We start from the raw sequence: 57,671 nt of genomic DNA, 5'->3' as shown, positions 1-57,671 counted from the left end.
TCCAACTCGCTCACCACGACGATCAACATGATTTCTGCAGGGGTCGGGATTTCGGTAATTCCACCGGTGGTAATCCAGAAAGAGCTTAGGACGGGCGAGCTACAGGTACTGAACACCAATGCCACTTTCCCGGCGACGAGCTATAGCGCTATCTATCTGGAGAGCGCGGCAACGCGCCTGATCACGCTTGTGGCCAATATCGCCCGTGAAGCCGGGCGCAATTTCAGCGGCAATTTCAGCGATAGTCTGGCTTATCAGGATTAAGGCGGTTTCCCTTATGCCGGTTCCAGGTTCTGGACGGGCATATCATCGCAATAAATGCTGATGATCTCTTCGGCGACCAGGCGCTGCAATTCCCACAGATTGCGGTCGCGAATGCCTTTTTCTTCCAGATGCTTGACGGTGAGATAGAGATATTCGGCGCAGGAACCCATATGTCCGCAGGCGCGCGCAAGCAGTCGGGCCACCGACGTCAGAGGCAATTTATCCGAAAGCCTGTCTCCGCGCGGCCCAGCCCAGAAAACGAGCGCACGCACAGGTCCATCCTCGGTGTCGACTGACATCCAGCGAATGGAATAGGCATCGTCAATCGAACTGATTTCGCGCCGGATCATTCGGCGTAATTGTCCAAGCCGGTCTTCATCGGACAGCCGGAAAACAATTCCTTTGCAGCTACCGCCCGGTCGCAGCGCCAGCATGAGGCCGGGCTGTGCCATCGTTGCGCGCCAGCGCGTTAGCCGAAGGCAGAATGACCGGTGCCAGCCGCTCGCAGTTCCGGCGCGTGAGTCCACCGCATCGAAATCCGGTTTCCAGATCAGGGAACCATAGGCAAAAACCCAAAGCGGATCGCCTCCTGCTTCGTGAAAGAGTTGATCGGCCAGTTCCTCGACCTCATTATCGGTAATCGATGCACGGCTCGGATCGGGACCGCGATCAACTTCAAGCCGAAGGCTCAGCGAAACGAGCTCCTCGGTCAAAGCCATCCGGGATATATCGGCAGAAGGCACGGCGTATTCTGGCTGATTGTAATTCTTGGTCATTCTTTCACGGCAACGCATGTTCATGGGCACGTCGCCTCAGATACTCGCATTTTTGCGCACATCATCAAGCTGTCGCAATGATGAAAATAACGATTCCCGGTCGCGCAGATGCTCTTCGTAGAGAGACACGAAAATGGAATTCGTCGTTACATGCGGCTCAGGCGCGGATTGCGCCCGTCGCAAGCTGTTGTTAGCCTTGCGCTTGGCATCTTCGACTTTGGCCTGCAATTCTTGAAGCCTGCCGGAATTGCCAAACGCACGAACTCCGCCTTCCGGTGCGCCCGAGGCGACTGTATTCGATGTCGAGTGGATCATGGTCTGCATCTCCAATGGCAAGATATAGAGCTGATCGTGGCGTCTGTTTATGATATAATGATGTTATAAAATGTACTAAATTACATTCTTGTGATGTTGTGTTTCGAGCATTGTTTTTAAGAATAATTCTATTTCTTGCTGATCAAATTTCTAGCACTGTCGTGGCGTTGGAAACGAGGCATTCAATGCCAAAACATCCAGTGAATGCGGAAAATAAGCATGGCTGCGCTACATCCGAATAGATTCCGGACGCGCAGGGTTGGGCCTTGAGGGCGGGATATCAATCAGCGTCGTGGTTCATGAACGGCAACATATCGACCGTGTCGATGGCCGTTGGCTCGACAGGCTTGCCGTCTGGCTTGGCGAAAATCATCACCGCAAAGCAGTAGATCAAAAACACCGCCACACCGATAGCTAGCAGGCTGGCAAATATGAGTGGCCAATCAAACATGCCCAACACCTTGGCGCAGTTTGCGCGTCAACTCAACAGTCTGTTTCGATAGGAAAGCCTCAACGCTAGCCTGCCGGAAAAGAACGACAAATTTTTATTGGGGGACGCAATGTCCGAAATTAAAACACTGGGGTCCAGGCAGGTTTACGAAAATCGTTGGATGAAGGTTCGCGAGGACCGCATCGTTTATCCGGACGGCAGTGAAAGCATTTATGGCGTCGTTGAGAAGAACGATGCGGCAATGATTTTCGCGATGGACGACGAGGACGGCGTCTATCTGGTGGAGCAGTTCCGCTATCCGGTCGGGAACCGCTTCTGGGAACTTCCGCAAGGAGCGTGGCAGGAGCAGGCGGACGTCGATCCATTGGTTCTGGCTCGCGGAGAGCTGCGAGAGGAAACCGGGCTGACTGCTGCGGATATGGTCTATCTCGGCGAGACTTACGAAGCCTATGGTTTTGCAGTCAACAAGTGCCACATCTTTCTCGCCACAGGACTGCAGATGGGAAAGCCCAGTCTTGATGCCGAAGAGCAGGGGCTGATCTGCCGCCGCTTTCCTATCGGGGAAGCAATAGAGATGATCCTTCGCGGCGATATCAAAGATGCCTGTACAATCGCTGCCTTCGGGCTTTTGAGCCTGAAAGGGATTATCTGAAACAGCCACATGGATGCAGCCGCCCCCACTGATCTCAGTGGGGCAGTCTCCAGAGCAGATATAAGCCCACGACTGTCGGCACGATAACGCCGAACCAGAGCCATGTCTGGTCCATCAGCAGCAATCGCGTCATTTCTTGTGGGTCTCGATCCAGGTAATGCCGAAGACGACAGCGCTGACGGCCAGGATCGCTGTTATCTCAATCCAAAAAATCAACTGCATGGCGATGTCCTCCAGCATGGTTAACAAACAACTAATGAAAAGGTTCACTCATAGGGGCGTTCGTTGACATAGTGACATCATGATGTCACTATGTCTGAATGAAAATCACACAAGATCATGCTCCTCTCTATGCCAGGGTAGAAACATCGCTGGCAGACGATATTGCAGCCGGTATTTTGCCGACTGGAAGTCAGCTTCCTCCGGAAGATCGTCTGATTGAACGCTTTGGTGTCAGCCGGACGACTGTTCGCAAGGCTGTCGAGAATCTGGTGGCGCGCGGCCTCGTCGAAATCCGCCGCGGCAAGGGCACGTTCGTCGCCCAACCCAAGGTCACTCAGGAGTTGACGGAGTTGACCGGGTTCGTCGAAGACATGCAGGCGCTTGGTCGGGCCGCGACGGCGCAACTGCTCGACAAGGAGATTGTGCCTGCCGATGCAGATGTTGCGCGGCAGCTTGCTCTGTCTTCAGGAACTCTGGTCATGCGGATCCGACGCGTCCGGTTCGCTGACGGAGTCGCGATGTCTTTCGATGAAACATATCTGCCGCGTGAAATCGGTGAGAAGATTGTCACGCACGACCTGGACGTCGAGCCGATCTTCACACTGCTTGAAGGCAGATATGATTTGCCCCTTATCGAAGCGGAGTATCGGCTGGAGGCTGTCAGCGCCGCGCTGGACGTTGCGGCGGCCCTTGGGGTGAAGCCCGGCAGCGCTGTGTTTCTGATCGAACGTACATCCTTCACTGAAGGGCATCGGGCGATAGACTATGAAAAACTCCATTATCGCGGAGACCTCATCAGCTTCGTCACTCGCCTGGCCCGGCGACCGCGCGATCGCAAGTAGGTGGGGTGGAAATGCTGGCTTTATGGTTGTTTTCGGCCGCTTTTGGCGCAAGCGCACTTGGCGGTGTGCTGGGCATGGCAAGCGGCATCTTCATCGTACCGGCGCTCACGCTCTTTTTTGGCGTGGACATTCATGTCGCTATCGGTGCGAGCATCGTTTCGGTCATCGCATGTTCCTGCGGCAGCGCAGCTCCGCTGCTGAAGAGGCGACTGACCAACATCCGGCTTGCGATTGTTCTGGAGACGGCGACCACCTTCGGTGCGCTGACCGGCGTGTTTCTGATCGGGATCGTTTCGACTTCAGTTCTGTACGGTCTGTTCGCAGCCATTCTGGTGCTTTCCGCCAAGCAGATGCTGGTGCGACGGCGCGAGGAAATGAGTTCAATCGCGCCCGTTGCGACGAGCCTCGCCACAAGCCTTCGGCTGCATTCCAGCTTTCCCGATCCGGCATCGGGGCAGGAGGTGCATTACAGGGTCGATCACGTTCCGCTTGGCATGGCGCTGATGTATGGGGCGGGACTGGTCTCGGCACTTCTGGGCATTGGCTCGGGCGTTCTCAAAATTCCGGCGATGGACACTGCCTTGAAGCTACCCATCAAAGTCTCGTCCGCCACCTCCAATTTCATGATCGGGGTCACAGCCGCCGCGAGCGCCAGCGCTTATTTTGTTCGGGGCGATATCGATATTGGCATCACGGGTCCGATTGCGCTTGGTTCGGTCATCGGTGCGCTGGTCGGTGCTCGACTGCTCATGAGCCTCCCTGCTGAAAAGCTGCGCATTTTCTTTGTCGTAGTCCTCATCGTGCTGGCGATCCAGATGTTTCTGAGCGCTTTCGGTATTGAAATTGTTGGAGGTTCGAAATGAAAGCTGCTAGAAATGTCGAGCGCCGGGACGAAATCATAGCATCGCTTCTTTGGTATGGCACATGGTTTGCCACTGCCGTCATCGCAGTCGGTGTCATTATGACCGCCATCGAGCCGACGCAGTCTTTCTTCAGCGGCTACGACATCGTGAAAGCGGGCATTGCGGTGTTTATCCTCTTGCCGATTGTTCGTGTGGTGTTGACGATGTACCTTTTTGTGCGTGAGCGTGATTACGTTTATGCCGTCATCGCGGCAACGGTTCTGCTGATCATCGCAACCGGCGTAGTCGTGGATTTTAGCTCATTTTAAGCCCGGGCCATATTCAGTTTTAGAAACTGAGATGTGAACTCAAAGGGATCGTGACGCTGCGGCAATTGAGCTGTCACGGATATGTGCCGCGTTCCGATAGGCGCGCGGAGTGAGACCCGTTTCCAGCAGAAAATAGCGGTTGAAATTGGAGAGATTATTGAACCCGGCTTCGAAGCAAATATCGGTTATTGCGATATCCGTTTCGACCAGCAAGGTTCGTGCTCGCCACACTCGAACGGAACGGCTGTAGGTCGAGAAGGTCATGCCCGTCAGTCGTTTGAAAGCGCGGGAGAAAGACGCCGTGTCCAGACCGACAGCTTCGGCAACATCCTGCATCTGGCGATCAGGATTTGATTGCAGAATCTGGATAGCCTGATCAATACGCCGATGCCGTTTATAGGAGGCTTCGCTATAGAGCGATACGAAATGCTCGCTCGCCAGAGGCCGCTTTTGCTCAGCGCTGTCAATTGCATTTAATATTTCAAGGAAAAGGCCAAGGCCGGCTGCATCCGACTGCCGGTGCAATGCCAATATCATTTCCCCTATGTCGAGCGCCTCCTGACCTGCGATTTCGATCCCCCGGCGGGATAATTGTTTCAGGCGATGCAGCACTTCGAATTCGGGGCAGACAGATCGAACCTGAATAAGTGCGTCGGCATTGAACTGAAGCACGAGGTCACGGCCCGGAATGGATGTCGCGCCCGGCGTGATCCAGTTGTGGGGCAGATTCGTTCCGGTAAGAACGAGATGGCCAGGCTGGAATGGTCCCACGTAATCGCCAACATAAGCCAACCCTTGTGCGTGAGGAATATAATGGATTTCCCACTCCGGATGATAGTTCCAGATACATATCGGATTGGGATAGTCGTCGCGGCGAATGAGATAGGATTTTCCACCCGGCAGGGTGATGCGCTCTCGTGTGGCTGCATAGGCGTTCGGGAGAGCGGAAGAAAATTCCGATGATAAAACCATGATACTGCACCATGTAGGGCATCATAATGTCAAAATAGTATCAATTATTGACGGAAAACAAACTAGTCCCTTCTCGCTGTTTTTACAAAATTCAAACGACAGGATGCGGGGAAGAGGAGCATCCGGTGGGAACATAATTGGGAGGATGACATGCTACGTATAATCTTGCGTGCCGGTTGCGCTATCATCGCGCTCACTGCCGCTTCCAGCGCTTTGGCGGCTGCGGTCTGCAGCAAGGATGTAAGAGTCCTGGCGCAGCCGCGTGACGGTCTTACTTTGCTGGAAGACTATGTGGACGAGTTTGAAGAACTCTCCGGTGCCGGTTTCGAAATCAGCTATCTGAACGAGAATGACCGCCGTGCCAAGTCGCAGGCGGACGCATCGACCGTCGGCAGCTACAATGTCTACTATGTTGATGAGGCTAATCTCGCCCTGTTTGCTTCGTCGGGCTGGATCATTCCGCTCGAGGGGTTTTACCCCAAGGAATATGATTACGACGATTTCGATGCAGGCATGCGCGCAGCTGCCACATATGACGGCAAACAGTGGTTCGCACCTGTTCAGGGTGGTGGTGACCTGATGGTCTATCGTACCGATCTGCTCGAAAAGGCAGGCATCCAGCCGCCCAAGACCTGGGACGAATACAAAGCCGCTGTCGCCAAGTTGCATGACCCGGAGAACGGCGTCTATGGAACCGCACTGCGTGGACAGCGCGGCTCTGGTGCCAATGTTTGGCGGTGGATGCCGTTGTTCAAGGCAAATGGCGGCGAATGGTTCAAGGATGGCAAGCCCGCTTTCAACTCGGACGCAGCAGTAAAGGCGACCCAGGAATATCTCGATCTTTTCAAGTATTCTGCTCCCGGCACACAGACAGGCTCCTGGGATGAATCGACTGGTGCCTTCCGGGCAGGCAAGGTGGCAATCATCATCGAATCTGCCCCTCTCGGCGGCATGTCGGTTGATAAGGCGCAGAGCCAGGTCGCCGACAAGGTTGCCTTTGCTGTTCCACCAACGCCACTTCCCGGCGCCGGTTACGCGCATGGTTTTGCAATTGCGTCGAAAGCCAATGCGACTGACGAAGACAAGGCTTGCGCTGGACTTTTCGTTGCCTGGGCAACGTCGAAAGAGCAGGAAGCCCGCCGTCTGGCTGCAGGCCAGCCGGGTGAACTGACTCGTACCAGCACCTATCAAAGCCCGAAATATGCGGAGACTTTCGGCCAGAACCTTGCTGATGCAATGGCCGCCACCGGTGCCCGCACGACAGTGACCTTCTGGCAGGACGCGCGCTGGCAGGAACTGGGAAATCAGTGGGGCATCATGCTGGAAGAGCTTATCACCGGCAGCCGCAAGGATATCAAGTCGACGCTGGACGAGCTTCAGGCATTCGCGGAAAAGCTCTAGGCGTCGTGCGTTCGGGGCGGTTTCATAGCCTGTATTGGCTGAGCCGCCCCGCCTCCCAGGATAGGTTTCGATCTTTGGAGGCAGATGCGCCTCACGCCGCAACCTGTCTCAATCATCGCCTTCAGACAAGGAATGTCCATGCAACGCGGACGCTCGCTCCCATATCTATTCTTGGGGCCAACCCTGCTCATTCTCGTCGTGCTGGCGCTGGTGCCAACTGTTTTTGCAATCAACATTTCTCTGCAGAACAGGACTTTGTCGCAACCGGCGGCGGAATATGTCTGGTTTGCGAACTATGCGGCCCTGATTTCCGATCCGCGTTTTCTTAATGCATTGTGGGTTTCGCTGAAATGGGAAGTCCTGACGGTCGTACTCACCATGTTGACCGGCGTGGGACTCGGCATTGCGATGTTCGAAGCTGCCAGCCCGCGTATGCGAAATCTTCTCTGCGTCCTGTTCATCATTCCTGTGCTGCTGCCGCGCGTCTGCGCAGCATTCGTATGGAAGTTCGCTTTTCATCCGCTTTATGGCGCTCTGACCTGGCCTGTGCGCGAACTGACTGGCGCCACCCCGGACATTCTTTCGACACCCGTCGGGGCGCTGCTCGCCGTCGCCTTTGTGGACGTTTGGCAATGGGGCTTGTTTTTCGCGGTCATCGTGTTGAAACTGCTCGAAGCGTTACCGCCTCAGCCCATGGAAGCGGCTCGTATCGATCGTGCCAGAAGATGGGAAATTCATCGCTTCATCACTTTACCGATGCTCAAGACACCGCTCATAAGTCTTCTGCTCGTCAAAGCCATCGAAAGCCTGCGTTCTTTCGATCTGGTTTACGTGATGACGCGCGGCGGGCCCGGAATCTCGACCGAGACCCTCGACATGTATGCCTATTCGCAAGGCTTCATTGAATCCGGAAAAATCTCCTATGCCTCGTCGATGGCCGTCATCATGATGCTGCTTACCGTCGTCATTTTCACTGTTGCCTGGAAGAGATTGAACCGATGAAAATTTCGACCATCTTTCTGCGCGCGCTTCTCGTCTTTGCGGCAGCGCTCGTCGTTTTGCCGTTGCTGTGGACATTGCTCAATGCGTTCAAGACCAATGCCGATCTTCTGGTAAGCACACCAAAAATCATCTTTCAGCCTGTCTGGGACAATATGAGCTATGTGCTCAACCGTCGCTCGGTGGCGCGTGCGCTTACGAATTCGCTGATCATCTGCTCGTCCGCTGTCGTCATTGGCGCATTGATTGGTGTGCCAGCCGCTTATGTCATCGCGCGATACAAAAACCGGATTACGACAGAGGCTCAGTTTTTCGTTTTATCGCTGCGTTTTCTGCCTCCCGTTGCGGTCGCCATTCCCATGCTGGTGATCTGGCTCACGCTCGATTTGTATGACAGTCGCCTTTCTCTCATCATCACTTATCTGATCATTACCGCATCGATTACGATCTGGCTGTCGGTTCCGGCGTTTGAGCGCGTGAGCCTCCATGTGGAAGAAGCCGCCAGGGTCGACGGGTTGGGGCGCTATGCAACATTTTTCCGTATTGCCCTGCCGATCGCTCGGTTTCAGGTATTTGGCGCCATCGCCTTCTCCTTCGTTCTCGTGTGGAACGAATTCCTTCTGGCGATGATGCTGACGACGTCTCGAGCCAAAACGCTGCCTATCATCGCTTCTGAAATGTCTCAGCTCGGCATGAATGTGCCATGGGGCATCCTCAACGCCGCCGTCGTTCTTCTCTCCCTTCCGCCGTTGATCCTGCTTGGGCTTCTTGCGGGTGGATTGAATGCTGTCTTCACCAAAAAACAAAATCAGGAATGATCCGATGAAAGCACTTGTTCTGGAACGCATCGGCGAATTGAATCTGCGCGATATTGCACTGCCTGCCGACATGGGGCCGGATGACGTTCGCATTAAACTGCATACGGTGGGGGTGTGCGGGAGCGATGTGCACTATTATACGCATGGGCGCATCGGAGACTTCGTGGTCGAACAACCAATGGTGCTTGGTCATGAAGCAGCAGGCACGGTGATCGAGGTCGGCGGGAATGTAACACATCTTAAGCCGGGAGACCGTGTCTGTATGGAGCCGGGTATTCCTGATCCGCTGTCTCGCGCTTCGAAGCTTGGTCTCTACAACGTCGATCCGGCTGTGCGTTTCTGGGCAACCCCACCTGTCCACGGAATTCTGTGTCCCGAAACGATCCATGCCGCAAACTTCACATATAAGCTGCCGGACAACGTATCTTTTGCAGAAGGCGCGATGGTCGAGCCCTTTGCTGTTGGCATGCAGGCTGCAACGCGCGCGCGCATCAATCCGGGCGATACGGCCGTCGTGACCGGTTGCGGCACAATCGGCATCATGGTCGCTCTGGCGGCCTTGGCCGGAGGTTGTTCCCGCGTCCTGATCTCGGATCTTTCGGATGCCAAGCTGCAACTCGCAGAAACCTATGACGGCATTACCGGCATCAATCTTCGCGAAACGGACATCGTGGATGCAGTCAATGATGCAACCGGTAATTGGGGAGCGGATATCGTCTTCGAATGTTCTGGAGCGGCGGCAGCCGTTCGCGACCTGTTCAAGATCGTGCGCCCTGGCGGCACGGTCGTGCTGGTTGGCTTGCCACCGGAGCCAGTGCCGTTCGATATTTCGGCGGCAACGGCACGGGAATGCCGGATCGAAACGGTCTTCCGCTATGCCAATGTGTTCGATCGTGCGCTTGCCTTGATCGGTGCAGGCAAAGTGAACCTGAAGCCACTGATTTCGGAGACTTTTCCGTTCGAACAATCCATTGCCGCTTTCGATCGGGCGGCTGAGGGCCGTGCGACCGATATCAAGCTGCAGATCATCCTGGACGAGGAGACAATCTGATGGCCACCGTGGAATGCCGGTCCATGCTGAAGCGATATGGTGCACAGGAAGTTATCCGTGATTTCAACCTCGCAATCAACGATCATGAGTTCGTGGTTTTCCTTGGTCCTTCCGGTTGCGGAAAATCCACGATCCTGAGAATGATTGCCGGGCTTGAAGAAATCACTGGCGGCGACCTTATGATCGGCGGCCAGCGAGTGAACGATCGCGACCCCGGTGACCGCGGTATAGCCATGGTGTTCCAGAACTATGCTCTCTATCCGCATATGACCGTTCAGGAGAATATCGTTTTCGGGCTGGAGCGCGCGGGCATCCCCAAACAGACCATCGCTACCCGATTGGCGCCGGTGGTGACGGCGCTGGGGCTTGAAGCCTATCTCGCACGCAAACCTGCGGAACTCTCTGGAGGGCAGCAGCAGCGCGTTGCGATCGCACGCGCAATGATAAAAACACCGGACGTGTTCCTGTTCGATGAGCCATTGTCCAACCTCGACGCAAAATTGCGTGGGAGCCTTCGGGTCGAAATCGCCGATCTTCATCATGAACTGAAGACGACCAGCATTTACGTAACCCACGATCAGCTTGAAGCGATGACTTTGGCAGACCGGATCGTGCTGATGAAGGATGGTCGCATAGAGCAGATGGGAACGCCTGAGGAAATCTATCAGGCTCCCGCAACGCTATTCGCTGCTGGCTTTATTGGCACGCCCAATATGAATTTCTTCGAACTTAATGCCAGTGATGGACAGCTTGCAGACGAAACCATCCGCTTGCCCTGTCCTTCCGGGCTACAGCAGGGTCCGGTAACGGTCGGCATACGCCCAGGTTCATTCAGACTGAATGAGGAAGGAGGCCAAATTCGCGGTGAGATTGAACGCAACGAATTTCACGGCGAGAATCGCCTGGTTACAATTCGCACTGGCAAACACTTTTTCAATATCGCTGTTCCAGCTTTGATGTGTCTGCGGGAAGGCCAGAATATAGGGCTCGACGTGATGGCAGATAGCTTGCATCTATTCGACACAAATACCGCGTTGCGTATTCCGGTACCCGGTAGACAACAGGGGGGATGAACCGCTGCGGTTCGGCTTCAAGGACAGCTAGGCGTATCGCAGGCAGTTCATCTTTGCTGTGCCTGCGGTTCCGCCTGCATCCGGCCGGTCACTTCCACGGCGGCATTGGCCTCGCTTCCTCCTCATTCAGTCCGATCAGCAATATAAACTTTTATTTCTCTTCCTTTGAAGAAAGGGATACTTCAATTTTATAAGTATATTTGTATTATTTCAATATATTTGACAGAGTTGATGGTATTGAAAATTATACTCTCTCTATTCAGTGAGGGAGAGGACAGTGGCTCGAATTCCAGGGACGGCCGAAGACGATCATATCGTCGGAACGGACAGTGCGGACTATATCGCGACCTATGCTGGTGATGACGTTGTGGACGGAGGTAAAGGCAACGATTTCATCACGACAGGCCTGGGCGACGACCGTATCCGAACAGCGGATGGATTTGACAGGATTGACGGCGACGGCGGAGACGACCAGTTTTCCATTTTTAATACAGGCGGTGCGATCGCAGGAGGATCAGGTGTAGATCGCATGATCATCGATCTCTATCTGCGCGATCAGGATATCAGTCTCGGCGCCGGTCATCTCATGATGGGGAACAGTGCCGCCGACCATATCTATTTCAGCAGTATTGAACAGCTTGAGATTCAGTCAGGCAAGGGTAACGACTATCTCGACGCAACCACTTTTGCATTTGTCAAAGCCAGCGGCGGTGCAGGCAATGATGTGATCATATCCGGTGTTGGCGATGATGTGTTGAATGGTGACGCCGGTAACGATCAGCTCTTTGCGGGTGCGGGGCGCGATTCCGTCTGGGGTGGCGATGGCGACGATCTGATCAACGGAGCGGATGGAGACGATTATGTTCTGTCCGGCGGCGCTGGTGACGACAGGGTTCTGGGTGGTGCGGGACGAGATTCGCTCTCAGGCGGTACCGGAAACGACACATTGTTTGGTGAAGCCGGTGATGACGACATCTACGGCGATGAAGGTGACGATATTCTTGATGGCGGATCGGGAAACGATATCCTGTCTGGAGGCGATGGTTTCAACGTCATGCGGGGCGGAAGCGGCGACGACTGGTTTTTAACCACAAGCACTGGCGTGGCGGACGGCGGCGAAGGTTTCGACCATCTCGATGTCAGCCTTGATGGCAGGAGCGCGGCGGTAGATCTCGATCTTTCGACCGGACAAACCCCGACAGGTCTCAGCTTCATGAACATCGAGGAAATAGCTGTCACTGTATCCGGTGCTAACGATAACAGCCTCTATGGTTTTGAGGGTCGCGATATTTTCCAGACGGGTTCTGGCGCTGATTTCCTGGTGGGCCGGGCTGGTGACGATTTCCTTAATGCCAATGCCGGAGATGACAGGCTGGATGGCGGCGAGGGTAATGACCGTCTGGATGGCGGCGAGGGCGCGGATGAATTGATCGGAGGCGCCGGTGCAGATAGTTTCGTATGGGATATTCTGGCACCTGACGGAACAGGCATTGATACCGTACGGGATTTTAGCGGGGCGGAAGGCGACGTTCTGGAATTCTCCTACATCGCCCAGAACAGTACCGGTATCGACGACTTCGACAGCTTTGTGACGGCATCTCGGGACACGGATGCCGGCTTGTTCGTCTCCTTCAACGGGGCGACGGATCACGGCATTCTGCTCGAAGGTGTGACCTTGTCGGATATTAGCCCGGATAGCGTCGTGTTCGGCGATATCTGACAGAAAATGACCGTCATCGCCGGGCCGTTGGTTTGCCGCCAGAGATCCATTTCTGGTGGTGAACGGCGCTTAATCAGATTCTCGGAGGCAATATTGCTCGATATACAATCTCATTCGGTTGTCGGGCTGATGTGATGCGATGTTTTCGCCCTGCCAGTATAGCTAGCCTGACTATTGGAGGGGCCTTTCGCGACTTAGAGTGCATTCCGAAAAATGTGAAACGGTTTTCGGTTAAGATGCGCGTCAAAACAAATATTTAGAGCGCCGATCTGATTCAATCAGATCGAAACGCGCTCTAAAGACGCGATTTTATCAGATGCTATTCGCTGTGGGCTGCCGTATCCTGCCGGTATTCATTGAAATGGAGGCAGCCATGGCTGACAGTAATTCTTCGCGCGCCAAACGTAGCATACTTGTTGACGGTTTCACGAACAGCGTTCTCGACCCGGACCAGCCAATGCTCGGGCCTCTTCAAAATGGTGGAACGATTATCGCCAATACAGCTCCAGGCTGCTGGGGACCGATGATTACGCCTCGGTTGCGCGGTGGTCACGAAGTAACCAAGCCTGTATTCATCGACGGAGCCGAGGTTGGTGATGGCGTTGTCATCCGTATTCGCGATATTTCGGTGACCTCGCTGGCAACGGCTTCCGGACATGACACGGTTTCCAACCAGTTTTGTCTAGGGGATCCGTTTGTCGCCGCGCGTTGCCCAACCTGTGACGAGGTTTGGCCGGAGACCCACATCGAAGGCGTTGGCCAGGATTCTGTTCGATGCAATAAATGTGGCAACGCGGTCAAACCGTTCTCAATGGAACATGGTTATACGGTTGTTTTCGATGATACGCAGTCGGTTGGCCTTACATTGCCTCAAGATGCTGCGCGGAAGATTGCTGAAAGAGCTGATCATTACGCATCGTTGCCTGACAACTCGGTGCAGCATTCTATCTTGAATTATGCGCCTTCCGACCTTGTCGGCGCAATCGTGCGCATGCGTCCATTTCTGGGGCAGCTAGGCACAACACCGTCAATAGCGATGCCGGATTCTCATAATGCCGGTGATTTCGGCTCGTTCCTGGTTGGGGCGCCGCATAATTATGCACTCACAGCCGAGCAATTGCAGGAACACAAGACGGATGGCCACATGGATGTCGACGCTGTTCGCGCCGGAGCCGTTCTTGTCTGCCCGGTGAAGGTGAAGGGTGCCGGTGTTTACATGGGAGACATGCATGCCTCTCAGGGGGATGGAGAAATAGCCGGGCACACGATGGACGTCGCGGGAAGTGTCACGCTTCAGGTTGAAGTACTCAAGCACTACAATAATGACGGGCCCGTTCTTTTCCCCTTGCTCGAAGATCTTCCTCCTTTGGCACGTCCCTTCAGCACGGAAGAAAAATTGAAGGCGGCAAAGCTGGCTCAACAGTGGGGCGTGAAGAATACGGAAGAGGTCGCGCCGATTTCTGTTATAGGCACGGCGCCAAACATGAATGCGGCTATTGTGAACGGATTGGAAAGAGCTGCGAAACTGCTTGGTATGAGCGTGGCGGAAGTCCGAAATCGTGCGACTGTAAATGGCGCAATCGAAATAGGTCGTGATCCCGGTGTGATCCAGGTTACCTTCCTGGCTCCGTTGAAAAGCCTGGATGCTGCCGGACTTGGAGAGATCGCGCGCAAGCAGTACGACCTCTAAGATGCACCAATATTTTTCGTGAAATAGATGCGGCCGTCGGGCCGCATTTTCGTTGATTATCCGGGAAATTCCATCGTCAGCCGTTAGAGCGCGTTTCGATCTGAATGGATCAGATCGGCGCTCTAACTTCTTCTATTTCAAGCATAATCTTATTGATCCTCGTTTCACTCCGGTCGGATTATGCTCTAATTCGGCGGGTGGAACTCGTTACCTGCCGTAATGCAGGCAGGTGGGGAGGGCACCGCTGTCTTCTGATGACTATTGGGCCGGTGTTTCATTTTGCTGGGGCTGTGAAGCCTCGGTCGTTGCAGGATCAGGCTGTTGAGCTGTCGTTGAGGGATCGTCGGCAAGAACCTCATTCGTTTTGGCTTTGATTTCCTCTGCTGTCTGCTGACTAATCAGCCCCTGCGATGCGGCGAAGCCTACAACGATTGCAATGATTGCTCCAACGAGAGCGGCTTTGAGCTTCGGTGACATAGGTGGCTCTCCTGCCGATATATTTTATGTCCCGCCCAATTATTAGCTGTCACTCATACTATATTTGTATGGTGCCGTTCAATGCCAGTCTGTTTTCCTTTGAGCGTGCTCCATGTTGCTAACGGCGAGCATCGGAAATACTTGTTCATGACAAGGAGGATGGTGATAAGCCGCGACCTCTGCTATGGCGCGGCTATTGCCCATCTTGGCACCACGGTCAGCGCACTTCGAGTACTTCGCCGGTGCGACGATCAATGACCACGCGCATCTCGTTGTCACGACGGTCTATTCCCCGGACAATATAGACGCTTCTACGTCTTGAAACGCTGTCGACTTCCTCCATCCCTTCACTGCGCGCAATTCTCGCTGCCCGACGTTCGCTGATTTCATCGCGGTTGGGGCGTCGATCCCCGTCCGGAATGACCTGGATACCGTTAGGGCCTATTTCGATGCTCTGTGCGTGCGCGGGAACGGTTGAAACGAAAGCCGACATAATTACAGCTACAATTGCCGAAAATTTGTACATGGCACCTGTCCATTGTTGGTCTGCGCCCGCCATCACCATTAACCAGCCAGACCGTCGCCGGTTCCAGCTATGGCAGTCAAATCTCCTAACACTTTGAACATCCTGTGATAGCAACCAGCATGCAGTCAAAGCGTGATCCGGTTCATGCCGCATGGTTTCCTTTATGCAGGGCAGGAACCGTAAACGTCTCCCTTTAACTTGCCGTCTTGACAGTATTCTATCGCCCGCACTACGCTGTAGTAACACGGCAGATTATTACTGAAGTGAGGGGAGGAATTCATGACTAAAGGTTCCATTTTTACAGGGCTGGGTCGGGTTTCAATTTCACGACGCCAGTTTATAACCTCGAGCGCACTGGGCGCAGGTGCTCTGCTTCTACCGTCCATGCCATCTTTTGCGGCGGATACACCCAAAGTCGGTCTGGTCATGAAGTCGCTCGCCAACGAGTTCTTCAAGCAGATGCAGGCAGGCGCTGAGGATTACGCCGCCAAAAACACCGATAAGTTCTCATTCGCGGCCGTTGGCATGAAGGATGAGCGGGATTTTGCCGCTCAGGTTGATGCGGTCGAGAATTTTATCACACAGCAGTTCAACGTGATTGTGCTGGCTCCAGCCGATTCCAAAGCCATGGTGACGCCGGTGAAGAAGGCTCTGGAAGCCGGAATCAAGGTCATTAACATTGACGTGGCGCTCGATGAAGAGGCGAAAAAGCAGGCCGGTGTCGATCTTGCCTTTTTCGGTCCTGACAATCGCGAGGGTGCAAAGCTTGCCGGCATGGCGCTTGCCAAGGATCTGGGCAAAGGTGCCAAGGTGGTGATCCTTGAAGGAAATCCGGAAGCCGACAATGCCAAGGAGCGCAAGAAGGGTTTTGACGATGCCGTGGCCGAAGGCGGATTGACGCTGCTCGATTCCAAGACAGCACATTGGGAGACGGAAGAGGCCAACACGCTGATGACAAACTTCCTGACCCAATATCAGGACATTCAGGGCGTGATGGCTGCCAACGATTCCATGGCACTTGGTGTCGTGAAGGCGCTGGATGCTGCTGGCAAATCAGGTCAGATAAAGGTCGTGGGTTTCGACAATATTCCTGCTGTCCAGCCATTGATCAAGGACGGCAAGATGTTGGCCACGGTCGATCAGTTCGGTGCGCAGATGGCTGCGATGGGTATAGATTACGGCCTCAAGGAACTGGCGGGCGAGAAATTCTCTGGCTGGGTGAAGACGGATATCAAGCTGATCACCGCCCAGGATCTCTGAAACATCGCCAATTAGAGCGCATCCCGAAAAGTGTGAAACGGTTTTCGGATCAGATGCGCGTTAAAACAAACAGTTGAGACGCGCCGATCTGATTCGATCAGATCGAAACGCGCTCTAAGGGGCGGCGCTCCAGGCGCCGCGCCTCTTTATCCGGCAGGCAGGAACAGACATGCAGTCAACCGACGTCATTTTGAGGTTGGAAAATGTCGGCAAGACCTTTCCGGGTGTGGTTGCGCTGAATGGTATCGCGCTGGAGTTGTAGCGCGGTGAGACGCATATCATCCTAGGCGAAAACGGCGCGGGTAAATCGACCCTCATCAAGCTTCTGGCGGGCATATACCAGCCCGATACGGGTGAAATTTTTCTGAACGGCCAGCCCTATAGGCCAAAGACCCCACATGATGCGCAGGTTCAGGGTATTCGCATCGTTCATCAGGAACTCAACCTGCTGTCGCATCTTTCCATTGCGGAAAATCTGATGCTGGAGAGCCTGCCGAGGCGTTTCGGTATCATGGACCGGGCAACACTGAACCGGCGTGCCGATGAATTGCTGGCCGAGGTCGGCCTGGCGGTCGACCCACGCATGCCGGTTTCGGAGCTTGGCGTTGCACAAATGCAGTTGGTCGAGATCGCCAAGGCGCTCGGCTATGACAGCAAACTGCTGGTTCTGGATGAGCCAACGGCGACATTGACACCGCCGGAGATCGAACGGCTGTTTGCGATCATCAAGCGCCTGAAGGCGAAAGGTGTCACGATCATCTACATTTCCCACCGTCTGCACGAGGTCTTCGAGATTGGCGACCGCGTGACGGTATTGCGCAACGGCCGTCTGGTCGAGACGCGCAACCTGCAGGGACTGAATGTGCCGGATCTGGTGCGTATGATGATTGGTCGTGACATTGCGGACGAGTACAGTTTCAACGCCGATATAAAGCCCGGTTCCGTCGCGTTGGAGGTGAAGGGGGTGAAGCGCAACAGCAAGGCTCCACCGGTTTCATTCTCGGTCCGGCAAGGTGAAATTCTGGGTGTTGCCGGTCTGGTCGGGTCGGGCCGTACCGAAGTGATGCGTGCGATCTTTGGCGCTGATCCAAGATCGGCTGGGGAAATCGATGTTGATGGCAAGCCGGTGACGATCCGCGACCCGCGTGATGCTGTGCGCAACGGTCTCGGTTTCCTGACCGAAGACCGTAAGAGCCAGGGGCTCCTGCTGGATATGCCTGTATATTTCAACGCCACGATCACCGATCTGAAAAAGATTTCGCATAGCGGTTTGTTGGACAGCAGCGTGGAGAAAGCCGCTGTGACCGAGCTCATCGAGCGGCTGCGCGTCAAGACATCTTCCATCGACACGCCGGTGCGTAATCTCTCCGGCGGCAATCAGCAAAAGGTGGTTCTGGCAAAATGGCTGTTTCGCGGCTCATCAACACTGATACTGGATGAGCCGACACGTGGGGTCGATGTTGGCGCAAGACGCGAAATCTATCAACTCCTGTGGATGCTGGCCGCCAACCGGAAAGCAATTATCATGATTTCCTCGGATCTGCCCGAGCTGATCGGCATGTGTCACCGCATCATTGTTTTCTCCAACGGCAAACTGGTGGGGGAACTGGATCGGTCGCAATTCGACCAGGAGCGTATTCTTTCGCTCGCTTATCAGGAGCATGTTCACGCATGACAGAGCCCACTTCCGTACCTGCCGAACATCCCGGCGCTGTTGATCGCCAGAAGCTGAAGCGCTTTCTGCTGCGCGATGCCGGTGTATTTCTGGCGTTGATCCTGATTACGCTGGTATTTTCCGTCACCGCACCCTATTTCGCAACGTCGGGCAATGCGCTGAAGATCTTCGTTCAGATCGCCATCAACACGGTTCTGGCTGCCGGTATGACCTTTGTCATCCTAACTGGTGGCATTGACCTTTCAGTCGGCTCAGTTCTCGCATTATGCACGGTCGTCGGCGCCCTTATCATGACGTCGGGTCTTGATCCGGCCTTGTCAATCCCGCTGGCTGTCCTGGGGTGCATCGCCGTTGGCGGACTTTGCGGGTTCATCAACGGCAAGGTGTCGACTTACTGGAAAATCCCGTCTTTCATTGTCACTTTGGGTATGCTGAATATCGCCGCCGGTGCGGCGCGTGTGGTTTCCAACAATTCCACCATCACTGGTCTTCCGCAGGGGTTCGTCGATTTCGGCAATCTGATCGTGGGCGGTTTCCTGCCGTCGATTTTCCTGATCGCAGTGGCGGTGATTGCTGTTGGATGGTTCATTTTGCGCTTCACCGTCTTTGGCCGCATGATCTATGCGGTCGGCGCGAATGATGAGGCGGTGCGCTTGTCGGGGCACAATCCTGACGCCTACAAAGTAGCCGCCTTTGTCATTTCCGGTGTCACTGCGGGTATCGCTGCGGTTGTTTATCTCCTGCGCCTGAACATCGGGAGCCCGATTGCAGGCGTCGGTTACGAACTCAATGCGATCGCGGCCGTCATCATCGGTGGGACGAGCCTGTTCGGCGGCAAAGGTTCAATCGTCGGCACGCTGGCTGGTGCCTGCATCCTGCAGGTCTTGGCGACGGGCCTGCAATTGCTCGGTATCGGCGATAACTACAAACCAATCATCATCGGTACCGTGATCATCCTCGCCGTTATTGTCGATACCTATCGTGAGAGGCTCTTACGACGGGTTCGCTGACGGTGAGATGAGAAGGATAGGTCGGAGCCAGTCAAAGGGGCCATCGATCAGATCGAAACGCGCTTCAGAACCCGGCGCTTTATGTTTCATATCGCGCCGGGCTAAAACTTGCAGTTACTTCTTCGAACTGGTGGTCAACGGAACTACGATCTCTTTCCAGAACTTGTCTTCATCGATGTAGTTCTGAATAGCAGCCTTTTGCGTGCCGACTGGTCCCGGTTTTGCTTCCGCATTGCCTCCAATATCATTGTTGGTGAAAGCAAGGCTTCGGCCATAGTCCAGGCCCATCTCCGTGTTCACGTCGACATACACACCGCTGATAGGCGCAGCCGCACCATTCTCCGGGCGAGGGGCGTTGTTCCAGGCCAGAACGATTGACGGATCGATGACATAGGCTGCGGCAAACAGGTCCCACACATTGTCGGGCCCGAATACTGTCCCGCCGTCCGCCTTGATCTTTTCCTCTCGTGCAAGCCAGAGCTTCTGGATGCCGGGAGGGCTGTTATCGACCATTTGCCGATACAGATCCTCTGGCATTCCTCCTGTATGTTCATTGGCTTCCAGACCTGAGATTACCTGATTGCCGTATGCTTTGAAGGTTTCGGACTTCGGGTCTCCCCATTTTGCCCGGACACTGATCTTGGCGGCTTCTGGGTCCGCCCACCAGTTGAACTCTGCCGACGCTGATGAATTTCCGGGGACATAGAAAGCGCCACCTGTTGGTTTCCACGCGGAACTGAGCCGGTGGGGGTGCGGACGAAAACTTGGACTATCATGGAGGTAGTTCATGTATTCCTACGAAGATCGGGTGCGAGCAGTTGCGCTCTACATTAAGCTGGGCAAGCGCCCGAAAGCGACTATTCGCCAGTTGGGCTATCCAAGCAAGAATGCTTTGAAGGGCTGGTACCTGGAATATGAGCACCATCTTGATCTGCGTTTAGGATTTGCGCCCCGAACCCCCAAGTTCACACAGGCGCAGAAGGAAGTGGCTGTTGAGCACTACCGCACGCATGGTCGTTGTGTTTCTGCAACGATGCGCGCCTTGGGCTATCCCGGTCGTGCAACGTTGACAGCATGGGTTCGTGAGGCGTTTCCCGAAACTAGTAAAGCTGTCACTGGAAGAACTGGACGTCCACGATATCCGGAGACGTTGAAGAAGGCTGGCGTTGTCGGGCTTTATAATCGGCAAGAAAGCGCGCAGGCGTTGGCTGAAAAGCTCGGCGTATGCAGGCCGACACTGTATAACTGGAAAAACCAGTTACTTGGTCCGGAGGCTCCCGCAATCATGAAACGCAAGAACAACTCACCGCCAGTGCCAGAGCGAGAAGAATTAGAGCGCCAGCTCGAAACACTGCAGCACGATATTCAGAAACTGCAGCTTGAGCACGACCTTTTGAAGAAAGCGACGGAACTCATAAAAAAAGAACTGGGCGTCGATCTGCAACTCCTGAATAATCGGGAGAAAACGCTGTTGGTTGACGCCCTAAAAGATCTTTATCAACTCTCCGATCTGCTTGCTCAGTTGGGACTGGCGCGCAGCTCATACTTTTATCATCGAGCCCGCATGAGGATGACCGACAAGTACCTCACTATTCGTCAGAACATCACCGAAATCTTCGAAGCCAACCGTCGATGCTATGGCTACCGCAGGCTACAGGCATCATTAGCCAAACAATCCGTTACAATCTCAGAGAGGGTTGTGCAGCGCTTGATGAAACAAGAGAACCTGATCGTTGCCACGCCAAAGCGGCGGCGATATCGCTCTTATCTCGGAGAAATTAGTCCGGCACCTGAGAACCTCATAAATCGCGACTTCCAGGCCTCAGCGCCGAATGAGAAATGGCTGACTGATATCACTGAATTCCATATCCCGGCTGGCAAGGTGTATCTCTCACCCATCATCGACTGTTTTGATGGTTTGGTTATAAGCTGGTCACTCGGAACGAGACCAGATGCGGAATTGGTCAATATGATGCTTGATGCCGCCATAGAAACTGTCACAGGTACAGATGAACGACCAATAGTACATTCTGATCGGGGTGCACACTATCGCTGGCCGGGTTGGCTATCGCGGATCAGTGATGCGAAGCTGGTACGATCAATGTCCCGCAAGGCTTGTTCCCCGGATAACGCTGCATGCGAGGGCTTTTTCGGAAGACTGAAAACAGAGCTCTTCTACCCCCGTGATTGGAAGACCACCACAATTGAGCAGTTTATCAAGGAAGTCGATGGCTACATTCGATGGTACAACGAGAAGCGGATCAAAATGTCACTTGGCGCACGAAGCCCAATCGAATATCGAAACTGTCTTGGCATTGTGACGTAAAACCAGTCCAAGTTTTTATCCGCACCCCCGGTTTTTCCACCGAGAAGTGAGCCACCTCTGACTATGGTTTTATGATTGGGTTTTGGTCAAGGGATTGGCTTTTTCTCCTCTCTTGTTTGCTGCGGCTGCAGAACTGGCCTTGAAGCGGAAGCTGTCATTACCTGTTTCCAGGATATGGCAGCGATGGGTCAAACGATCGAGCAATGCCGTCGTCATCTTGGCGTCGCCGAAGACTGTTGCCCATTCGCTAAAGCTGAGGTTGGTGGTTATCACCACGCTGGTCCGCTCATAGAGCTTGCTCAACAGGTGGAAGAGCAGCGCTCCGCCTGAAGCGCTGAATGGAAGGTATCCGAGCTCATCAAGGATCAGCAGATCGAGGCGGACCAAGGTCTCAGCGATCTGGCCTGCCTTGCCTTTGGCCTTCTCCTGCTCAAGTGCGTTGACCAATTCGATGGTTGAGAAGAAGCGGACTTTTCGACGGTGATGTTCGATAGCCTGGATGCCAAGGGCCGTCGCCACGTGGGTTTTGCCTGTGCCCGGTCCGCCGACGAGCACGATATTCTGCGCTCCGTCAATGAACTCGCATCTGTGCAACTGGCGCACCGTCGCTTCGTTGATTTCGCTGGCGGCAAAGTCGTATCCAGAGATATCCTTGTAGGCCGGGAAGCGCGCAGCCTTCATATGATAGGCAATCGAGCGGACCTCGCGCTCAGCCATTTCGGCTTTCAGCAACTGGGACAGGATCGGTACGGCTGCATCAAAAGCTGGAGCACCTTGCTCGATCAAGTCTGTGACGGCTTGCGCCATGCCATACATCTTCAGGCTACGCAGCATGATGACGACGGCGGCGCTGGCAGGATCATGACGCATGGCGACCTCCCACAATCCGGACGCGCAAGCCATCGTAGCGTTCTACATTGGCCTTGGGTTCACGCAGCAAGGTCAGTGCTTGTGGCGTATCGACGTCGGGACCGTCGGTCGTCTTGCCGTCGATCAGCATATGCAACAGGTTCAGCACATGCGTCTTGGTTGCTACGCCTTGATCCAGAGCCAGTTCCACGGCCCTGACGACAACCTGTTCGTCGTGATGAAGGACAAGAGCGAGGATGTCCGCCATTTCCCGATCGCCGCCGGGGCGGCGAAGCATCTGGTCCTGCAGTTGTCGAAAGGGCAGCGGCAATTCCACGAAGGGTGCGCCATTGCGCAGAGCACCGGGCTTGCGCTGGATGACGGCAAGGTAGTGCCGCCAGTCGTAAATCGTCCTCGGTGGCTTGTCGTGACTGCGCTCGATGACCCGCGCATGTTCGCAAAGAACGTTGCCCTCGGCTGCAACGACCAGTCGATCGGGATAGATCCGCAGGCTGACGGGCCGGTTCGCAAACGATGCAGGCACGCTGTAACGATTACGCTCGAAGGTGACCAGGCACGTTGGTGAGACTCGTTTGCCTTGCTCGACGAATCCGTCAAACATGGTAGGCAATTCCATCAATGCTGCTCGCTCATCAGCCCAGACATCCGCAATCGAACCGGGCAGGCTCCCGTGCGGTGTCTCCTGCCACAGGTCTTGGCAATGCTGTTCCAGCCAGAGGTTCAACGTTGCCAAATCCGGGAAGTCGGGCATCTGTTGCCATAGGCGGGGACGAGAATCCCGGACGTTCTTCTCGACCTGACCCTTTTCCCAACCCGCAGCGGGATTGCAGAACTCAGGCGCAAACACGTAGTGGTTCGTCATAGCGAGAAAGCGGATATTGACCTGCCGCTCCTTGCCGCGACCAACGCGATCGACTGCGGTGCGCATATTGTCGTAGATCCCTCGCGCAGGCACACCACCGAAGACCCGGAAGCCGTGCCAATGGGCATCGAACAACATCTCGTGTGTCTGGAGCAGATACGCCCGCAAGAGAAACGCCCGGCTGTGCGACAGTTTGATATGCGCAACCTGCAGCTTAACGCGCTCGCCGCCGATGACGGCATAGTCCTCACTCCAATCGAATTGGAATGCTTCGCCTGGGCGGAAAGACAGCGGAACGAATATGCCTCGGCCCGTCGTCTGCTGCTCACGTTGTCGATCCGCCCGCCAATCACGGGCGAAGGCCGCAACCCGGCCATAGGAACCGGTAAAGCCCACAGATACCAGATCGGCATGAAGCTGTTTCACCGTTCGGCGCTGCTTGCGTGACCTCCCGGCCTCGGTCTTTAGCCAGCCCGCCAGCTTGTCGGCAAAAGGATCAAGCTTGCTCGGTCGTTCCGGCACCGTGAACGTCGGTTCGATCGTGCCCGCGCTCAAGTACTTCGCAATTGTGTTGCGCGACAGCCCCGTACGCCGGCTGATCTCCCGGATCGACTGCTTCTCGCGCAGCGCCATCCGACGGATGATGTTTTAAAGTCCCATGTGGATCACTCCGTTGCCCCCGTCGCTCGCAGCGTTGGGGGAAGGTTCACATGGCTCAGTTCTCAATGGAAATTATCTGCCTAACCGGCTCAGTTCCGCGTGGAAACCAACACGCTTCTGAACGAAACAGGCAGTCTTTCATATTGCAAGTCAACGATCACTTCCTCGCTCGTAAAACACCCTGAGTTGCGACTATAGCCATTTCGCCTGACGGGCACTTGACTAACATATAGCCAATCAGCTATATGTCGATTAATAGCCAATTGGGTATGAATCGACCGTGATCATGAGAGACGAAGTTTTCAAAGCGTTATCCGACCCGACCCGACGGTCGATATTCGAGCGTCTTTGTCGAGAGGGCGAGAAGACGGTTACGGTGTTGACCGCAGGAACGAAGGTTTCACAACCTGTTGTCTCCAAGCATCTCGCCGCGCTCAAAAAAGCAGGCCTTGTCAGGGATCGTCACGAAGGCCGCCAAAGCCATTACAGGGCGGAATACACCGCACTGGTTCCTCTTATCGATTGGGCAAAAGAGTTGAACGGTTTTTGGGAACAGAAGTTCGATGCCCTTGAAGACCTGTTGAGGAGGATGGACCAATGAGCCAGATGTCAATTGATATGCGAACAGTAATAGTTGAGCGCGAAATGCCTCATCAGCCCGAAAAACTCTGGCGGGCGTTAACTGAGCCTCATCTGATCGCGGAATGGTTGATGAATAACGACTTCGCTCCGACGGTCGGCCATTGTTTCAAGCTTCGGGGTGAGTGGGGCGGCGTATTGGATTGCCAGGTGTTGGTTGTCGAGCCGAACAGACGGCTGTCTTACACTTGGAACCATATCCATGAGGACGAAGCATACAATCTCAGAAGTGTCGTGACCCTAATTTTGACACCCACCGCGACCGGGACACATTTGCGGATGGAACAGTCGGGCTTTATGCCGGGTCAGAAGCAGGCCATTCACGGCGCTCAACATGGATGGCAGAGTTTCCTTCAAAAGCTGGATGCAGTAGCCGCCAATTTGGGCTGACTTCATTCTTCGTCAGATTGTTGCAAAATATGGCAAGCCTCAGAACAACAGGAGTTCAGCCGATCCGCTTTGCGAACTCCCCAAGGAGAATGCACATATGGTCATAAATAAATCCATACGCCAAATTCACCGCTGGTTGTCGATTATTTTCACTCTTACCGTGATTGCGAATTTCGTCACTATGGCTTTCAGACAGCCTCCTGCATGGGTCGTCTATTCGCCGCTTTTACCGCTGTTTGTCCTGCTTGCGACTGGGCTGTATCTGTTTATTCTGCCTTATATTCCAAGACGGAGTGAGTGAAGCGTTTCCAGGGCCTGTATTACCTCGTTCCCCGCTGGAATAAGGAGGACGCTCCTGGAAACCGAGTTCATACGTACTCAGGAGCCTGCTGGAAATGGCCGCCAATGGAGCGGCTATCTTCTGGCGTCAAATCAAAAGCCAACACTGAGTTTTGCGTTGAAACCATTTTGTTTGGCGCCGGATGTGAACTGCCCATTATAGGATAGGTCAAGCGTGGCGTCTTCGGTCAGGCGGAAATCAAGCCCTGCTTCAAGGAGGGCGGCATCTTCGGCAATCGGAAGACCCCATACCGTGAAGGCATCCGAGCCTATGAAGCTTGCGGTGGAAACCGGCGTAATATCGCCATAGGCATGACGCCAGCCAAGGTCGGCTCGTGCCTTGGTCGCAATCGTTCCCAGAGTAAATTCGGTCGATGCGCGAAGCCCGAGTGTCGAGAAGCTGGTATCCGTCGTATCGGAGTTGACCGACAGGGCGGCTGCCGTCAGGCCTTCTTCTCCAAAACCATCCGTCTTCAGCCGCACATAGGCCAGATTGGTGTAAGGCTCGAAGAGGGCCTTGTCATAGCGAAGCTTATAGCCAAGTTCGCCAAAGAGCTGGAAAGTTCCGGCATCGTAATCGGCGTTCAGGCGATCGGTAAAGCCGGGAAAGGTGACAGAACGATCCATGTCGATGTTATGCCAAGTATAGGCAAGACCGGAGCGAAATGCCAAGGCATGGCCGTTATCGAAGTTCCATTCGGTTCCCGCATAGGCACCGAGCGTATAGTTGTCGCTGCTACCCGACGAAGAGCGCTCATCCATATTGAAACTGGAATGGCTATAGCCTGAGAGAAGACCGAGGCGCCATGTGTCGAGAACTGTACCGTCGATACCGGTAACGAAACCGCCGATGGATGACTTTGTGTCACCGGCATTGCCATCGCCATCCTGCCTGGCCCATGCACCATAAGCATAGCCCCAGGCGGTATAGAGGTTTTGTGCCGAAGCAATGCTGGCGGGAGCAACGGCGTCGACGGCAGAGGCAGGGGCCGAGCCAGCCTTTTGCGAAGGAGCATAAGACAGGGCATTGATCGATACAGCCGGAGCGCCGCCGAAAGCCTGCTGCAAACGGCCGAGTGCCGCATTGCGGACGAACTGGCTGTCATTGATCAGCGCGCCTTTGGTGGACGCATAAGCCTCACCGGAGAGGTTATCGAAGGCCGCACGGGCCTCGTCGGCCGACAGCATCAGCAGGCTGTTATAGAGTGCAAGTGACGAACCCGTCTGCGCCAGCGTATCCAGTCCTCTAGCTGTTGCCAGTTGGTTTCTTGTTTCTCCGACCGTCGTGAAAAGGGGAGGGGTAGGCTTTTCAGGCTCAGGCGTGCCGGGGTTGGATGGTTCCGCCGGGTCTTCCTTAATGGCGATATTCAGAAGAACATCTTTGGACGAATAATTCACGGTCAAATTGAGAAAGGCGGATTTTGAGACAACAGTGTCAAAAGTTCCACTGACGCCACCGTCAGCATGCATAATGGTATAGTTTTGTCCGCTCTGATAACTGGCTTTGGGGTCGATGGCAGTAATGGAAACCGTACTGCCAGATATCGTGGCCAAGCCTGTGACACCAACGATATCGGAGCGGCGATTCAAGGGGCCATTTGCAGCGATTTCGATCTCGAGGATTGAGCCGGGCGTGAGTGTCAGATTACCATCGACAGTTAATATGCCAATGGAATTTCCTGGAGACAATATACCGCCTGACTGAACCGTAGTCTCCCCGACCGAGCCAAAACACCCAAGGGTGGCGCCGGATAAGACGGAGATATTGCCGCCGAGTATAGCGCTGCTACTGTTAACATCGCCGACGATCAGTTTGCCGCCTGCGACTTGTGTCGTGCCAGTGAAGCCTGAACTGTCACCATTGAGGAGAAGCGTATCAGTGCCCCCCTTGACGAGCTCACCACCTAGCGGGTTCAAGAACTGATGGAGTGGATGCCCCCTCCCGACGGCATCGCAATATGCCATAGTGATGTTTGCAGCAACGTCACTCAGAGGAGAGAGCATCCATGAAGGAAGTTAGCATTGTCGGCCTTGATCTTGCAAAGCGTGTATTTCAAGTCCATGCGGTCAGTGCCGATGGCGGTTTTGTTCTCCGCAAGAAATTATCTCGCGTCCATGTAATGGCTTTCTTTCAGAGGCTTCCGAGTTGCACCGTTGCGATGGAAGCATGTGCCACCGCCCATTATTGGGCTCGTGAAATTGGCAAGCTCGGCCATGAAGTTCGGCTGTTGCCGCCTGCTTATGTGAAGCCGTTCGTGAAACGCCAAAAGAATGATGCGGCGGACGCTGAAGCTATTGTAGAGGCAGCCATCCGGCCCTCAATGCGTTTCGTTGCACCAAAGACAGAGAAGCAGCAGGCTGCTTGCATGGTTTTTCGTACGCGCGATTTGTTCGTCCGTCAGCGCACGCAGCTCATCAATGCTCTTCGTGCCCACTTGGCTGAACATGGTGTTATTGCACCCCAGGGAATTGCGAACCTCGCTGCTTTGATAGGGATCGTTGACCATGATAATAACGGTCTCAAGCGCGTGGTCGTAGAGACTGCCCGACTTTATCTTGAGCAGATTGATCTGCTTAGCTCCCGCATTGGCAATCTTGAGAAAGCAATCAAGTCAGAAGCTCGACAATCCGATAACACTGCGCGCTTGATGTCTATGCCTGGAATGGGCCCTATCACTGCCATGGCCATTGAAGCCTTTGCTCCTACTATGACAGCGTTTCGAAAAGGACGAGATTTTGCGGCATGGCTCGGTCTGGTGCCAAGACAGCACTCGAGTGGCGGCAAACAGGTACTGGGCAGAACGTCAAAAATGGGACAGCGTGACATTCGGCGGCTTTTAATTATCGGTGCAATGACAGTAATCAGATGGGCGTGCCGTAAAGCACCGCCAGAGAACTCGTGGCTTGGGAAAATGTTATCACGCAAGCCGCGTATGCTCGTCGCCATTGCACTTGCAAATAAAATGGCGCGCAGCGTCTGGGCGATGATGACAAAGAATGAGGAATTTAAAGTTTCCGCTCTCGCCTCTGCATAAGCAAAGATAGCAGTGTTGTAGCGAGATCGGATCGTCGGCGTGTGAGGAGATCAGCGAACGGTAAGGACAGAGATTGGAAAGACGGACTGGAAATGCAACCGGGTCAGTGAGCCTCGAGCTCGTAGAACTGATTTTGCGCCAGCTCCGCTTAGCTCCATACCGGCCAGTAGTCATAAAAGGACTACAGTAAAGGCCTGATACATGACCGCATCCAATCACACGTTGAAACCGCTCGAAGAAAAGCCTTGCATGAACGGGGGCATCCATACATGACCCGAGAAATTGCCGCCATATACATAAAGACGATCGCTGGCCCAGGACACCGTGCCGCCGTTTCCTGGCGTTGCATCCTGCAAGTTGCGAATTACCCCGCCATAGGCATAGAAATCGATTGTTGCGCCTGCGGCAACGCGCGGTGCACCAGTGAAGCCCGTAAGATTTCCCAATGAACGGTTACCGTCAACAAGGCGTCCATATGCGACTGTAATTGTCGAGGCTGGAGCTGCATTCGTACCGATGACGTCCATAACCACGTCACCGGTTGCATCACTCGTTCCGATCACCAGATTGCCCTGAAGAGTGAAGCTTTGACCCGCGCCACCATTGAGCCAAAGCTTAGTGCCTGTTGCAGTACTGATCGTGCCCGTTGTGCCTCTCTCAACGAGATAACTGTTGAGCGTGGAATGTCCAAGAGCGGAGTGTAACCGTCCCCCGTTAAGGGTGATCAGTCCTGTACCCAGTGCATCAATGATCGCGCTGCCGTTCTCGTGATTGGCGATGAGCGTGCCCGCTGAAATCGTTGTGCCACCCGAATAAGTGTTGGCTCCGTCGAGATAAACCGTCCCCAGGCCCTGCTTTATCAAGGCTCCGGTTCCTGAAATGGAAGCATTTTCGTCGAATTTCAGTGTTGAATCAGAGCCTATCGTATTCAAAATGGCATCGGATGCGAGTTGAACGTCTACCGGATTGGGCCCGCCAAAATCTTTGGTAGAATTATGCGTAGATACATTGACGCTAGCACTTCCGCTCGTCTCAGATAGGATCAACGTCCCGTTATAGAAATTAAATCCACCGCTGACCGCACCGGTCAGGTTTAACTCGCCGATGGTGAATGTCTGGCTATTAAGATTAACAAAGTGGTTCGTAAAACTGTCTGCGATGAATGTTGCTGCGGCTCCCTGGGCGTTAGGGACAGTACCCTCCTGCCATGCTGCTGCGTTGCCCCAAAACGGTGGTGATGTGTTATTCGTCCAGGTTTCGGTGTGAGCCGAAAACGGAAAACCGAGCGCGGTCGAGACAACGCTGGAAAAAAGCCAGAGCAGGTGCTTCTTGCGTCGGGAAGACGGCGTACGCAAAAGTCAAGTTTTTAAAGTAAGTAGTGCCATTGCTGCCCCCAAGAGACGCAGCAAGCCACTGCGATGCTGTTTTATATATCAGGAAATGCTGTATTCCCAACAGTTCAAACGGTCTATTGAAGATAAATGCACAGCGCATCTTCATTTAATAAGTAGTGCGAATATACGGTCTTCACATTGCCTTGAATAATGATAATCGACCGCCAGTATCCTACGACAATGGCTGAAGGTCTGCCTGTCAAAACGAGCCTGGCTATCGAGGGCCAAGTAACGATCTCGTGGTAATAGTACATTGTCAAACGCAACCGTCAGCCCACCGCCTGCAGAGGCAGATAAACGCGGTCACCCTTAAAGATCAGGCTTGGGTCGGTAATGTGCCCAAGATTTAATGCAACGGTTTCCGACACGTCTCTGTTGTTTGTCTTGGCAATGACGACAATGTTGTCACCGGTGTCCACAACAATGGCCGTATATCCCTGCTTGTCGAGGTCAGGATTGAAGCGACCCTGGCTATCCTGATCGCCGGCTGGGTGGATGTCGACATAATCTGCGAGTACCCACCCGGTCTTATCCGTGCCATCTGCCGCAAAACCATCCACAAAGGCCCATTCATTACCTGCCTTGTCTGTATGACGTTCACCTTTCTCATCGACCAGCGAGCCAGGGTGAAGCGTAGCGAGTTTCTCACTGTCGACGCCCGGCCTTTCCCTGACGTTAAGCCCGTCCGGCGCGATCACCACCAGTTGGGGTTTAGGTTCAGGGTTTTCTTCTGGTTGTTTCTCCGGCTGCTCTATCTCGGGAGGCTCGCCCGATGGTTCGGTTTTGGTATCGACGGCAGGAATAGAGTTATCTTCGCCATCTCCGAACAGTTTCGCAAAAGCATTGAAACTGTATATTGCCAAACCTCCGCCGAACGTGACGCCGTAGATCCAACGATCAGCCGTCGTCAAATTTCCACCCCACCCGGCTTTGCCACGTTGCTTTGCCCATAACCAGCCGGAGCCAAAAGCGAACATGGAGTTGGCGGCGGCGTCGAGAGGCTTAACCTCCCCTCCCAAAAACGGTAAGAGACTGCCAGCCGCATAGGAAGGCAAGTGATATTTATCTGCTTTGGTGAAGGCGCTCTGGCCAGTGCGCGCCTCTCGAAGCGCCTTGGCTCCGTAGGCAACATTGCTGACCGCGAACAGACCGCTGGAGAGGTTGGAAGAGAAGCTGTAGGGTGCTCCAATCGTCCCTGGAATGCCGCTATAGACCTGGTTGGGCAGATAGCTCAGCGCCGTGACGGCACGTACCGTGCGTCCAAAAGGATGGCTTACATCCATCTGTTTGATAGGCAAAGCCATGAGAACCTGAGTTGCGGCACGTGCGCCGTAACTGCTGGCATGAATCGCGAGCTGAGCATTTGCCGGAAGAAGCGGCATGACTATGGCAAATGTTCCGGTGCCGACTCCTGTCAATACGAAATCGCCAATCCCCGCAGCCCGCATCCTCGCTATTGCCTGTACAGGACGCGATGCAGGTTTGTAGCCATTGAGCGCTGCTCGGAGATCAGGTTTGATCGCCGCGGTCTGTACCGGTCTGAAGATGGCGTTCTGGGTCGAGGTAAATGCTCCAAGTTGCTGCTTGCTTAGCCCCGCCATTTGTCCCGGCGTAAATCTGCGCGACTGTGCGGTCGTGAATTCAGGTAGCTGCTCCGGCTTGAGAGCGCCAAGATTTATATGCTTTACTCGTTTTTCCGGAATGGCTCTTAACTGATCGCCATTCAAAGCCTGCCATTGGTGCTCGTTGAGTGATTTCCAGCCCATTGGCGACATACTGGTGATGTCATCGCCGGTCAGATTACGCGCAAAGATAAGCTCTTCGAGCATTGACCTGTGTTCGGCGCTCATTTTCTGCTTTTGTGTGCCGGTTATTGCTTCCATCTGGGGAGTGGTCAGTTCCGGCAGTTGTTCAGGCTTAAGCTGCGGAGCAATCAATCCGACGCTGCTTTCGGGCACGGACCGCAATTGTGGTCCCGACATCGTGTGTATCTGCCGCGTGCTCAATGCGCCGAATTGGGCTTTGCTCAACCAACCGAACTGCTGTGGCTCGAGGCCCGAAATGCCAAGCGAAGGGACTCGCTTCAGTGAAATTGCTCTGATCTGGGGCTCGGTGAGGTTTTTTTGCTGCCCCGCCCGATTGAAAGCCTCCCACTGCTTTTGTGTGAGCCACGATATCTGTCTGGGTTTTAACGACGAAACATTCAGGCTTGCCATCCGGTTTATCGGAATGGCCCGGGTCTGCCCCTGGGTCATGTGTTCCGGTAGGCCTGCCTGGTTGAATGCCTTCCATTGACCATTTGTCATTCCCGCCACTTGGCCTTTTGCGGACAGCCACGGAACCTGTTTTCCGTCGAGTCCGGCCATATCGAGCTGCTTGAATTGCTTGTCTGGAAGCGAGATGAGCTGGGTTTTGGTGAGAAATGTTTGCGAGCCTGACTTGTTGAACGCCTTCCATTGCGGACCGGTGAAGGCCGCGATCTGGCCGTGGGTAAGTGACTTGATCTGGTTCTGCGTCAATATTCCAGCGTCGATATATTTGACACGACCTTCCGGAATTCCGCGTAGCTGGTTACGGGTCAGATAAGGTTGCAAACCGGCCTGTTTGAAGTCGGCCCATTGTTTGGGTGTGAAACCTGCAACTTGATTGGATTTCAACCACGGGACATGCCTCGGCTCCAATTGCCCGATGTCGATATTGCGAGGTGTCGTGGCCTGTAGTTTTGTGCGGCTCGGACCACGGGGCGCGGATGGCTGATGGTTGGACGAGGCACCACGGATCCCTGGCACAACATAGGCATCTTTGCCGTCCCAGACAATGCTGTGACTTTTGTTGCTATATTGGGGTTCGTCGCCCCGAGGTGTCCATCCGCCTTTGGCTGTTACATAGATATTCTCGGGATTTTTCGGTGCACGACCGAGCACAGTCGCGGTAATTGGTTGTCCGGTTTCGTCGATCAACTGGATCGTTGTGGGTGCCTTGCCGGATTTGACGGCCGGGGTCTGGCCTGTGTTAATGGAGCTGGTCGGCCCGGTCCCATCGGGTTCGAGGGGCGAACGATAGGCCGCATTGGTAATCGTCGCATCCACTGGCGGCTGTGTTCCGCTTTCTTCACCATTGCCGGTCTTGACCGGTCGCATGGCGGCGAAAGATCTGACGCCCAATCCAGTGCCGACCACGCCTGTTCCCAAACCAGTGATCGCATTGGTAAATTCCAGCCCCGACATCTTGTCGCTGTTTGTCAGAAGGTCGCTTGCCGTGACAGCGATCATCGGAACGCCAAGGACGGCTGCTGTGCCCTCCAATCCATGAGCGGCGACGTTAATGGCGCGTCCACTGTTCAGATAAGACCGGGCGCTGGCCGCATAGGGCGAGGCCTGAAGATTAAAGGTCCGTCCACCTAGCCTGAAGGTTGAATCTTTCATGCGCATTGCGCCGAAATTTGCCTGTAGCGAGCGCCCGAATGACATTTCAGTGCGCGCTGCCATGCCGAAGGTACGCATACTGCTGCCGATGACAGGTAGTGCTGTCATGGCGACACTCGCTACGTTCATCAGTGATTCAGTATCGCCCCATTCGCCGCCGTGATCGAGATAATCAGCTTGTCTGATGACGGCACGCCCACCAAGATAAATGCCGCTACCGATTGCGATTGGTGCTGCCACTGGTGCGAGCGGAGAAAATGACAAGAGCATTGCTCCGGTGCCCACGAGACCGACGACCGGGTCAACAACCTTGTCCCGCGCTGAAACGATGCGTGCATCTACGACATCGAGCGCGATCTGACCGTCTTGCCCTTCCTTCATTTCCAGATTTTTGGGAATAACCAGCTTGCCGCTGTCGTCGAACAGGCGGTTGTTCTCCTGGAAGTCTTTGACCCCATCGAATTTCTGTCCATTGGCGTCGACATATTTCGTATTGCCGGCACTGTCCTGGATTGCGAACAATGTTGTTTGGCTTGTCTCACCACTTTCAGGTACGTAAAAAATCGGTACGGCCTTAACTTTGGGGCTGTCGCCGCCAATGTTATGGATTTCATCGATGATTTTGTCCCGCGCTTCCGCGTCGTCAATTCCGGTAAGGCCGGTCGTTTCACCGATATAGTCGCTCAATTCTTCGCCAGAGCGCTCTTTAAACTTGCCGTCAAATCCCCGGTCGTGCAGCCCCTGAAACTGCGGCTGGAAAACACCGTTCAGTGTTTTGTCTTCATCCTTGTCAAGAAGCACGCGATCAGTGTCGTCCGTGCCTAACCGCTCGGGCTCCGACAAAAGCAATTCTGATCGGTCGATATTGCTCGCAATGTTTTGTTTGACATCATCCAACTGATCGCGCTGCTGGTTAAGCATGCCAAGCTGGATCTGCAGTTTGGCAATGCGTGGATCAACCCAGCGGCCCTCTGTGGGCGCGCCCTGTGTCGGGCTTATCTCGATCCACACCGGTTTGCCGCTGCCGGCAAGTGCTTCAAGTTTTTCAGAACCTGACAGCTCCTTAAGGTCCTCTGCGACTTCTGGAGCGACCTTAACGGTTTGTCCATTGCCAAGATCCACCTCTACCGGCTTTTGATCATCCGACAGCAAACCGGCAGGGGGTTCTGTCGTGCCGGGACCATGCTGACCGATCGCCTCCTGTACCTTGGCTTCCATGCCCTCTATCTGCTTGTCGATTTCGCCGATGTTTACATCGACGCGCTTGTCGAGCAGAGTGTTGACGTTGATTTTTGCCTGCTCATAACCGGCCAGTGGGCCGGGATTGGCAACGCACTGGTCGCCGTTTGATGTGGGAATGGAATTCGCCTGAAGGTCTCGCCATTGCTGGGCAAGTGGGCCGTTGCGTGCCTCATCGCTTGCATCCTTGTCGTCGGGATCGGCAGTGATGTCGATCTCGAGCGTCTTGTCCTCATATTTGATTTCCAGGACAAACTGTCCATCGGCGTTCTGGATGACTTCGGCACTTTTGAACTTGCCGCTGAATTTTCCACCGGCATCGGTAAACCCGTCTGGATCAAACTGGTGCGGTGCACGCTCCCTTTGCTGTGCGATTGTCTGATTTTCCAGGGCTTCGTAGTCGGCTTTCCCGCTTTTTTGCGAATAGTAGGTGGAATAGGCCTCGCTGAGTTGCAGGGCGCCATCAGTCTGGGTCTTGAATAGTGCAACTTGCGGTTCGACCCAGCGCCATTCCGTCCTCACACTGCCATCGGGCTGCGTGATGTTGACCTGCACGGCTATCGATGTCGCACTTGCAAGTGTATCGATCCCACCACCGGCGACGTTGTAGGCATCCGCGATATCCGGTGCTACCTTGAGGGTCTGATCACCAATGTTGATTTCTACCGGCTCCTGGTTTTTTTCCAGCATGCCGGGTGATGGACTGTCCGACCCGGTTGTAAGAACCATCATGTCGGCAAGCGCCTGGTCGCCTGCCTTGTTCTTGACGTCGGCCTGAGCAACTAGGTCGTTGATCTCTGCCCACGCAGCTTCACCTTTTTCAACCTCATCCTGGAAGTTGTAATTGCTGTCGGCTGCGACGACCACCGTGTCATTGCGGCCGGGATAGTATCCCATGTTGACGCGCTTATCGATCGCCTGATCGAGCAGCGTCTTGCCGTCTTTGTAAGCGTTGTAAGCCTCCGTGGCCTTGGTATGGGCATCGTGGGCGTCGGTTTGTAGTTGCTTGGCGTCCTCCAGCGTGCCTTCCGGCTTGACCGCATTCCACTGTAGCCCCAGGGGCTCGAGTTTCTCGTTTATGCCAGTCTGGGCTGCTTCGACAGCCTGCTTGTAGTCAGGATCGAGCAGGTATCGGTTAAGATCGGCATAGTCGCTGCCGATCTGTGCCTTGGTCTCGGTTACTTGAGAAAGGGCAATATTCTCATCCTGAATTGCAGCGGCGACATCGGGGTGCATCCATATCCACTGGCCGTTGACGGGGTATGCAATCCATTTTTCGCCCGGTGGGATGCCATATTTGGGCGGATCGCCAGCCGGGTCCAGTACGCCATCCCTTTCCGTCGGCGTTGCTGCAATGCCGGGAAGTTTGGGGCCATCAGGATCAGCCGGATTGACGATACCATGCTCATCAATAGCGTCATCTTTCGCCTGCGTAGCATCGGTTGCGCTCTTTTCCTGAACCTCCAGAAACTTATCCGCGAGCTGGCTTTCGGCGAAGGCCTTGGTGACCTCGCCTTCCTTCTTTTCGGCGGGGTCCGTGCTGTTGGGATTGGCTTCAACCAAAGACTGCGCCAGCGCCGCCTCCGCGCTGCCCTTTTCGAGTGTTATCGTGTCGCCGGTCTCGTTATCCTTCAGGGTGACTGTGCCATCGGAACCAGTGGTCATGGTGTAGCCGTTTGCAGTCACTGAGGTTGTAGTGGTTTCTTTGCCGTCTGCGCCTTTTTGACTGGTGGTTTCCGTTATCCGGCCGTTTTCATCGGTTTCGGTTTTGCTGGTCACGCCCGTCTGTGAATTGGTAACAGTCTTGGTTGTCGTGCCGGTCGCACCGTCCTTGGTTTCAACCGTTGTCACAGTATAGGACGGAGCAACCGGTCCCTGTACGCCTTCGGGAAGACTGTTGTCGTGAACCTCCCGGGTGTAGGTCGTTTCATCGCCAGTTTTGCTGTCCGTCAGGGTTATTGAAGTGGTAGTGCCGCTGGTTATCTCCTTGATGTCTACACCGGCAGCCAGCAACTCGGCGCGGACCTGATCGGCAGACAATCCACGTTCCTGCGCGATCTCCTCGACCGTCTTGCCATTCTCGATAGCGTTTTTTGTATCGGAGACGTTCTGGTCTGCCGTCTTTACAGTGCCCTTGTCGCCGGGCAGGCCCGGAGCCGATTGCTTCGGATCCAGCTCGACCTTTTCTCCGTCTGGACCGATTACGAAGGTTTGCGTAGTGCCATCAGGCTTTACGGTCGTTTCAACTTTCGTCCCGTTGTCATAACTGGTCTCGGTATGGGTCTCACCACTACCAAGATCGTCCGTTTCTGTGGTGGTCGTCACCCCGGTCTCGGAGTCGTAGCTGATTTCCTGCTTTTTTTCGCTTTCTGTACGAATTGGCGACGTATCCGTGTCGCCATCAGGGGTGGTCGTCACGGTGTAATGGGTACCATGTTGATAATCGACATTCTCCGTAACCGTACGCCCCTGACTGTCGGTGATTGTTGTGACGCGTGTGTCACCATTCTGGCCCTGGGTGACAACAATCTCGGGGGCTTTTTCTCCGCCAAGTGCAGTCATGACGGCTTCGCGCGTCATGCCTCGCTCCTGTGCGATTGTGTCGATGCTCTTGCCCTTGCCGAGATCGGCATGGATTTCGTTTGCAATCTCCGTAGGTGTTTTCTCGGTCTGTGTCGTAGAGACCGGCTTCACATCCGGCTGCTTTTTTGCTGGCGGAGGCGGCGGGGGAGGTGGAGGAGGTGGCGGCGGAAACTTCCGAATAATATCAAATATTCGCATCCAACGTCTCCCAAACTGTAGATTTCAGGCCGTTCGCGCATAGCTGCCCATACCTCAGACCGGATCGGTCTGGATTGGGCCGGGCGCAAAAGCCTCCAGCCTCCGCATGCTTCGGGAAATATGGTAAGGCGGTGTAGCCAGTCAGCAAAATCCACTTGGATTACCAAGTCAACATTCTGATATTTAAAAGAATATCTCTTCAGCGTTGTTGCACACGGCAGATCAAGTAATGAGAACGGATTGATTTTTGGTGCGAACGGGCGACAGTGATGCAACAGGTTTTGTCGATTAAACATGATCGAGCGCAACGAGATGAGGCACGACCAAAGAAAAGAAATCACTGTGTATATACTGGCCGAGCGTTGAGCGATCGAACATGGTATCGACCAGACCGATATCCTCGATTACCGGTATCTGCATGCGGCGCGCAGCTTTCTCCAATTGCAGGGCGTCCTCATCTGAGGCTTTCCCGGCTATTAGCGGCATCGACGTTTCGCCCTTAACAAAGCGAATGCCGATTGCCCGCCTTTTGCCCGAGAAGACGAGCGTTGGACCGGCTTTCGCGCGTTGATAGGGAGTGGAAACCGTTTCCTGTCGCAAACGATTGAACTCGCGTCGAATATACGGATCACCCTCGATATCGCGATGTTCGCGCCGGTATTCGCTGCGCGTCATTTTCATGTCACGGCCAAAAAGCCAGCGCTGGACAGGAATATCGGCCAGCCCAAGAAGGACGAAGCTCAGCGCTCCAGTTACTGCAAAGGCAACCAGCGCACCGAAAGCTACCGGGGCAAGGCAGCCGGGCGCGCACACAGGCGCCTGAAAGATGGGCGACAGCCAACTGGCGCCAATGGCAATGAAAATGGATGAGAGCAGTGCGACCTTGGTTATTCCCTTGATGAACTCAATGAGATTGCGCAGGGACGCCAGACGTTTGAACCCTGTGACCGGGCTAAGCTGACTGAACTGGGGCTTCACCGGCTCGAAGGAGAAAATCAATCCCTTCATCATAATGATGGCTGTGGGGACGAGAGATAAAAGCATTATTGCCAGGGCCGATCCCATCATGGTCAGGAACAGCCAGAATACCATCATCACTGCCTGTCGGGCCAGCAACTCGAACGGTTGGCTGCCCGCCAGTGCAACGATCTCGATCAGTTCAATAAAACGTGCATAGAACCAGCCACGAAAGAAATAAAACAGCCCTAGTACCGCGATAAAAGATACAGCAGTCAACAAATCGCGGCTGCTGGCTACCTGACCCCGCTTCCGCGCATCCTTGAGTTTTTTGGCTGACGCAGGAAAACGTTTTTCTTCAGTATCTTTGTCAGCCATCGTTCAATCGCTTCTGTCTGGATTTTCACTTGAAGCGGAGCACAAATGTTCTGCGCTATGGCGTTTGCGGTTCCCTATCTTGAGGTTGTTCGGGGGCTTCCTCGGTTCCGTAGATATATCGACGCGCGGCTCGAACCGATGGCGCAGAAGGCGGAGGCCCCATGCGGCGTCCTTCGATCAGGTCTTTCTCACTTTCAACCATGCGCTGAAGATTAAAGGCATTTGCACAGCCTGGGGGTAAATGTGGCCCGACCTGTGAGACTTTCATATACCGGGTTCCCGCCGATGTTGGTTCCTGGTCGGCGGGCGCTGTCAGGCAAGCATTGGGAACCAGAACTGAACCTTGCACACCTTTGGCACCGTCGCTTTGACCGGTGGGAACATAACTATAATCATTTGAATGATCCGGTTCCGGGGCAGGTGTTGCACATGCTGAAAGGAGGATAATCGGAAGGATCCTGCCAAGACCGGTTATGTGAAAAGCCATTGGCGTCCTCCTCACTTGATTATCAGTCCCATGGACGGTGCATTCCTGGTCCGCGGCGGTTTCTTTCGCGCGGGCCGGTCGATCGGGGTTGCCAGATCGCGGCTGCTGACGGGATTGACGATGTAGGGTGTGATCAAGACCACCAGCTCGGTCTCCCGTTTCTGAAATCTTTCCGAGCGAAACAGACTTCCAAGGATCGGCGTGTCTCCGAGAACGGGGACTTTCTCAAGATTGCGGGTCATGTTTTGCTGAAACAGTCCCGCCAGCGCAAAGGTCTGTCCACTTCCGACTTCAACGGTGGTGTCGACCCTGCGAACGACGAAGCTTGGATAACTGAAACCGTCGGACCCCGCAGATGCATTGATGCTGGAGATTTCGCTAACCTCCGGTTTGACATGCATGGCAATGCGGTTCTTTCCAATAACGGTCGGAGTGAAATTTAGCGAAACCCCGAAGGGCTTGTATTCGACAGTGTAGACGCCCTGGCCCTGTGGCACCTGGATAGGAATTTCTCCACCTGCGAGAAAATTGGCAGGTTGTCCGCTGACCGCAGTCAGATTTGGTTCGGCGAGTATTTTTACCAGGCCGTTGCGTTTGAGTGCTTCAATCACAACATCAAACTTGAAACCGCCTGATGTCGATCCGCCGGCTCCTAGATTGCCGCCGCCGTCAGGAATAGCGTTATTACCGAATATTCCCAACTTGAGACCATTCGATTCATATCCGAATTCCCAGTCGATGCCGTAAGATTGCAGTTCGCTGCGCGCTACTTCCGCAAAGCGGACGCGAATATTGACTTGCTGTGACCCTCCGCCCAGAGTCGAATTGTTGATCGGTGGCTGATCGGGAAGGGAAAAGCTGCGAGCAACATTCTCTGTCGCCAGTGCTTCATCGATGTTGCCAGCCTGGCCATCCACGATGAGCTGGTTGCCGCTGAACGTCAGATTGGTGGTTGAAGTTGGGGCTGCTGCCTGATTTGCACGGTTGGCTGCCCGGGCATTGTTGGCGACGACGATCTGGGTCGCCGCCTGAATCTTGCGAGCCCTGGTCATCGCTATGAGATTGGTTGCGCCTGGCTTCACGCCGTACACATAGACAACGTCCGGGGCAACGACCTGAAGCTCGGCAATGGTTGAGTCCGCCATGAAAACGGATTCAACAGGTTCGTTGAAACGTATGATACGACCTTGCCCGACAGGCAGGTCGATAGCCGTTTGGCCCGACAGGCGTAAGGCGTCCTGGGCACTTGCCGTTCCGCATAGCAATAAAGTCAGCGCGCCAATGAACGCTAGAATACGGCAACATGCCAGCCGGAAAACATATCCAGGACATAGCTGTCGTAATGCGAATTCATCCATGTTTTATTGTTCCCACTCTTATTGTCTTATGCCTGTTGTGAGTGACCGACGTCCTGCATACGATTGGTCAGCCTGCCTTGAACGCTATTCCCGGAGCTTGATCCGGTAACCGTTCCCAACGGCTGCACATTGAATTCAAAGGCCAACTCCTGATAGGACAATACCGAGATATCGACGCCGTGATGGACGAGCAGGGCGCGCAGATGCGGGCGAATATCCGCAGCCGTAATGACGACGGGCGCGGTATCAGCCGTTGAGCGTGCGTTCAATTGCTTGATCTGCTGGGCAATGCTGTGAAGAGCGTCATCGGATAAATCGAGTACCGCGCCTGCGCCCGCATGTCGGAGCGCACTTCGTACGTCGTGCTCGGCGGAACGTTCAAGAATGAACGCGGCGATAACATGATTGTCATCGGCTGCCGCAAAGCTGATCTGTCTTTTCAAGGCCATACGAATTTTTTCATTGAGTGCACGCGTCTCCTCGTTCCCGGCCTCAATGAGCGCTTCCAGGATGACGCGCAGGTTGCGTATCGTCACGCCTTCTGCGACGAGCATTCGCAGTACCTCCAGCACTTTCGTGGTCGGCATCGCTTCCTTCACCTGAGCCACAAGCTCTGATGAGGTTTTGCTCAGATCTTGCAGGAGATTATTGGTCTCCTGAATGCCGATGAAATGCTGGGAGTACGTCCTGAAAACAAAACCCAGCAAAGGCCCCACAATATTTCCTATTGGTCGGAAAGGAATATCGGCCCCGGCAAGGAGCTCCTGATGATCCCCAGCAACCAGAAATATCTGCCTCAGACCCTGTATCTTCATCAGGTTGTCGCCGGAAATGCCGGCCAGTTCGAGATGGGCCGGGTCCTCATCGACAAGAACGCAACCAGACGGAATCTCCATTTCAAGCACTGGCACATCATCAAGATCGATGCGTAACTGGCGTGGCTTGAGTTTCCCGTCGACAAGCCGAGGAACCGGAGGCACGTCGATGCCAAGTTCACTGCCGATAAGGCTACGCGCTTCATTTTGCGATAACTGCAACAGATCGGCGGGCATATCTGTTGCCAGCTCCGTACCAATTCGAATGACGAGCGGTGAATCATAGACCGGCAAGTGCTCTTTGCTGTCGTCATCGTCGGACACCTGCCGTAGCTGCACCGTTTCGCCGGCTTCCTTATCTTCGCCGACCTGATTACGTTGCATGGCATAACCGGCGACACCGAGAAGAAGGCCGAGCATGATAAATACCGGCATCGGGAAGCCGGGGACGATCGCCAGAACGAACATGATTAGGCTGGCCATGATCAGACTTCGCGAATTGCGCAGTAGCTGTGACGTAATCTGGCGTCCCAAGTCACTGCCATTTTCAGCGCTGGCAACACGCGTGACCATTGTACCGGCAGCAACGGCGACCAGAAGCGCCGGAATTTGAGCCACAAGACCGTCACCAACCGAAAGCAGGGAATAAGTCATACCAGCCTCTGCAAACCCCATTTCGTGCTGCAGAACTCCAACAGCGAGGCCGCCGATGAGATTGACGAAAATGAAAACCATTCCTGCAAGCACATCGCCTTTGACGAACTTCATGGCACCGTCCATGGCACCGAAGAACTGGCTCTCCTGCTCGAGTGTTTGGCGCATCGCGCGTGCTTGGGCCTGATTGATGTCACCGTTACGCAATTCGGCATCAATACTCATCTGCTTGCCAGGCAGGGCATCCAGTGTGAAACGTGCTGCGACCTCGGCAACCCGCTCCGCACCTTTGGCGATCACTACGAACTGCGCAATCGTAATGATGAAAAATATGATCAGACCAACGGCAATACTTCCGCCAACCACGAAGTTCCCGAACGCCGTAACAATTTCACCCGCATCCGCCTGCAAAAGAATGAGGCGGGTTGTTGTGATGGTGATCGCCAGTCGAAAAAGGGTTGCGATCAAGATTGCGGAGGGCAGCGCAGAAAACTGGAGGGGCGTGGTTGCATAAAGCGAACTGAGCAGGATGAGGACGCTGAATGCGATGTTAAGCGTGATGAGTCCGTCCACAGCCCAGGTAGGCAGCGGAATAACCATCATGCTGACAGCTACCAGAACCAGCACGGCGATAACGATATCGCTGGTGTTCCGTGCTCTTGCGAGGAAACGGGATATCCTGTTCATCATGCCCCGATCTCTGCCCGCATTTTCACAAACAGGTTAAAAGCCTGTCGGGCTTCTTCCTGACGCCCCGCTGCATAAAGAGCGCGGCTTTTCAGCAAGTGAAGCGCCGGATCACGCCTGCCATCCAGTACTTCCAGCCGTGAGATTGTTTCGAGAGCCTTGTCGGCTTCACCATCAAGCGTGAGAAGGTAACTGAGCGTCCGAAGGACCCCGACATCGTCCGGGGACAACTGGGCCGCAATCAAAAGATAAGCCGCTCCCCGTTTGGCCTGCCCATGACATCCGTAGACATAGCCAAGCAGATGGAGCAACTGAACGGTGTCACGAGGATTTGTCAGTGCTGGTCTCCTCGCGCAGCCGATTGGAAAAACTGTTGTGGCGGCTGATTTCATCATCAATCAATGCGACTGTGAGCGAGCGTAGATTTCCGTTTCCCTCCAGCGGCATCAGACCACCATCGATATATTCGCCGAGTAGTTGCGCTGCATGCCCGATGATCGACACATCGACGATGCGCGGGCGCACGAATTCGGTGAGAATTTCGTTGAGGGTGTCGCTGTTGTGCAGAGACGCGAAGGTCATTTCAGACGGTGCGGCCTCGCTCGCATCAGCCTCTGTCGTACCTTGCGCGGTTCTGCGCTTGCGAAGCGCATCAATGGCCTTCAGATTCTGGCGCTCAATTTCTTTGCCGTGAACTGCTTGGGAGCGCCCAATATTCTGGATGTCGCCTGGCGGGCCTGGGTCAAGGCGGATTGCATCCATGCGTCGCGTCATCGGTAGTTTAGAGCAATTGTTGCCCCCTCCTTGCTGAGGTGAAGCGACTTCTCGCCAATCTTGCTGATCATCCAGCCATCTTCCACATAGGCGCCCTCATGATAACGAGTGCCGTCTCCTGCCAACACGTAGGAATTCGGCCCGAACCAGATGGCTTGTAGGGCAAGGCGAGGGGGCGTGCCGACACCGCTGACAGTGACGTTCGAAGTCAGCACGAGTCTGTCACCATAGCTCCGATCAAACCAGGACTGTATATTTAGCCATGCTTCGCTTTTCTCCTTGGCTAAAGCGCCCGAAGCCACGAGGCGGTTTTTTTCGACTGCCAAAGTCACTCCGCTGATGCCTGCCTGGTCCAGTTGAGCGGCCAGCAGGCCGTGGGCGACAGCCGGAGTTTCTGCCTTCTCCGGCGTGGCAGCTTGCATCGTACTGCCACTATCAGCACCTGGCCCAGCGCCTACCGGCGGGCTCATCAATGCGTGTGCCGCAAGAGACGCAAAGACGCCGATACAACAGACCACAGCCGCAACTGCCGTCGTTGGGCGTTTAAAAAAGCTTTTTGGCTCGGGCTGAGACGGAGCACAGATCACCATCTGTGCATCGCCGACGACGATGTTCACAGGTAATCGGCTGCGATAACCGTGCCCCTTGGCGATGTGATGAGTATCAACTTCAACATCACCGCCGACGGCCTCGATTTCGACGCGGGTACCTGCAGGCCGCACCAGCACATGACGAGCGGCAATACCTGCGTCCTTTAAAACAATATCAGCTTCAGCGTCGGAACCGATGACGTAAGCTGAACCATCAAGCGAGATGGTTGCGCCTTGGTGTAATCCTGCGGCGACGCTCAGTCGAACATTCCCATCCGTAAAGCCGCTACGCCATTTTTCCAGTAAAGCGGGCAGGGCGTGCATCGGCTTGTTATCCTCCCGGCAAAATTGCCCGACCGGACCGTCCGGCCGGGCAGAATCGTGTCAGGACACGCTCGTATTAGCGACCGGACTGGCCGACCGCATCTGCTACGCGGTTGCGTGCCTGACTTGTGGCCTTGTCAGTTTCGACCGTAAGGTTGAACTTGGTCAATGCGAGCTGAGCGGCGTGCTGCTCTTTCCAGAAAGATTGCAGTTCGTTCACATTCCCGCCGGTCGTATTGTCTACTTGTGTCAATGTGGGTCTCCTTGAGTTCGAACTTCATGCCCGACAGTAACCGTCGCGCATGTTCTCAGGTGCAGCGCGATACTAGCTTGGGGTTCCAAGTTCGGAAAATCCATTTGGTTCAGCGTTGGTCAGACGCGCTGGCGGTCGTGAAAACCCGACTATCTCGCGATTTTCGTGAGTGGAGCAACGACATGGGAGCGGGAACAATGACTGTCATCCGCGGCCATGGTGGAAGTTAAAATTCGCCTGCGACACGTCGAACGATCCCAGCGCCCAGTTCACGGTGCTCCACTGTGACACGGTCTCGTTCGGGAATTTCATCGGCAAATTTCAGTTTCAGTCGGGCAACTACGATTTCCGATGCGTGTAAGCTCCATCCGTGAAAGCAGCACCATCCATCTGTAACGATCTCGTCCAATGCCAGTTCGACGTCGCTAAGTGGTCGATTCTCCGCCGCAAGTTCACGATTCCTGAGTGCGGAGGCGATGACATCTTCGCCAAGAAGGGTCTGGAGGCGGATCGCCTGTCTCCTGTCAATGATACCGGCGATTGCATTTGCCCTAAACACGGCACCACTGCGCAAGATGAGTTCACCGAACCTGACGGAGGGGATCAGCGCGATTGACCGGTCTTCTTCCCCAACCGGTTCTCCTGCAGGAGAGGGTAGATCGTAATGCGCGATCAAGCGTTGAGACAAGCGCCGTCGCAAGCGATGGCTCCTTAAGAGCAGATCGCATTGTGTCAGTGAAATACGATCATCAAAGCACGCAGAAAGTTTTTCGGGCACGACATAGTCGGCAGGCTGGTCGAGAAAGCTGTGCCACGCAGTGTCAGTTTCATCCATTCGGCGAAGCCGTTCTGTTGGATGGAGGCAGAACCTCGCCGATCCTGTATTCTCCATTTTTGCGTCGGTTGATGAGCAGGAATATCCAGACAGCCAATCCTGATATGGCCGCTACGAGGGCGGTGATCAGCCAGATCGCTGGCGCCACACTGTCCGGATGCAGCCATAGTCCAAGAAAGGATGTATAACCCTGAACATCCCCGCCTGCCTCCGCGGGTGCTGCGACGGGAACCAGAACCACTGAAACCTTGTCATAGGAAAGCCCCGCGACACCGTTGGCAACAAGCATCTTCACCTGGGGGATCAAACTGTTCATCGGAACGGATGTCTTGTGTCGGATGAACACTGAAGCCGAGGACGGCACCAGATTTTGCCGAAGTGGGTCGTTTTCGGGCAAGACCAGATGTACGCGTGCGGAAAGCACGCCATCAATATCCAGTATTGTCTTGGATAGTTCCTGGCTTAGACCGTAAATCATGCGAGCCTTTTCCTGAACGGGTGAGGAGATCAGGCCATCATTCTTGAATACGTCGCCAAGGCTTTCAAAACTCTGTTTTGGAAGTCCATTCTCATTGAGAATAGCCATGGCATCCGCAAAACGGTCTTTTGGAACGGAAACGGTTATCCTGCCGCTTTTACTGTTTTCCCGCTCTGCGGGTATGCCTTTGCGGGCAAGTGCAGCCACGACTTCGTTTGCCTGACGCTGATCGAGATCGGTATAAAGCTCGACAGTACAGGCCTGCAGCATCAGAAATGACATGATGAGGAACAGGGCACGAACCCTGGAGGAAACCATAAGCGCGTTCAAACCCGTTGCCTCAACATAAGAGATAAGTGCATGCCGCTCGCCTATTGTTGCTTTACCAGGGTATTAACCGATGTGGAGGCAGCGGCGACGCTACTCGTCGCCAGCGATGCGCTGAAGCTGGCCCAGGAAATAGAAACGTAACGATCCAGAACATCATCCAAACTCGCCAGATCCTGACCACCATGTGAACGCTCGTTTGCCCGGTCATGTGCAGTCGTGCCTTGGGAGGAGCCCGGTGCTTCTTTTGCCTGCGCGGCATTTTTTCCAGCCAGCATGTTCTGGGCGTTTTCGACAATGCCAACGAAGGATTTCACGCCGGAGTTCATGAAAGAACTGGGTGACAGTGACCGGACGTCAGTGCCTGCTTTATCAAGATAGTCGAGCAACTTCTCGGCTTTGACGCTGGCTGAGCCGTTCAACTCCGATGACGAACGATCAGTTCCTTGGTTTTGCAAGGTCTTCGTATTGGTAGAAGCTGGATCGGCCTGTGCCACTTGCGTTGCCCGCGTTTCAGTCATTTTTTGAGCCGTCATGCTGGCCTGCTGTTCTTTTACCCGCAGAGCTGTTTCCGCTTCTGTCAGACCTGTGGGAGAGGCTGCGGCCACATTCGAAACGGGGTTTGCAATGGTCAACATCTGTGTCGAAATCAATCCGGATGCGGTGGGTGCAACTTGCATGGCGTGCTCCTCAATTGACTTTTTCCAGCGTCGGCGAGCCGACGTCGACTGATTGTGCCTGCGTTTGCCGCCCGCGAAATACGCGCACATTCGTGGGAACGTTGGATACGGTTTCTGCGGTCGTGAACGTGCCGACGGTTTCCTTGACGAGAGTGATGTAGGCAGGTGGGCCCGATATGGATGCAGCCTTTTGCTCGCGATCAATCCGAACCGGGAACCGTGGATCGACAAGCCCAAGATTATCAAGTCGCTGGCTGATACCATCAAGCGCTCTGTCGTCCATGGCTAGAACTTCGGTGCGATTTTCGGTCTCGTTGCTGATGTGTAGTGTGGATCCGTCGAAATACCAGACCAGGCCGTAACGGTTGCAAACCCACTCAAGGAACTCCTTCGCGTTGCCTTCCGGCACACTTGCGGTAACACGTCCTTTGATTTCAGGGCTCATCTGGATGGATATCCCGATATTTCGGCCGAATTCGGTTAACGTGTCACGCACCGACTGATCGATAACCATGTACTTGTAAGGACCCTCGGGCCACTCAGGTTCGGTGGCCCAGCCCAAACTGGCGCATGTGAGTACAATTGCGAAGCCAATCCCGAAGGCGGACATAGTCTTCGACCGGCGTTGCCGAGCGCGATTTCGGTCAGCTTTTCGCATCTAACCACACAAGATTGAGCTGGGATCATCCATTGTGGAAGGATACCGGCTCGATGGCACAACGGAAAATCCAAATGGAACGGGAGATCGACGAAAACTGCATTATTGATCGCAAGATTGTTTCGCAGACGGCTTCGGGAGAATGGTGTGGTGAAAAAAGACACGGATGTCTTCCAGCTCGATGCCTGGAGGCACAGCACCGGGATCGCTACCGTGATTGTCTGTTTGATCTTCGCGGTTACCGCTGCAACTCCACTGCGTGCACAAACCGGGGGGTATGACCCCAGAACCTGGGTTTTTGATGAGGAAGCCAATGTCATGTTGGCGCCCGGAGATCTGTTGTCCCCAGGTGATCGCGAGCCTGTTGATCGCAACAGGGAACCTGTACCGAAACGGATTGTAAACTATTCAGGGTCGGAGCCGACTGGCACCATAATCGTAAATACGACCGCAAAGCGGCTTGACCTGGTTCTGGGGGGCGGAAAGGCAATGCGATATTCTGTGGGAGTGGGACGCGAGGGGCTCAGTTGGTCGGGGCGTGACCGAGTGTCTGCCAAAAAACAGTGGCCTGATTGGCGTCCACCGGCTGAGATGCGGGAGCGCGAAAATCTGAAAGGACGTTCGCTGCCCGCCTTTGTTCCCGGCGGACACAACAATCCGCTCGGCGCCCGAGCGCTTTATATAGGGTCCACCCTCTATCGGATCCACGGAACAAACCAACCGTGGACTGTTGGCACGGCGACTTCCTCGGGATGTATTCGGTTGACCAATGAAGACGTTGTCGACCTTTACGAGCGGGTACCGGTTGGTGCCGGTGTCATCGTGCAGAATTGAACGTTGAAGAGCAGAAAAATAAACGCCGCTGGACGCGGCGGGAAAAATGAGGGGAAGATGCGGTTTGGTTTAGCAGTGGGTCTCGGCACTCTCTTGCTGGCAACCGGTTGTCAGACGATGAGCGAAAAAACCGTTAAGAAAATTTCGGAGCCGACGTCTCAATCGGAGCGATTGGCAAAGCTGGCCAAAGACATCGAGGGTCGTGGGGAGGCTGACACGGCCCTGCCTCTCTATGCGCGTGCCGCCGCGATGCCGGAGGCAAGCGCGGCAATCATGGTACAGTCCGGGGATGCCTATTCTCGTGCGGGGCAACCTGAAGAGGCGATCAGTGCATATAAGGCGGCTCTGGCCAAATCGCCTGACAATGGACCGGCACTGCTGGGCATGGGAACCGCGCTGGTTCAGATCGGTGACCTATCAGCCGGTGTTAGTGCCCTGACCTCCGCTGCACCGGTGGTTGGTACGAGTAGCGCCTATAATCGTCTCGGTGTTGCTCTGACCATGACGGGACAAACACAAAGCGCTATCGCGGCATATCAAAAAGCACTGAGCATGGCACCCGCAGATGTCGATATCCAGTCGAACCTGGCGCTGGCTGCCGCATTACAAGGCGATGCTTCGGTGGTGGAGCAGGCAGCCCATACAGTCGAAGCCTCTGGAGCTGCCGAGCTTCATCACAAGCGAAACATAGTGCTGGCTTATGGCCTGATCGGTCATGATCAAGAGGTTCGTTCCTCCACCCCGGCGGGACTAACCAGTGGTGAAGTCGACAAAATCCTCAAACTGGCAAAAAAAGCGCGTACGAAAGGGTCAGTAACGGCCAAGGCAGCAGCGCTTCACGATATCATGAGCGGATGAATGCCAGTTCGCAATGGTTGGGCCGGATCGACATATCTGGAAAATTTGAAGTCGCGATGAGCTGATTTCGTCAGCCACGACAGTGGGATGCGGATCAGAGCTGAGGCAGAGGAAAAAGCAATATCCTGCACGATCAGGTTTTAGGCTTTCAAGATTGCATGCACGCTGTTGGGGGAGCTGGCCCAGTGGTCCTGCCGGGTTCAAATCAGTTGTCCATATGTCAGTAGTGAAATCAAACGCCAGTATAATCCACTGAATCCACAGGCTAAATGCGCTGTTTGACTGGTCTGCCTGACTGGTGTTACCAACGTGTCTCCCAATTGGGAGGGAGAACGCGGCATGGGGGAACAATTCCGAGGCTAGGGAGAGCCGCATGAGTTTTAACGCTGCATATGTTTTCGAGGGACGGTCTTATCGATCCGGACGAGCTCTGATCTTTTTCACCTGCGCGCGGACTGCATGGGGAATGTCAGCTTTGGGCCTTGCGTGTCTGTTGAGACCATGCGCGAGCCGTCCGTGACCTCTCCTGACCGCCGCCCAGTCGAAATGCGTGACATGGCGGGTGAAATTCTCACCTTGCTGCGGACACAGCTCAATGACATGACGCCGCAGATTCAGACGGCTGCAAGATTTATTCTCGACCGGCCGCAAGACGTGATGCTCCTGTCGATGCGAGAACTGGCAAGCGCGGCAGGTGTCTCGCATTCGACGATAATGCGCTTGTCGGAATGGTTGGGGCTTGATGGATATGCTGCACTGCGTCAGGTCTTCATCAGCTCATTTCGGGAGGGGACTGTTGTCGTAACTGCGGAATCGGGCGTGCCGGAAAAAGCTGGCGACGAGGGGAGGACCCCTGCGTTGATCGCCTCCTCGATCAAGGATCTGGCGGCTGACAAAGTTCAGGTGCAACTTGCCGATGCGGCAGAGCGGCTCATGAAGGCACGGACGATTGTCCTTGTTGGCTCGGCTCAGGAAAGCCCGGTGGTCGGTCATGCAAGGCAACTTTTTCAAGCCCTCGGTTCCCGGGTGCAAACATCTGAACAGTTTCATGCCGCCGATGCGGCTCAAGAAGATATATGCCTGCTCGTAATCTCCGTGCGGCCGCATGGAGATAAGCCTAAAGACGCCATCCGCCTGGCGAAGCAGCTTGGTGTTCCTTCGCTTGCGATAACCGACAGTTCGAAAGCACTGGTTGCGAGGATGGCTGATGTACCGGTCATTTTTCGCCCGGCGTCGATAGCACTCAATATTCCCAGCCTAACCCCCGCCATCGCCGCCATAGAAGCAATTGCCTCGATCTGGCGGCGAAATGCCGGGTAGTTCGTGCCGTTTATAACGCAATGCCGGGATTGACCATCAGTGACGCGATAATTTCTACGGAAGCGATTGTTGCCGCAAGCGTTGGTGTGGTCTGCGATACTTGTGAGGGCAGTACGATCACATGGGAAAACCGTGTGATCGACGATGCCGGGCAGTTGGTAAGTGCAACTATTCGTGCGCCCCGGCGCCCTGCATATCGTGCCGTATTTGTGACTTGAGGAATTGAGGCTCCCATACACACGGCCAGCATTGCGTCGCGGGGGCCCAGCGATTTGATCTCTGTCGGGGCGCCTGTTGCTGAATCGAATGAAACAGCCGTGCGCCCGATCGCCTGCATCAAGTCCCCGAAACGGTGAGCTACGGTTAGCTCTGCCTCGCTGGTCACGCAGATGACGCGATCCGCATCAGCCAGTATGGTGGCCGCTTCCCTATAATGCTGGATTCTGTCTTGCAGGCCGCACCGCTCCACCTCCTTAGCCAGCCATTCGAGGCTGTCACTGGATGTCTGTTGTCCCCAATCGTTGTCTGTCGAACCCTCAGTTCCAGTCCAGGTTCCTGCTTTTATTCCTTCCCTGAAGATCGCACGCAATGCGTCATAACCGTCTAACCCCGTCCATTCCGCGAGTCGTACCATTGTGGAGTGAGATACTCCCACCTGTTTGGCTTGCATGCGCATTGAATTAAGAGCGACGTCAACTGGATGCGACAGCACGAAACGCGCTGCGGCGCGCAAACCTTGCGGCATGGTTTCCAGTTGCTCGGTCAGCCGTTCGTTAAAACGTTGAAAGTCATCGCTGACTAGGTCAGCGATTTCCTGTTCGATATTCCTCTGGTGTTTGGGCATAGAAAATCGAGCTCCTCCGATTTATGCCCCCTGCCGCTTTGCACCACCTTCACTCCTCCTTTCGGTTGTAGGTTAAAACATCGACTATTCACCTTAATCAGAATTCGTATTCGGGTGATCCAGATGCGATTTCAGACCACCTTAATTGAAAGTTTCATCGTACATCGACCAGGCCCTCCAGAAGGCCGTTAATCTCACCAAAGAAGGATAACTCGCCCTTCAAATAGGTGAGCAGAAACGCTGCATAGAGGAGAAGCAGGACCGTGAATGACAGTGATTTCACGGCGAGCGACATGGCAAAAATATTAAGATGCGGCGCTGCGCGTGACACCAGCGCAAGCAGAATATCCGAGAGCAGCAGGCCGACAATAAGCGGGAATGCGAGAGCCAGGGCCATGGTGACAATCCGTGTGCAAAGATTAAGAAAAAGCGTAACACTCTCGGTGCGAAAAACCGGGGTGAACTGATCGACTGGCCATATGCGATAACTCGTATAGACAATGTCGAGCATCAGCAACAACCCGCCCAGCGACAGGAAAATTACGATCATGACAATGCTGAAAAGCGTACCCGTTATGCTGGTTTCATGAGTCATCATGGGATCGATAAGCGATCCCATAGTCACACCGCGCTGAAGATCCACAATGTCGCCCGCTGCTTCCGCCGCCCAGAATGGGAGGCTCATGACAAAGCCGAGTGTGGCGCCGAGGAACATTTCTTTCATGCCCAGTGCCACCATTGTTGTCGGGCCCATATTCGTGTCCACAACGGTCTTGTAAACAAGCGGCATGAGCGGAATCGACAAGGCGATGGCCACACCGTTACGCAGAAGACCAGCAACGCGCGCGCGTGTGAATAAAGCCATCAGGATCATCAGGCCGACCATGCGTGCCATTGCCAGCGCGGCAACAAAAACCACGACATGGACCTGGTGAAGCGCTGAAAAGATTCCACTGATCGATGTCATCGCGTCACCCCCGGAAACTCCTCGAAAGCAACCGTTGCCTGGCGTGCGATATCCTGACCAACTATCGGCCCGAAAATAAGGATCACGACCAGAATGACGACAATCTTGATTGCCTGAGGCAACGACTGATCTTGAATCTGGGTCAAAGCCTGGAGGAGGCCGACGATCACTCCAACGACCAGAGCAGCTATGATCACAGGCGCTGATGCATAGAGCACTGATAATAGTGTGCCCTGAACCCTTGTGAGAATGAGATCATCTGTCATTGCGCCTCTTCAGGAATAGCTCAAGATAAGGCCGTGCATCAGGCGCGACCATCCGTCGATTGCGACAAACAAGAACAGTTTCAGTGGAATGGATATGAGGATTGGCGACACCATGATCATACCAAGCGTCATGAGGATATTGGCGACAACCAGATCGATCACGAGAAATGGCAGATAAAGCAGCAGACCGATCTCGAATGCACGCGTCAATTCGCTGGCAACGAAAGCGGGTATGAGAATAGACAGGTCATCGTCGCGCACGGTGTCTTGCTTGGCATCGGGCCATAAACGTTGTGTTGCACTTTGAAAAAAGCTGCGTTCTTCCGGCTTGGTGAAACGCACAAGTTGGCGCTTGATCGGTTCGCGTACAAGCTCGGCGCTACGCATGATGTCGTCCGCCGTTTCGAATTTGGCCTGTCCTTCCACAAGTGTTCTCTGGATTTCTGTCAACATTGGCGTGGTGACAAATACTGTCAGGACAAGGGCTATTCCGTACAGAACCAGATTTGGCGGCATTTGCTGGATGCCCAGCGCATTGCGTACCAGAAACAGCACAACGGATATTTTGAGAAAGCCGGTCATGGTGACCACTGCCAGGGGCAGGAGGCCGACAATTCCGATGACAACGATGAGGGGAAGGAGGTTCTGTTGGGCCTCAATCATTGTTGAAGATATTCACAACACGGATGCCAAGTTTTTCACCCAGCTTTACGAGTTCCCCGCGACCGACACGCCTGCCACTTGCAAAGATCGAGACTCCGTTGTCGACTGGAGCGTCGAGCGGGATCAAAGCGCCAGCATCCAGACGCTGGACTTCCGCAAGGGGTAGCGCCACACGACCTGCCTCAAACACCAGAGTTACCGGTATATCGGCCAGGGCTGCAACGCTGTCCTCATCACTGTTGTCCGTTGTGCGTTCAGTAGCCATGTCGAAATCCCATTCAGATCCGGTTAGAGGAAGGAAGCGATCATTCAAATGCCAGCCACCATTGATAGCCGAAACAGGGGCAGCCAATTGGTCACCAATCAGGCAACAGGATCGACTTGCATGAAGTTCGCTGTCTGCCGGTAGAATGACATCGTCTTGTTCCAGTTCTTTCATCTCGTGGAGGGTAATTGTGGTTGCGCCGTAGAGAATGCGCAGCGGAACCGGAACTGATGTCGCGAACAGCGAAGCCGGCTCAGCCGCATGGTCGAACAGTGTTGCCAGCTTTTGCGCAAGTTGATCGCTGCCGATGGTCAGTGCGACGTCTCGGCCACAGTCGGATTTGAGCGACACGACGGGCAGCAGTGAATCATCGTGATGATCAGAACGCCGCCGGACACCGACGAATTCAATTCCGCTATCCAGCTTTTGTTCAAGCCAGTTCAATTCGTTATCAAGAATGGCTTCAAGCAGGAGGGTCTGATCAGCCGACTGCATGTTTTCGAAGCCCGTCGTTGGATCAGACTGCTCTAACCAGTCATCGAATAATGCGCCGGGGATATGAAGTGTCGCCGAGCCATAAAGGGTCGTTAGTGCAAGGGAAACCTCGTGCCTTGCGTCCGGCGGATAGTTGGTCAAACCCAGTGTAAATGCCCGGTCCATTACTGAAAATGAAACTGGGCCCCGCCGCCGATTGAGTGCGTTAACCGCATCAATGTGCTGGGTAGGTATTTCGGGCAAGCGCAAAGGCTCGACGGCGGGACAAAGCTCATCGTTGAGCTGACTGGTGGTTGCCACCCGTCTTCTATTTGCCAGGACCGCAACCATTCAGACCGGCCACCCGTCATTATCAGAGGACTTGTTCAATCGATCGATCAACTCCTCAAGCTTCGTTTTCGAGGCGTAAACCTGTCTGTAGCGGCTCTGTTCGACATTCAGTTTTTCCATTGCTTGATCGAGAGATGATTGTGCCTCGCAATCTTCTTTCCAGTGATGCATGCCAATTGCTGCGGTGCGTTGTTGAAAAGCTTCCAGATATTGCAGCCGAGATGTGTTGATGGTTTTACCCGCCATTGTTGCCAGTATCTCTTGCTCCATGGTTGCAGCCTCAACGCCGTGCGCGAGGCGAAGTGCCGTTTTTTCGCGTGCGCTGGCTTCCGCTTGTCGAGCCAGATTCCGGACACGACCGAGAGTGGCTCCGGCCTTTGTTTCGCGAAACTTACGAATCTCGCGCAGATGCTCGAGGACGGCTTTTTGTTTGGCGTGGTTCAATCCGCTATCCCTCGCATCAGGTGCAGGGTTTCTTCGATTGGTGCGCGCATTGGTTGTTTTTGCTGCAGAAAGTCGTTGATCGTGTCGATCTTTGCAATCGCTTCGTCGGTTAGCGCATCGGCGCCATGTTCGTACTCACCGATGCGTATCAGGAGCTCCACCTCCTGATACCTGGCAAGAAGCCGTCTAATATGTGCCGCCGCCGCACGATGTTTATCGTCAATCACCTTCGACATCAGGCGGCTATTGGAACGCACGACGTCAATGGCGGGAAAATGGTTGCGCTGGGCAAGATCTGCCGAGAGGAAGATGTGGCCATCCAGCAGTGCCTGAACTTCTTCGACGACAGGATCCTGGGTGCCGTCGCCTTCTATGAGCACGTTGTAAAGCCCGGTAATCGACCCGGTGGAGCCGGGGCCGGCCCGTTCCAGCAAGCGAGGTAGAGCAGCAAAGAAAGAGGGTGGAAACCCGCGTCTGGTGGGAGGCTCACCGGCAGCAAGTCCAATTTCACGCTGAGCCCTGGCGAAGCGCGTGATATTGTCGACTGCCAGCAGTACGTGCTTGCCTTGGTCGCGGAAATATTCGGCTATGGTTGTGGCAGCATGTGCTGCCTTGACACGTTCTATACCCGACCGATCAGAAGTGGCTGCGACCACTACACAGCGTTGTCGTGTTGCTACGCCAAGATGATGCTCCATGAACTCGCGCACTTCCCGGCCGCGTTCCCCGATCAGGGCGACAACGGTGACATCTGCATCGCTACCTTCGACGATCTCGGCCAGAAGGAGTGATTTTCCGACGCCGGGTGCACCAAACAGACCAACGCGTTGGCCCCGGGCGCAGGTTAGCATTCCGTCGATCGCCCTTACACCGAAATGCATGGGTTCCGATATCAACATCCTTTCCATCGGCTCGGGCGCCTGGGCCATGACCGGATAGGAGTGCCAGTCGTTACCGGGTTCCAACGGCGCACCATCGATGGGATTGCCCAGAGAATCGATGACCCGACCGAGAAGGCCTGATCCAACACGGATTTGCTGTACATTTCGTGTCGGGATAACCTCTGTAAGACTGGATAGGTTTTGAATGTCGCCTAATGGGAGCAAGATCGCGGTGTCGTCCCTTAGCCCGACGACTTCGGCTTTTCCTCGCTGACCTGATTTGGGGTCGACAAGATCACAGATTTCACCCATGCGCGCTTCATCGATAGAGGCGCTGATCATCAGGCCAGTGACATCGCGCACTCGACCGCGGCTAGGACGGGAAACCCTGTTTTCGGTCAGTCCTCCGCGCAATCGGGGGATGATGGAGGCAAGCTTCGTGTCTGTTTCGTTCATTCATGCCCCGTTCTGGAAAACGTTGCATCGGCTGTTTGAAGATTGGTGCGTATTGCTTCCAACTGTACCTTGAGCGTGGCGTCGATCACTGCAAGATCGGAAGAGAGAATACAGGCATCAGCCGCCAGTTCGGGATCGCCATGTATTTCAAAGGGGATTTCTTCATTCGCCATCAGGTCGGCAAGTTCACGACGCACAGCCTGTTCCATGGCCGGGTTGACGGCAATCTTCACGTATTTTGAGCGACGCAGATCCACCAGCGCCTGACGAGCTGCCTGGGCCAGTAGATTGCCTGTATCGAACGCACCGAGCACACGTGTGACAATATCGAGCGCGAGACTGGTGATCTCGTTCTCCAGCGATCCGAGATATCGATCAACTCTGGCAGTTGTGGTTTGAATCAGGCGTGTAGCCGCCGTCCGTCCTTCGCTATACCCGTCCTCATAACCCTGGGCGTAACTGTCGCCATAGGCCTTGCGGGATGCCGCCTGCTGTTCTTCTGCTGCGGCTTTAGCACTTTGGAGGAGGTTGTAGCCCTCCAGCCAAGCCCGCGCTGAGGATGCTTTGATGACGCGTCCCGTTGGGCCATTGGAGAACTTGACGGGATCTGGAATCGAGGTCATCGATGGCCACCGATCATCCGTGCGACGACCGACTTCGGATAATTGTCGAAGCAACATGCCTTGCTATGACTATGTCCAGATTTCCACATATGACCGCGCCAGTTTGATTTGTCTGAACACGATAGCCCCACAACAGGACGAGGAAAAATCCAAATGGATCATCTGTATGTGTTCGTTTCGGCGAGTCTTTCCACAGTAATCTAAATTATAAAAATGAGGCTGATTAGCTAAGCAAATGTAACCCGCAATATCATATGGCAGTAACCGGGATTATCCGGGAATAAGTGGGAATTGGCGATTTATAACGGAAAAACCCCGGAAAACCGGGGCTTTCATGAAATCAGCAGTACACCATTCACAAAAATGCGGCGCAAGATCGAATGGCAGGGCGAACCTTGGACATCAAATTTAAATTGACCGCCCGAACCACATAACGCGCCCGGCAATATGCAACTGATCAATCTCGCCTTCTGTGATTTCTTCGGGTGGATAGCGCGGATTGTCACTGATCAATTGGACAGAGCCGTTCATCCGAGCGTGAATGCGCTTCACCAATACCATTGAGCCATACACCAATACGTAAATCGCGTTGTCCTTAAAGCGATTGATTGACGTATCCACCAAAAGGGCGTCTCCATCATGGATTGTTTCCATCATGCTGTCACCGCGTGCAGTGAGCACCCTCGCGCACTCTGGACGAATGCCTCTCGCCTTCAACCAATCAGTCTGAAATGCAAGGAAATCAAGAGCATCTTCAGCGTAAATGATTGATCCGGTGCCCGCAGACGGCTGGATATCGAGCCGTGGAATAAGCGCATATCCGTTATCCGAATTTACAATACTTG

55 protein-coding genes (2 of these 55 only partly in view) are annotated in these 57,671 nt (G+C 54.4%); 23 read left to right on the top strand and 32 right to left on the bottom strand.

What is annotated here, in order from left to right; genetic code table 11:
• Positions 1–264: the final stretch of a LysR family transcriptional regulator gene (locus MKS82_RS22610; RefSeq protein WP_109988048.1), read on the top strand. The gene continues 660 nt to the left of window position 1, outside the view; 264 of the gene's 924 nt are visible here — the last part of the coding sequence; its start codon lies off the left edge, out of view; the stop codon is at positions 262–264.
• Between the two features lie 11 nt (positions 265–275).
• Here the strand turns inward: MKS82_RS22610 and MKS82_RS22605 are convergent, their stop codons facing one another.
• The 3 genes from MKS82_RS22605 to MKS82_RS22595 all read right to left on the bottom strand — a co-directional run bounded on the left by MKS82_RS22605 (position 276) and on the right by MKS82_RS22595 (position 1,806).
• A complete protein-coding gene (locus MKS82_RS22605; RefSeq protein ID WP_240579503.1) occupies positions 276–1,040 on the bottom strand; it encodes a gamma-glutamylcyclotransferase in 765 nt (254 codons plus the stop codon).
• Positions 1,041–1,076: 36 nt separating this feature from the next.
• Positions 1,077–1,355 carry a hypothetical protein gene (locus MKS82_RS22600; protein WP_109988046.1) on the bottom strand — a complete coding sequence of 93 codons (279 nt, stop codon included), beginning with the start codon at positions 1,353–1,355 and terminating at the stop codon, positions 1,077–1,079.
• Positions 1,356–1,635: 280 nt separating this feature from the next.
• Entirely contained in the window at positions 1,636–1,806 is a 171-nt protein-coding gene (locus MKS82_RS22595) for a hypothetical protein (protein ID WP_176038254.1), read from the bottom strand.
• A 109-nt stretch (positions 1,807–1,915) separates the two neighbouring features.
• Between MKS82_RS22595 and MKS82_RS22590 the strand changes: the two genes are divergently transcribed.
• From MKS82_RS22590 to MKS82_RS22575, 4 genes are all read left to right on the top strand, one after another.
• Positions 1,916–2,458 carry an NUDIX domain-containing protein gene (locus tag MKS82_RS22590; RefSeq protein ID WP_240579303.1) on the top strand — a complete coding sequence of 181 codons (543 nt, stop codon included), beginning with the start codon at positions 1,916–1,918 and terminating at the stop codon, positions 2,456–2,458.
• 320 nt (positions 2,459–2,778) lie between these two features.
• On the top strand, positions 2,779–3,522 hold the full coding sequence (locus MKS82_RS22585; protein WP_109988045.1) for a GntR family transcriptional regulator: 744 nt from the start codon (positions 2,779–2,781) through the stop codon (positions 3,520–3,522).
• An 11-nt stretch (positions 3,523–3,533) separates the two neighbouring features.
• Positions 3,534–4,385 (top strand): sulfite exporter TauE/SafE family protein, encoded by an 852-nt coding sequence (locus tag MKS82_RS22580; RefSeq protein WP_109988044.1) that lies wholly within the window; start codon positions 3,534–3,536, stop codon positions 4,383–4,385.
• Positions 4,382–4,693 carry a DUF1634 domain-containing protein gene (locus MKS82_RS22575; RefSeq protein WP_109988043.1) on the top strand — a complete coding sequence of 104 codons (312 nt, stop codon included), beginning with the start codon at positions 4,382–4,384 and terminating at the stop codon, positions 4,691–4,693. The genes MKS82_RS22580 and MKS82_RS22575 overlap by 4 nt, the downstream gene beginning before the upstream one ends.
• Before the next feature lie 39 nt (positions 4,694–4,732).
• Here MKS82_RS22575 and MKS82_RS22570 read toward each other — a convergent pair whose 3' ends face one another.
• Positions 4,733–5,665 (bottom strand): AraC family transcriptional regulator, encoded by a 933-nt coding sequence (locus MKS82_RS22570; RefSeq protein WP_240579302.1) that lies wholly within the window; start codon positions 5,663–5,665, stop codon positions 4,733–4,735.
• Between the two features lie 150 nt (positions 5,666–5,815).
• Between MKS82_RS22570 and MKS82_RS22565 the strand changes: the two genes are divergently transcribed.
• The 7 genes from MKS82_RS22565 (at position 5,816) to MKS82_RS22535 (ending at position 14,417) form a co-directional block, all read left to right on the top strand.
• Positions 5,816–7,066, top strand: a complete 1,251-nt coding sequence (locus MKS82_RS22565) for an ABC transporter substrate-binding protein (protein ID WP_109988041.1) — start codon at positions 5,816–5,818, stop codon at positions 7,064–7,066.
• A 138-nt stretch (positions 7,067–7,204) separates the two neighbouring features.
• A complete protein-coding gene (locus MKS82_RS22560) occupies positions 7,205–8,068 on the top strand; it encodes a carbohydrate ABC transporter permease (RefSeq protein WP_109988125.1) in 864 nt (287 codons plus the stop codon).
• On the top strand, positions 8,065–8,883 hold the full coding sequence (locus MKS82_RS22555; protein ID WP_109988040.1) for a carbohydrate ABC transporter permease: 819 nt from the start codon (positions 8,065–8,067) through the stop codon (positions 8,881–8,883). Before MKS82_RS22560 ends, MKS82_RS22555 begins: the two co-directional genes overlap by 4 nt.
• A gap of 4 nt (positions 8,884–8,887) precedes the next feature.
• Complete coding sequence (locus tag MKS82_RS22550) at positions 8,888–9,934, top strand: NAD(P)-dependent alcohol dehydrogenase (protein ID WP_109988039.1); 1,047 nt, start codon at positions 8,888–8,890, stop codon at positions 9,932–9,934.
• Complete coding sequence (locus MKS82_RS22545) at positions 9,934–11,007, top strand: ABC transporter ATP-binding protein (RefSeq protein ID WP_109988038.1); 1,074 nt, start codon at positions 9,934–9,936, stop codon at positions 11,005–11,007. The genes MKS82_RS22550 and MKS82_RS22545 overlap by 1 nt, the downstream gene beginning before the upstream one ends.
• A 277-nt stretch (positions 11,008–11,284) precedes the next feature.
• Positions 11,285–12,727 carry a calcium-binding protein gene (locus MKS82_RS22540; protein WP_240579301.1) on the top strand — a complete coding sequence of 481 codons (1,443 nt, stop codon included), beginning with the start codon at positions 11,285–11,287 and terminating at the stop codon, positions 12,725–12,727.
• 373 nt (positions 12,728–13,100) lie between these two features.
• The gene (locus tag MKS82_RS22535) at positions 13,101–14,417 is read left to right on the top strand and encodes an acetamidase/formamidase family protein (protein WP_109988124.1); all 1,317 of its coding nucleotides are present in this window, start codon (positions 13,101–13,103) and stop codon (positions 14,415–14,417) included.
• A 258-nt stretch (positions 14,418–14,675) separates the two neighbouring features.
• Here MKS82_RS22535 and MKS82_RS22530 read toward each other — a convergent pair whose 3' ends face one another.
• Together MKS82_RS22530 and MKS82_RS22525 are read right to left on the bottom strand one after the other, a co-directional pair.
• The gene (locus MKS82_RS22530; RefSeq protein WP_109988036.1) at positions 14,676–14,894 is read right to left on the bottom strand and encodes a hypothetical protein; all 219 of its coding nucleotides are present in this window, start codon (positions 14,892–14,894) and stop codon (positions 14,676–14,678) included.
• Positions 14,895–15,111: 217 nt separating this feature from the next.
• Positions 15,112–15,420, bottom strand: coding sequence for a PepSY domain-containing protein (locus tag MKS82_RS22525; RefSeq protein ID WP_109988035.1), 309 nt, complete (start codon positions 15,418–15,420; stop codon positions 15,112–15,114).
• Positions 15,421–15,804: 384 nt separating this feature from the next.
• Here MKS82_RS22525 and MKS82_RS22520 point away from each other — a divergent pair, with 384 nt between their 5' ends.
• The 3 genes from MKS82_RS22520 to MKS82_RS22510 all read left to right on the top strand — a co-directional run bounded on the left by MKS82_RS22520 (position 15,805) and on the right by MKS82_RS22510 (position 19,365).
• Positions 15,805–16,680 carry a sugar ABC transporter substrate-binding protein gene (locus MKS82_RS22520; protein WP_240579502.1) on the top strand — a complete coding sequence of 292 codons (876 nt, stop codon included), beginning with the start codon at positions 15,805–15,807 and terminating at the stop codon, positions 16,678–16,680.
• A gap of 277 nt (positions 16,681–16,957) precedes the next feature.
• Positions 16,958–18,355 carry a sugar ABC transporter ATP-binding protein gene (locus tag MKS82_RS22515; RefSeq protein ID WP_240579501.1) on the top strand — a complete coding sequence of 466 codons (1,398 nt, stop codon included), beginning with the start codon at positions 16,958–16,960 and terminating at the stop codon, positions 18,353–18,355.
• Positions 18,352–19,365 (top strand): ABC transporter permease, encoded by a 1,014-nt coding sequence (locus MKS82_RS22510; protein WP_109988033.1) that lies wholly within the window; start codon positions 18,352–18,354, stop codon positions 19,363–19,365. Before MKS82_RS22515 ends, MKS82_RS22510 begins: the two co-directional genes overlap by 4 nt.
• Before the next feature lie 114 nt (positions 19,366–19,479).
• On the opposite strand, the gene MKS82_RS22505 is transcribed toward MKS82_RS22510, so the two are convergent.
• On the bottom strand, positions 19,480–20,154 hold the full coding sequence (locus tag MKS82_RS22505) for a nucleoside hydrolase (protein WP_240579300.1): 675 nt from the start codon (positions 20,152–20,154) through the stop codon (positions 19,480–19,482).
• Between MKS82_RS22505 and MKS82_RS22500 the strand changes: the two genes are divergently transcribed.
• Positions 20,153–21,691 carry an IS3 family transposase gene (locus MKS82_RS22500; protein WP_109988032.1) on the top strand — a complete coding sequence of 513 codons (1,539 nt, stop codon included), beginning with the start codon at positions 20,153–20,155 and terminating at the stop codon, positions 21,689–21,691. The two genes, MKS82_RS22505 and MKS82_RS22500, sit on opposite strands and share 2 nt — an antisense overlap.
• A gap of 69 nt (positions 21,692–21,760) precedes the next feature.
• Here the strand turns inward: MKS82_RS22500 and istB are convergent, their stop codons facing one another.
• Together istB and istA are read right to left on the bottom strand one after the other, a co-directional pair.
• Positions 21,761–22,561 (bottom strand): IS21-like element helper ATPase IstB, encoded by an 801-nt coding sequence (gene istB / locus MKS82_RS22495; protein ID WP_025590956.1) that lies wholly within the window; start codon positions 22,559–22,561, stop codon positions 21,761–21,763.
• Positions 22,551–24,056, bottom strand: a complete 1,506-nt coding sequence (gene istA, locus MKS82_RS22490) for an IS21 family transposase (protein WP_240579299.1) — start codon at positions 24,054–24,056, stop codon at positions 22,551–22,553. Before istA ends, istB begins: the two co-directional genes overlap by 11 nt.
• A gap of 313 nt (positions 24,057–24,369) precedes the next feature.
• Here istA and MKS82_RS22485 point away from each other — a divergent pair, with 313 nt between their 5' ends.
• The 3 genes from MKS82_RS22485 (at position 24,370) to MKS82_RS22475 (ending at position 25,413) form a co-directional block, all read left to right on the top strand.
• Positions 24,370–24,684, top strand: coding sequence for an ArsR/SmtB family transcription factor (locus MKS82_RS22485; protein ID WP_109989619.1), 315 nt, complete (start codon positions 24,370–24,372; stop codon positions 24,682–24,684).
• Positions 24,681–25,112, top strand: a complete 432-nt coding sequence (locus MKS82_RS22480; protein ID WP_109989618.1) for an SRPBCC family protein — start codon at positions 24,681–24,683, stop codon at positions 25,110–25,112. Before MKS82_RS22485 ends, MKS82_RS22480 begins: the two co-directional genes overlap by 4 nt.
• Positions 25,113–25,209: 97 nt before the next feature.
• Positions 25,210–25,413, top strand: coding sequence for a hypothetical protein (locus MKS82_RS22475; RefSeq protein ID WP_109989617.1), 204 nt, complete (start codon positions 25,210–25,212; stop codon positions 25,411–25,413).
• A 131-nt stretch (positions 25,414–25,544) separates the two neighbouring features.
• Here MKS82_RS22475 and MKS82_RS22470 read toward each other — a convergent pair whose 3' ends face one another.
• Entirely contained in the window at positions 25,545–27,416 is a 1,872-nt protein-coding gene (locus MKS82_RS22470; RefSeq protein ID WP_240579298.1) for an autotransporter family protein, read from the bottom strand.
• 41 nt (positions 27,417–27,457) lie between these two features.
• Between MKS82_RS22470 and MKS82_RS22465 the strand changes: the two genes are divergently transcribed.
• Positions 27,458–28,486, top strand: a complete 1,029-nt coding sequence (locus tag MKS82_RS22465) for an IS110 family transposase (protein ID WP_109989615.1) — start codon at positions 27,458–27,460, stop codon at positions 28,484–28,486.
• Positions 28,487–28,701: 215 nt separating this feature from the next.
• On the opposite strand, the gene MKS82_RS22460 is transcribed toward MKS82_RS22465, so the two are convergent.
• The 13 genes from MKS82_RS22460 to MKS82_RS22400 all read right to left on the bottom strand — a co-directional run bounded on the left by MKS82_RS22460 (position 28,702) and on the right by MKS82_RS22400 (position 47,367).
• The gene (locus tag MKS82_RS22460; RefSeq protein ID WP_109989614.1) at positions 28,702–29,841 is read right to left on the bottom strand and encodes an autotransporter-associated beta strand repeat-containing protein; all 1,140 of its coding nucleotides are present in this window, start codon (positions 29,839–29,841) and stop codon (positions 28,702–28,704) included.
• Positions 29,842–30,149: 308 nt separating this feature from the next.
• Complete coding sequence (locus MKS82_RS22455; protein ID WP_146206509.1) at positions 30,150–37,325, bottom strand: DUF4781 domain-containing protein; 7,176 nt, start codon at positions 37,323–37,325, stop codon at positions 30,150–30,152.
• A gap of 288 nt (positions 37,326–37,613) precedes the next feature.
• On the bottom strand, positions 37,614–38,660 hold the full coding sequence (locus MKS82_RS22450; RefSeq protein WP_109989611.1) for an EscU/YscU/HrcU family type III secretion system export apparatus switch protein: 1,047 nt from the start codon (positions 38,658–38,660) through the stop codon (positions 37,614–37,616).
• A gap of 498 nt (positions 38,661–39,158) precedes the next feature.
• Entirely contained in the window at positions 39,159–40,505 is a 1,347-nt protein-coding gene (locus MKS82_RS22445; RefSeq protein WP_109989610.1) for a type II and III secretion system protein family protein, read from the bottom strand.
• 26 nt (positions 40,506–40,531) lie between these two features.
• Complete coding sequence (gene sctV, locus MKS82_RS22440; RefSeq protein ID WP_109989609.1) at positions 40,532–42,664, bottom strand: type III secretion system export apparatus subunit SctV; 2,133 nt, start codon at positions 42,662–42,664, stop codon at positions 40,532–40,534.
• A complete protein-coding gene (locus tag MKS82_RS22435) occupies positions 42,661–42,972 on the bottom strand; it encodes a hypothetical protein (RefSeq protein WP_109989608.1) in 312 nt (103 codons plus the stop codon). Before MKS82_RS22435 ends, sctV begins: the two co-directional genes overlap by 4 nt.
• Positions 42,973–42,982: 10 nt before the next feature.
• Positions 42,983–43,423: a hypothetical protein gene (locus tag MKS82_RS22430; protein WP_146206508.1), complete on the bottom strand. Its 441-nt coding sequence runs from the start codon at positions 43,421–43,423 to the stop codon at positions 42,983–42,985.
• A gap of 8 nt (positions 43,424–43,431) precedes the next feature.
• Entirely contained in the window at positions 43,432–44,349 is a 918-nt protein-coding gene (locus MKS82_RS22425) for a SctD/MshK family protein (protein ID WP_109989606.1), read from the bottom strand.
• Between the two features lie 76 nt (positions 44,350–44,425).
• Positions 44,426–44,602, bottom strand: a complete 177-nt coding sequence (locus tag MKS82_RS22420) for a hypothetical protein (RefSeq protein ID WP_181394340.1) — start codon at positions 44,600–44,602, stop codon at positions 44,426–44,428.
• A gap of 226 nt (positions 44,603–44,828) precedes the next feature.
• The gene (locus tag MKS82_RS22415) at positions 44,829–45,437 is read right to left on the bottom strand and encodes a hypothetical protein (protein WP_109989605.1); all 609 of its coding nucleotides are present in this window, start codon (positions 45,435–45,437) and stop codon (positions 44,829–44,831) included.
• Positions 45,430–46,233 (bottom strand): type III secretion system inner membrane ring lipoprotein SctJ, encoded by an 804-nt coding sequence (gene sctJ, locus MKS82_RS22410; protein WP_109989604.1) that lies wholly within the window; start codon positions 46,231–46,233, stop codon positions 45,430–45,432. Before sctJ ends, MKS82_RS22415 begins: the two co-directional genes overlap by 8 nt.
• A gap of 53 nt (positions 46,234–46,286) precedes the next feature.
• The gene (locus MKS82_RS22405; RefSeq protein ID WP_109989603.1) at positions 46,287–46,922 is read right to left on the bottom strand and encodes a hypothetical protein; all 636 of its coding nucleotides are present in this window, start codon (positions 46,920–46,922) and stop codon (positions 46,287–46,289) included.
• Positions 46,923–46,932: 10 nt separating this feature from the next.
• Positions 46,933–47,367 (bottom strand): type III secretion protein, encoded by a 435-nt coding sequence (locus tag MKS82_RS22400; protein WP_240579297.1) that lies wholly within the window; start codon positions 47,365–47,367, stop codon positions 46,933–46,935.
• Positions 47,368–47,730: 363 nt separating this feature from the next.
• Between MKS82_RS22400 and MKS82_RS22395 the strand changes: the two genes are divergently transcribed.
• From MKS82_RS22395 to MKS82_RS22385, 3 genes are all read left to right on the top strand, one after another.
• A complete protein-coding gene (locus MKS82_RS22395) occupies positions 47,731–48,414 on the top strand; it encodes a L,D-transpeptidase (protein ID WP_240579296.1) in 684 nt (227 codons plus the stop codon).
• Between the two features lie 57 nt (positions 48,415–48,471).
• Complete coding sequence (locus MKS82_RS22390) at positions 48,472–49,272, top strand: tetratricopeptide repeat protein (protein WP_109989601.1); 801 nt, start codon at positions 48,472–48,474, stop codon at positions 49,270–49,272.
• A gap of 486 nt (positions 49,273–49,758) precedes the next feature.
• The gene (locus MKS82_RS22385) at positions 49,759–50,592 is read left to right on the top strand and encodes a MurR/RpiR family transcriptional regulator (protein WP_181394339.1); all 834 of its coding nucleotides are present in this window, start codon (positions 49,759–49,761) and stop codon (positions 50,590–50,592) included.
• Positions 50,593–50,602: 10 nt separating this feature from the next.
• Here the strand turns inward: MKS82_RS22385 and MKS82_RS22380 are convergent, their stop codons facing one another.
• The 9 genes from MKS82_RS22380 to MKS82_RS22340 form a co-directional block, all read right to left on the bottom strand.
• Positions 50,603–51,436, bottom strand: a complete 834-nt coding sequence (locus MKS82_RS22380) for a MurR/RpiR family transcriptional regulator (protein WP_109989599.1) — start codon at positions 51,434–51,436, stop codon at positions 50,603–50,605.
• Positions 51,437–51,590: 154 nt separating this feature from the next.
• Positions 51,591–52,403, bottom strand: coding sequence for a type III secretion system export apparatus subunit SctT (gene sctT / locus MKS82_RS22375; RefSeq protein WP_240579295.1), 813 nt, complete (start codon positions 52,401–52,403; stop codon positions 51,591–51,593).
• A complete protein-coding gene (locus MKS82_RS22370) occupies positions 52,400–52,669 on the bottom strand; it encodes an EscS/YscS/HrcS family type III secretion system export apparatus protein (protein ID WP_109989597.1) in 270 nt (89 codons plus the stop codon). Before MKS82_RS22370 ends, sctT begins: the two co-directional genes overlap by 4 nt.
• Before the next feature lie 9 nt (positions 52,670–52,678).
• Positions 52,679–53,332 (bottom strand): type III secretion system export apparatus subunit SctR, encoded by a 654-nt coding sequence (gene sctR, locus MKS82_RS22365; protein ID WP_109989596.1) that lies wholly within the window; start codon positions 53,330–53,332, stop codon positions 52,679–52,681.
• Complete coding sequence (gene sctQ, locus MKS82_RS22360; protein WP_240579294.1) at positions 53,325–54,341, bottom strand: type III secretion system cytoplasmic ring protein SctQ; 1,017 nt, start codon at positions 54,339–54,341, stop codon at positions 53,325–53,327. Before sctQ ends, sctR begins: the two co-directional genes overlap by 8 nt.
• Before the next feature lie 81 nt (positions 54,342–54,422).
• A complete protein-coding gene (locus MKS82_RS22355; RefSeq protein WP_109989594.1) occupies positions 54,423–54,866 on the bottom strand; it encodes a hypothetical protein in 444 nt (147 codons plus the stop codon).
• Positions 54,863–56,203: a FliI/YscN family ATPase gene (locus MKS82_RS22350; protein ID WP_109989593.1), complete on the bottom strand. Its 1,341-nt coding sequence runs from the start codon at positions 56,201–56,203 to the stop codon at positions 54,863–54,865. The genes MKS82_RS22355 and MKS82_RS22350 overlap by 4 nt, the downstream gene beginning before the upstream one ends.
• Entirely contained in the window at positions 56,200–56,826 is a 627-nt protein-coding gene (gene sctL / locus MKS82_RS22345; RefSeq protein ID WP_109989620.1) for a type III secretion system stator protein SctL, read from the bottom strand. The genes MKS82_RS22350 and sctL overlap by 4 nt, the downstream gene beginning before the upstream one ends.
• Before the next feature lie 408 nt (positions 56,827–57,234).
• On the bottom strand, positions 57,235–57,671 hold the 3' portion of the coding sequence (locus tag MKS82_RS22340) for an XRE family transcriptional regulator (protein WP_240579293.1). 235 nt of this gene lie beyond the right edge of the window; the window shows 437 of its 672 coding nt (coding positions 236–672); the start codon falls outside the window, past its right edge — the gene reads right to left on this strand; its stop codon occupies positions 57,235–57,237.

Origin of the sequence: Ochrobactrum sp. A-1, from assembly GCF_022488005.1 — a bacterium.
In the GTDB taxonomy this organism is placed as follows: Bacteria; Pseudomonadota; Alphaproteobacteria; order Rhizobiales; family Rhizobiaceae; genus Brucella.
This window is presented reverse-complemented; position numbering and strand designations above follow the sequence as displayed.

Coding starts and splice junctions, on each gene's coding strand:
- MKS82_RS22555 (WP_109988040.1), top strand. CDS start 8,065: ATGAAAATTTCGACCATCTTTCTGCGCGCGCTTCTCGTCTTTGCGGCA.
- MKS82_RS22480 (WP_109989618.1), top strand. CDS start 24,681: ATGAGCCAGATGTCAATTGATATGCGAACAGTAATAGTTGAGCGCGAA.
- MKS82_RS22580 (WP_109988044.1), top strand. CDS start 3,534: ATGCTGGCTTTATGGTTGTTTTCGGCCGCTTTTGGCGCAAGCGCACTT.
- MKS82_RS22525 (WP_109988035.1), bottom strand. CDS start 15,420: ATGTACAAATTTTCGGCAATTGTAGCTGTAATTATGTCGGCTTTCGTT.
- MKS82_RS22430 (WP_146206508.1), bottom strand. CDS start 43,423: ATGGATGCAATCCGCCTTGACCCAGGCCCGCCAGGCGACATCCAGAAT.
- MKS82_RS22500 (WP_109988032.1), top strand. CDS start 20,153: ATGTATTCCTACGAAGATCGGGTGCGAGCAGTTGCGCTCTACATTAAG.
- MKS82_RS22510 (WP_109988033.1), top strand. CDS start 18,352: ATGACAGAGCCCACTTCCGTACCTGCCGAACATCCCGGCGCTGTTGAT.
- MKS82_RS22605 (WP_240579503.1), bottom strand. CDS start 1,040: ATGACCAAGAATTACAATCAGCCAGAATACGCCGTGCCTTCTGCCGAT.
- MKS82_RS22590 (WP_240579303.1), top strand. CDS start 1,916: ATGTCCGAAATTAAAACACTGGGGTCCAGGCAGGTTTACGAAAATCGT.
- MKS82_RS22390 (WP_109989601.1), top strand. CDS start 48,472: ATGCGGTTTGGTTTAGCAGTGGGTCTCGGCACTCTCTTGCTGGCAACC.
- MKS82_RS22400 (WP_240579297.1), bottom strand. CDS start 47,367: ATGAGCCCTGAAATCAAAGGACGTGTTACCGCAAGTGTGCCGGAAGGC.
- MKS82_RS22520 (WP_240579502.1), top strand. CDS start 15,805: ATGCCATCTTTTGCGGCGGATACACCCAAAGTCGGTCTGGTCATGAAG.
- MKS82_RS22350 (WP_109989593.1), bottom strand. CDS start 56,203: ATGAACGAAACAGACACGAAGCTTGCCTCCATCATCCCCCGATTGCGC.
- MKS82_RS22475 (WP_109989617.1), top strand. CDS start 25,210: ATGGTCATAAATAAATCCATACGCCAAATTCACCGCTGGTTGTCGATT.
- MKS82_RS22535 (WP_109988124.1), top strand. CDS start 13,101: ATGGCTGACAGTAATTCTTCGCGCGCCAAACGTAGCATACTTGTTGAC.
- MKS82_RS22455 (WP_146206509.1), bottom strand. CDS start 37,325: ATGCGAATATTTGATATTATTCGGAAGTTTCCGCCGCCACCTCCTCCA.
- MKS82_RS22565 (WP_109988041.1), top strand. CDS start 5,816: ATGCTACGTATAATCTTGCGTGCCGGTTGCGCTATCATCGCGCTCACT.
- MKS82_RS22445 (WP_109989610.1), bottom strand. CDS start 40,505: ATGGATGAATTCGCATTACGACAGCTATGTCCTGGATATGTTTTCCGG.
- MKS82_RS22450 (WP_109989611.1), bottom strand. CDS start 38,660: ATGGCTGACAAAGATACTGAAGAAAAACGTTTTCCTGCGTCAGCCAAA.
- MKS82_RS22585 (WP_109988045.1), top strand. CDS start 2,779: ATGAAAATCACACAAGATCATGCTCCTCTCTATGCCAGGGTAGAAACA.
- MKS82_RS22550 (WP_109988039.1), top strand. CDS start 8,888: ATGAAAGCACTTGTTCTGGAACGCATCGGCGAATTGAATCTGCGCGAT.
- MKS82_RS22415 (WP_109989605.1), bottom strand. CDS start 45,437: ATGGATGAAACTGACACTGCGTGGCACAGCTTTCTCGACCAGCCTGCC.
- MKS82_RS22470 (WP_240579298.1), bottom strand. CDS start 27,416: ATGGCATATTGCGATGCCGTCGGGAGGGGGCATCCACTCCATCAGTTC.
- MKS82_RS22570 (WP_240579302.1), bottom strand. CDS start 5,665: ATGGTTTTATCATCGGAATTTTCTTCCGCTCTCCCGAACGCCTATGCA.
- MKS82_RS22370 (WP_109989597.1), bottom strand. CDS start 52,669: ATGACAGATGATCTCATTCTCACAAGGGTTCAGGGCACACTATTATCA.
- MKS82_RS22425 (WP_109989606.1), bottom strand. CDS start 44,349: ATGCACGCCCTGCCCGCTTTACTGGAAAAATGGCGTAGCGGCTTTACG.
- sctJ (WP_109989604.1), bottom strand. CDS start 46,233: ATGGTTTCCTCCAGGGTTCGTGCCCTGTTCCTCATCATGTCATTTCTG.
- MKS82_RS22545 (WP_109988038.1), top strand. CDS start 9,934: ATGGCCACCGTGGAATGCCGGTCCATGCTGAAGCGATATGGTGCACAG.
- sctL (WP_109989620.1), bottom strand. CDS start 56,826: ATGACCTCGATTCCAGATCCCGTCAAGTTCTCCAATGGCCCAACGGGA.
- sctR (WP_109989596.1), bottom strand. CDS start 53,332: ATGATTGAGGCCCAACAGAACCTCCTTCCCCTCATCGTTGTCATCGGA.
- sctV (WP_109989609.1), bottom strand. CDS start 42,664: ATGATGAACAGGATATCCCGTTTCCTCGCAAGAGCACGGAACACCAGC.
- MKS82_RS22560 (WP_109988125.1), top strand. CDS start 7,205: ATGCAACGCGGACGCTCGCTCCCATATCTATTCTTGGGGCCAACCCTG.
- MKS82_RS22595 (WP_176038254.1), bottom strand. CDS start 1,806: ATGTTTGATTGGCCACTCATATTTGCCAGCCTGCTAGCTATCGGTGTG.
- MKS82_RS22530 (WP_109988036.1), bottom strand. CDS start 14,894: ATGTCACCGAAGCTCAAAGCCGCTCTCGTTGGAGCAATCATTGCAATC.
- MKS82_RS22465 (WP_109989615.1), top strand. CDS start 27,458: ATGAAGGAAGTTAGCATTGTCGGCCTTGATCTTGCAAAGCGTGTATTT.
- MKS82_RS22380 (WP_109989599.1), bottom strand. CDS start 51,436: ATGCCCAAACACCAGAGGAATATCGAACAGGAAATCGCTGACCTAGTC.
- istB (WP_025590956.1), bottom strand. CDS start 22,561: ATGCGTCATGATCCTGCCAGCGCCGCCGTCGTCATCATGCTGCGTAGC.
- istA (WP_240579299.1), bottom strand. CDS start 24,056: ATGGCGCTGCGCGAGAAGCAGTCGATCCGGGAGATCAGCCGGCGTACG.
- MKS82_RS22575 (WP_109988043.1), top strand. CDS start 4,382: ATGAAAGCTGCTAGAAATGTCGAGCGCCGGGACGAAATCATAGCATCG.
- MKS82_RS22405 (WP_109989603.1), bottom strand. CDS start 46,922: ATGCAAGTTGCACCCACCGCATCCGGATTGATTTCGACACAGATGTTG.
- MKS82_RS22505 (WP_240579300.1), bottom strand. CDS start 20,154: ATGAACTACCTCCATGATAGTCCAAGTTTTCGTCCGCACCCCCACCGG.
- MKS82_RS22485 (WP_109989619.1), top strand. CDS start 24,370: ATGAGAGACGAAGTTTTCAAAGCGTTATCCGACCCGACCCGACGGTCG.
- sctT (WP_240579295.1), bottom strand. CDS start 52,403: ATGACATCGATCAGTGGAATCTTTTCAGCGCTTCACCAGGTCCATGTC.
- MKS82_RS22600 (WP_109988046.1), bottom strand. CDS start 1,355: ATGATCCACTCGACATCGAATACAGTCGCCTCGGGCGCACCGGAAGGC.